This is a genomic window from Deinococcus betulae, assembly GCF_020166395.1.
GTDB lineage: Bacteria > Deinococcota > Deinococci > Deinococcales > Deinococcaceae > Deinococcus > Deinococcus betulae.
The window spans coordinates 173,015-230,685 of the sequence record NZ_JAIQXU010000002.1 but is presented as its reverse complement, the minus strand read 5'-3'; the positions used below and the strand labels follow the sequence as shown (position 1 = coordinate 230,685).

Genomic DNA, 57,671 nt, shown 5'->3' with positions numbered 1-57,671 from the left:
GTAGAACTCGCCCCGGTCGCCGTCAATCACGATCTTGATGGCCGGAATGCGCGCCGCGAACTTTAGCTGATACTGCACGCCCGCCAGCACATTCCCTTTTTCCAGCGCCTGCCGGAACAATTCCGCGCCGTCCTGGTTCAGGTCGGCCGAGAAGCTGGCGAGGTTGCTGTCAATCAGCGACGGCTCTTTCGAGCCTGCCGTGTAAATGACCATGCTGGGCGTGACGGCCGTGAACTGCACGGTGCCGGACAGCCAGATCGGCGGGTAGCCCAGTTCTGGCTCAGTCTGCGCGAACGGCAGGTTCAGGAACCACCAGCCCCGGCGCTGCTCGTCGGCCAGTTTGTCTTTCAGGTGGGCGCGAATCTTGTCTTCCTGCTCCTTGCTAACCCCGGCGCGGGTGGTGACTTGCAGGTAACCGCGCTCCACCTCCAGATCGCCGGAGGCCAGCCGGTCCAGGTCGCGGGCGTACAGGATGAAGGTAAAAATGGGCCGGTTCTCGTCGTCGCGGGCAATCGAGGCGCGCTCGGACACCATGTAGAACTTATGGCGCTTCTCGTCGTCACGGTAAATCTGCACGTTGGGCACGTCGGGGACGGTGAAGGAGTTGAACAGGGTCAGCATGTGGGGCTCCTTGAATTGAAAGACGGTTAAAACGACGTGACCTGAAGGGCACCCTGAAGATCAGCCGGGGATACGCTCAGCGGCCCTTCCAGGCACAGGGAAGTGGAGAGCGTGCGGGTGGTCTGGGCGGTGAAGGAGGCAGAAAAGGTTCGGAGCGGCTCTGCGGACGTGCTGGCCCTGTGGCTCGCCTCGGTCTGGGCGGCGGGAGTGGTCACCTCGTAGCGCAGGCGGGCGTCCGGCAGGCCGCCCTCGCTCCAGGCGCGTTGCAAGTCGGTGGCCTGCTGCGGCGTCAGGGTGGCGCTCAGCACGCATTCGTTGGCGGCCATCAGTGAGGGGTGTCCAGTCAAAGTCAGGCCTGGCAGCAGATCGGCATGAACCTGCCCGGTCAGCCACTCAGGGCTGAGGAGGGTTACGCGCACCGGTGGAGCCTCTCTGGGCCGGTCGCGGTTGAGAGATTCTTCCAGCGCGGCGGTGAGGGTCTGGCGTTCGCTGTCCGTCAGGGCAAGCGTGAGGGTCAGCTGAACCTGGCCGCCCAGCAACTGGAGGTCCGGGCCGCTGCCCCGCCCGTAGGCCAGCAGGCTCAGGGCCGGGGTGCCGTTGTCATTCCGCGCCAAGCGTGGTGCGTCGGGCACGGCATAGAAGCGGGTCGGATCGGCGTGGTCGGCATAGACCTGCACACCGGGGACATCTGGCACGCGCGAAAGGTTGTTCTGATCCAACATGGCGGCCTCCCCTTAGGGCGCGAAGGAACCGGCCCCGGCCTGCTGCATAAACAGCCGCAGCAGCTGAGTGCCCCATTCCTGACGGGAATCGGCGTCCATGACCTCGTCGTAGATGATCTGTTCCTGCGCGCTGAGGGTCGTGGCGGGCAGCGGCAGGCGCAGGCGCACGATGCCCAGCGGCGGAGGCGGCCCCGGCGCCTGAAACGGCAGGCTGAACCAGGCGGTCAGCCCCGCCTGTACGTCGGGCGCGGACTGCTGGAGATGCACGCCCCACAGGGCCTCGCGGTAACGCGCGATGGCCCCGGCGCCGTCCATATACGCCACCGAATGTTCCAGATCGGTGTACAGGCTGCGGCGCATGGCGTTGGCCGACCCGATGATGGCCCAGGCGTCGTCCACGATGGTGGATTTGGTGTGGATGGTCTTGGTGAGGTGGCTGAATACCCCCACGCGGGCCGACTGCGCGGCACTGAGCCCTGCCAGAAGGTGGTTGTTCACCGCCACGCGAAAGAACTTGGCCGTGTCGTTGTTGGGGTCGTCGTTGGGGTCGAACAGCCCGGTCAGAATCACCACCCGCACGGTGTCGTTGGCCTTTACAGCGGCATTGACCCAGTCGAAGACCTCGCCGGAGGTAAAGCCCTGGTCCTCCATGTAGATATACGTCTGCGCGCCCTGAATGCCCTTTTCCCAGGCGCTGCGAATCTCGAAGAGGCCGCCAGGCGCGAAACTCAGCGGGTCATTGCTGGGAATGCTGGCCCCGCCCAGGCTGGCAATCCCGCTCACCGAGCCAAAGCGCATCTTGGGGAAGGTCCGCAGGCTCTGGGTGCGTGACTGGCCCCCCGCCGCCGTGGTCAGGGTGCGGGCCGGCAGGTCGGGCATCCCGCTCGGCGCGCCGCTCAGGCTGCCGCCGCCGGACGGCGCCGTATGGCTGGTGCAAGTCACGCCCCCAGCGGTCAGGGATACGGGTGAGCGGCCCCGGACTTCGTTCCACAATTGCCGGAAGGTGTCGTGGAGGCCCTGTACAGCGGGCCCGTCCACCTGCGCTTCCACATCGTGCCAGGATGGAAGAAGCCGGGAATTCAGCAGGTCAATGCCGCCCGTGAACGCTGTGGCGCTGGCGCTGCTGCCCACAACCGCCATCTTCATATGGACGGCGCCCGCCGGGTGCGCCAGGATGTTCAGCACGGCCTTGTCCGAGAGGCGCGGTTCGGCGCGCAGGGCATTGACGAAACTCATGGTGTTGCCGTTCAGCCCCAGAATGCTGCGCAGCTGCGGCGCGGCCTGCGCCCGGCTGTTTTGCAGGATGGACGGCGCCATGACCCAGCCCAGCACGCGGACGTCCACGCCAGCGCGGGCCTTGACCTTCAGCAGGTCGGCCAGTGGGGTGCTGCCCAGGTTGGTGCCCGCCTGAAGCCACCACCCGGCGATGTAAATAAAGTCCCCGGCGGCGCCCGTCAGCGCGTCGATTTTTGCTTTCAGGGCGGCGAAGTAGGGTGGCCCGCCGATGTGAGGCGTGATCGTACAGCCGGAGTGTGTGGTCAACGCGGAATCCAGAGAGGGCATGGCGCTCCTTTGGTGATTGGGGGAGGGGGCGGTTAGCGCGGCGGCGGGCGCAGGATCAGCTGGTCGCGGGTGTCGGTGCGGACCTCGGTGCTGGTTTCGGTGCCGTCCTGGGCCAGCAGCGTGAGCTTCCAGGTATAGGTGCGGGCCTGGCGGCTGGGCAGGCGCACCTTCCAGTCCTGCGTAAAGGTCTGCGGGTCATCGGTGACCAGCAGCGCGTCACTCTGGTCGAATCTGGGGTCACCAGCAGGGTCCCTGTAGGCCAGGTCCAGCAGGAGAGCGCTCAGGCCCAGCTGAGAGGGAGACGGGCCCAGGTAGCGCACCGCCACTGTCACCACGCCCTGAGCAGGAATGCCGACCACCAGATTGGGCGTGCCTGGTTCCTGCCAGTCGCCCGTATCCAGGCCGCCGTCTTTGAAGACGCGGCGCTCGCGGTAGCGCATCTGGGCGGGTTGGTCGTGCCTCGCCAGGCGCACGCTGAACAGTTCGCGCTTGCCGGGGGTACTCAGGTCCAGGCTGCGGCTGTCCAGCACGTGCCCGTCCTGGCTGACCTCGGTGTCCACGACCACGCTCTGGAGTTCGCCCAGAGGGTCGAGCATGATCACGTCGCCGTTCAGCTGTCCGCCGCGTGGGGCGTCCACGACCACCACATCGCCGGGCTCGCCTGCGCCGGGGTTGGGGAGGTGCAGGGTGGGCAGCGCCTCGCTGCTGCCACCGGTGTAAAAGACGGTCGGTGTGACCTGAAACTGCTCGTCAGCCCCCGCCAGGCGGAGATGCAGCAGTTCAGAGCGGTGCTGGGGACTGAGCGTGATCTGCGCGCTGTCGTCAATCTGCCGGTCCGCATTGGTGTAGCGCACCACGGCGTGAACCTCGGCCACATCGGCGGACAGGCTGGGGGCCAGTTGCAGGGTCACGGGCAGCACGCGCCCCAGCCAGCCCGGATGCACCGCCAGACTGCGGGCCTCTGTGCGAATCCAGCCGGATTCCACGCGGGCGTCTTTCAGGCCAATCCCAAAGCTGCTGCGGTAGTCCGCAATCAGCTTGTACTCGTACCACTGGGTCTGGGCGCTGTCGGCAAAGAACGTGAACTCCTTGCTGTCGGCGCTGCTGCGCAAGATCACCTCGGCGGTGTCTTTGGGGGCGCTGCCGTCTGGGCGCCTGCCGTAGCGCAGTTGAACGGTCAGCTGCACCACCCCCTCGGCGGCAAAATCCACGCCTTGCGCGTTCACATTCAGGTTGATGCGGGCAAAAAATGGGTGGTTCAGGTCCACGACATGCAGGTGGTCACGCAGATCGTGTTCTGAACTCAGAAATTGAATGAAGTTCTGAGGCGCGATGCTCTGGGCCTGTGCACTGACCTGCGAAAGGTTGTAGGTGACGGTGCGCTGCTCCTCCTGCCGAATGTTTTTCAGGACGTAAGCGGCTTGCGGACGGCCCAGGCGGTTCCACACGTCTCCGGCACTTTCGGGGGCGCTGCCGGTTGTTCCAGCTGGACCGGTGCCGCCAGTCGCTCCTGTTCCAGTGCTGGCCGTTCCGCCGGGCCCGGCGGGTCCGGTGGCCCCCACTTCAGGTTCGGTGTGTTCGCGCCCCGCCAGCATGGCCCCGGTGCCCGCCGCCACCGCTGCGCTGGGGCCATGTTGCAGGGCGGCGCCCACCGTTCCTGGCACAGTGCCCGTGGTGGCGGGCACGGCCACCGTGGGGTCCGCCGCCGTGATGGTCTCGCCCCGCACCTTGGGTTCGCCGGGGGTCAGGGACGGCTGAAACAGGGCGCCGGTGGCGAGGTCCTTGACCAGCGTGTCTATGCGGTTCTGGCGCTCGCGGATGGCGGCGGGGTCCGACAGTGCCAGCGTGCGCGCCGTCTCGCGGATGCGGATGTGCTGCTCCTGCTTCAGGTGTTCTACGATGTTGTCGATATCCGCGCGGAACAGCAGCGTGCCCAGCGTGAAGCGGCTGCGCGCATACTCATACGAGGACTTGAAATCAATGCTGATTTCCAGGTCGTAGGCGGGCAAGAGCCCCACATAGTCCAGGGTGTAGATCACCCCCACCGGGCGGGCATTCACGGCGCCGCTCAGCACGCCCATCATGAAGGCTGCGCCGTCCTCGGAGAGCGAGAACGAGAAAATGGCGCGGTTGTCGCCGTCCAGCGAGGGCTGCCCGGCGCCCAGAATATGTTCGACAAAACGTGGGCCCTGCGGCGCGGCGGGGGCGCTGGGCGCCGTTCCTCCATCCGTGGCTCCGGCGCCGCTGTCCTCGCCCAGCCCAATCACGCGCGCCGTACCCCGCGTATAGGGCACTGGGGCCAGGGTCACGTCGTCGCCGTACTGTTCTTTCAGGCGGCCTTCCAGGCGGGGTTTCAGGCCCCCCAGCCCTACGTCCACCACCATGTTCAGAAAGCCGCCCGCCACGTCGTGGCCCGCCTCGCCGCCCTTGCGGTAGCTGAACAGGTCGAACAGCGGCTGGCCGCGCTCCAGGGTGATGTGCGGGGGAAGAGGTAGGTGGTAAAAGCGGCTGGGCTGGTTGGCGTCCTGAAACACCGTGACACCCAGCACCTCCATTCTTGTTTCCAGGTTCAGCATGGGGTCGCGCCTCCGGGCACGGGCCAGAGCAAGAGGACAAAGCGGGCGAACGGAAGCGGGGGCGGTTACAGCGTGCGGGTGGACAGAATCAGCGGCGAGGCCGTCATGTCTTTCCAGGCCGCTTCCCTGGTGCTGCCGTCGCTTTTAAAGGCTGTGGTCTGGAAGCGGTAGTGCAGAGGTTGGCCGGGGGCCAGATTGAGGCTCACGGTGGCCTGTGTGTCCGCGCCTTGCAGCAGCACGCTCTGGGGATCGTCGGTGGGTGGCCCGGCGGCGGGCAGCAGCTGCACCTTGATTTGCAGGGCGTCCAGGCCCACATCGGCCAAGGCCGGGCCGATCAGGCGAATGTCCACGCGCCCCACCCGGTGCGCGGCGGACCCCACGATCAGGGACGGCTCGTCTGTCGCTTCCCAGTCCCCCTCGGTCAGCAGGCCGCTTTCATGCACGGTGACGCGGGTTCGCACGGTCTGGCGGTCCGGGTTCAGCACCGGCCAACTCTGGGTCACGCTGGCAAAGGGGGGATGCAGTTCCACCAGGCGCGTGCGGCGGTAGTTCCCGGCTTCATCGTGGTAATCCAGTTCCACGGTGATCTGCGTGATCTGGTCGGACGCCAGCACAGGTTTAATCAGCAGTTGCCGCTGCGCTGTAAAAGGCGAATCAAGCCGCAGGAGCGGGTCCTGCCGGGCCTGGAGGGGCGTGGTGTAGGTGCCGCCGTCCGTGAAGGCAAAGGTGGCCTGCACGCCGTAGGGCTGAAGCTCGGTGTCCTGGGTCCGCACCTGCCAGCGGCGTGGCGCCGCGTCGGGGCCAGGGGTCAGGCGCACATGCTGGTCCGCCTGGAAGGCACTGGCGAGGTCGGCGCTGGCGGGATAGGTCAGGTGAACGTCCACCTCCTGTGTGTCGGGCGGCAGTCGCCCGGCTTCGACCTCCACGTTCAGCACGCCAAAATCTGCGTAGGGATTGATGAGCAGCGAGCGGCCTGTACCCACGCGTTCGGGCAGGTCGTAGCGCAGGGCGTCGCCGTCCGTCCCGCGCTGCGGCATGAACTCGTAGGTCAGGGTGGCGTGGTAGGTCAGGCTGCGGCGGCCCCGGCGCTTGACGGCGAAAGTTTTGTCCCCGGTGGAATCGGGCCGGAAGATCAGTTCGGCGGTGTCGGGTGGGGGCTGGGCACCGGGCTCCCCATAGCGCAGCTGCACCGCAATCTGTCGCAGGCCCAGCGCCTGCATCTCCTCCCTTGTGGGGCCCGTCACCAGCACGTCCAGCAGCTCGAAAAACGGGTCGTCCAGACTGATCTGGTGGATGTGCTGCGCCAGTTCGGCGGGGTTCAGCAGGACCTTCAGGAAACTCTGCGGAGCGTGGGTGCGTTCTTCCGGGGCGCGCTCGCGGAAGCTGTAGGTCACCTGCTTGTCCTCGTAACTCCGTTTGAGGTCCAGGGTCAGGTTGATGCCGGTCGTCGTGCCCGCACTGCCCAGCCCACCCGGCAGCCCGCCCGGCAGCGGCGGCGTGGTCTGGGGAACCGGCCGGAACATCTCCTGCACAATCCGGTCGCGGAACAGAGACAGCGCCAGTTCCTTACTTCTCTGTGCCTCGTCGCCCACGGCCTGACTGGTCAGCTCAATCTGGATGTCGCCTGTTTCGACGAGGTGGTCTATGCCGGCCTTCACCTCGGCTTTCGCCCAGGCGTAGCCCACGCCCAGCGAGCCGCCAAAATGCTCGAAGACCCGCGAGAGGTTGGCGTGCACTACTGCCTCCACCGCCGGGCGCAGGCCGTAAAACTTCAGGTCGTACACCACGCCCACCGGCGCGGCGCGGTCTTCGTAGAGCCCCTTCAGGAACGCCACGCCTTCCTGCGACAGGCTCAGGGAAAAGATGCTCCGCAGGTCGCCCAGCAGCGCAGGCTGACCGCTCCCCAGAAGGCGTTCTACAAAGCTCACGCGGCCCTTGGTGGGATTGGCTGACGCCGGGTCGGTGGTGCTGTCGGCCGGCGTGGTCATCTGGTCCAGGGCGATGACGCGCACGCTGCCCTTGTGGTACGGAATCCCCGCCAGGCTCACCTGCTCCTGTGGCAGGCCGGCCAGGCCCGCCAGTTCGCCGCGCAGGGCCGAGAGCTGCGCGGCGCTCAGCAAGCACTCGCTGCCCATCGTCAGGAAGCCTGCGCCCAGTTCGTCGGGAATGGTGGTGCCCGCCAGCACCGAATGCTTGAGGTCCACGCTGTACGCCATCAGGTCGAACATGGCCCGCCCGCCAGACCGGGCCAGTGCCGGGTGCGGCGCGGCGTAGTAAAACTGCGAGGCCACCGCGTGATCGCGGAAGACGGTGACACCGGCAATTTCGAAGGCGGGGAGTTCAAAACTCAGCACGGCGGACCTCCAAAAAAGAACGTGTCATACCGATTCAATCCGAGCGGACTCGCAGAGCTGCGCCGCAGAGCGAGTAGGAAAAAACGGGTTCCGGACGTGGAGTTGGTGAAGCAGTGGGGTGCTGCTTGGAGGGCGGAAAAAACGGCAGTCCGTGTCAGGGCTCATCCGCTCACGCTCCGGGTCTTCAGCTGCACCACCAGCAGGTCGGCGTCGCTGGCGGTCCAGGGAGTGCGGGTCACGAAACCGGACTCCTCCACGAAGACGGCGCTGAAAAAGATGGTCTTGACGGGTGGGTCGCCCAGTAACACCTCCCAGGCAGCCGGGGTCAGGGGCTGCCCGCGCGTGAAGGTCAGTTCGGTTTCCTCTCTGACCTGTCCCTGCGGGTCACGGCGCTGAAGCTGCACCCGCACCTCGCGCAAACGGGCGGTGTCCAGTGGGCCGCCCACGCACTGCACCCGCACGGCGCGGCGCTCCACCAGCCGGCGATCAATGACGAGGCGGTCGTCCAGCGTCTCTCGCCACGAGCCTTCCAGCAGCGAACCGGAAGTCGTCAGCAGGGTCAGGCGGTAGCCCAGCGTTTGCGGGCCGCCCTCGGCAATCGGGTAGTCGCGGCGCAGATAGGGTGTGGCGGCGCTGAGTGGGATCTGCTCGTCAAACTGAATGCCGCCAGGCTTATCACGGTAGCGCAGCTGCACAAAGGCGGTGAACACGTCGGCCCAGGGCAGACTGACAAACAGGTTCAGTGGCCGCTTGAACGGCAACGGGTCGGGAACGCTCACGTCGTCGTCCGTCCAGAGCTGCGGCGCAGAGGTGATCGGGCCCCCGGCGGCGTCGGCGCGGTGGTAGGTCAGGGTCACTTGATAGGGCGGCGGGACAAGAGGGCGCCCCTCTGCCGCGAAATACCGGAAACGCCAGCTTCCACTCGGCTGCGCGGCGGACAGCTCGACCCGGCCAAGCTGTGGCGCTGTTCCTGGTTCCCCGTCGAAGCGGAGTTCAGTGGTCACGGTTGGAAACTGCGCAAAGGGAAAACTGGGGGCGGCGCTCACCTGCACCTCCTGCACGCCGTATACCGTGCGCGGTTCCACCACCAGTTCTGCGGCGCGGCCCGGCTGCCAGTCCCCCTGCACGGGCGGGTGCGGCCCGAAGGGGCCGGTGGGGTCAAACTGCACCTCCAGACGGGTCTGGTACAGGCGCGAGAATTGCCCAGCGTCCTGGCCCAGCAGGTTCACGAGGTAGGTTTCTTTTTCTGCGGCGCTGCGCAGGGCGAAGATCTTGCGCGGTTCAGTCGGGGTGCCGCCCCCGTCCATGCGGGCCAGTTCGGCGCGCACCTCGGCCAGTCCGTCGCGGGCAAAGCGGTCTTCGCTGCTCACCTGCACTTCCAGCCGGGGAAAGCCGTCGAGATTCACCTGGGTGACCAGCTGACGGCGCAGAACAGGCCAGTCCGGACGTACCTTGCCCTGCTCGTCCAGACGCAGGCCTCGCAGCAGGCCGCCCAGCGTGCCCTGCGGCAGCACTTCGCGGCGCTCGGCCACCGCTTCGTTCATGCGCGCGGACAGCGTACGGAGTTGCTGGTCGTCCATCACCTTCAGGCTGTAACTGACTCCGGGAATGACCGTGCGGACCAACCCCGAGACCAGCCCACTCACGGCGTCGCCTACAGCATTCGCGGTGGCTGCCGCCGGATTCGCCACCGGGGTAAACAGCCGTTCCAGCACCCAGTCGGTCAGCTGCTGGCGGGCACGTTCAGCAGCGGCCGCCTCGCCCTCGCCGGTTCCGAGCACGGTCACGTCAATCTGCACGCCGCTGTCTTCCAGGGCCCGGCTGATCTGCGTCTGCACGTCAGCGGTCACGTAATACAGGTTGGCCTTCAGCTTCTGCTCCAGGTGGCGGTAGACCCGCGTCCAGTCGGCCTGCACCTTGACCGAGAAACTGGGCCGCAGCCCCGCGAAGGTCAGGCGGTAGGTGGCGATGACTGGCAGGTCGGGGGCGTCCAGCGCCTTTTCCACCAGTTCGGCGGCCAGTTCGTCCAGCACCAGTTGAAAGGTGGCCGTATTGCGGCCTCCCAGCGAGGCCCGCCCGCTGCCCAGAATCTGGATGTTAAAGGGAGCAGGGACGGCAGGTTCTCCAGAGGCGGAGGCGGTGCCCAACGCCACCAGTTCCACCGTGCCAGAGTCGAAGAACACCGTGGAGAGGTGCAGTTCGGTGGGTGGGCGGTTCAGGGTTTTGCCCAGTCCGGCGCGCAGCAGGGCCAGGGCCTCGTCGGGCACCGTCAGTTCGGTGGTCAGGGTGAGCAGGCCGCCCGCGACCTTGGCCCCTCCTGCGCCGCCGCCAAGGTACTGCACGAGCGAGAAGGCCGGGGCGCCGTCCGGCGTGCGGGCCAGACTGGGCGCGGTGGGCAGCACATACCACTGCCTGGGGTCGGCGTGGTCAGGCAGCAGGCTGTACCCGCCGATCAGGTGGTAAGGAGGGGCCAGGGACAGCATCCAGGCCTCACGCGCTGGGCGGCTCAGGCAGGATCAGAAATTCCTGCGTGGCGCCGAGGGGGGCGTGCTGTCCGGTCAGGGGCCGCTGTGTGCCGTCTTTCAGAAAGTACGTCACGTCGTAGCTGTACTCGCGCACAGCGGGACCCAGTGTGACCGTCCAGGTCTGCGGCGCGGCGTCCCGGAACATCAGGGCGGCCTCATCGGCGGCGGGCAGAGCCGGGTCGTGATAACTCAGGCGCACCAGGGCGCGCTTGACGCTGCTCCCCCAGTCCAGGTCGCCGGGGTCCACCTCGACCCGGCACAGGCCGTGCGGGGCGTTGCCCACTTTTAGGGACCCGTCCGACTCCTGGGTCACCCAGCCGCTGTCTTCAGAGGCGCCGTTTTGCAGCAGGGTGGTCTGGCGGAAGCGGTAGCTGCGCCGGGTCTTGTCGCGCAGCATGAAGCGCCACGGCAGCATGCCCGCCTGATCCCTGGAAAAACTCAGCGTGGTCTGCATCCGGTAGCCGTTGGCGGGGTCTTCGTAGTCCAGGTCCACGAGGAGCTGACGCACTTCTTCCCAGTCCGCCAGCGGAAGCACATTCAGGTTGAAGCTGTCTGCAAAAGGCGTGTGAATCGCCAGATTCTGGGCGCCGGGTGCGCCTTCCAGCCAGTCTCCGGTGGTCCGCTGCACGTTCCCGGCGTCATCTTTGAGCACATACGTCACGCGGGAGCGGTAGGCCTGGGTCCAGGGGGCGTAAATCACACGTTTGTAGGTTGCAGCGGGCGTTTTGCCGTCCAGTAGGACGGTTTCCACGGCGTGCGGCACGTTCTGATGCGAGTCGGCATATTCGATCTCGACCTCAATCCCAGTCAGCCTGTCGTCGAACGCGCCCGGCGCCGTGGACAGGTTGATCTCGATAATGCCGGGGTTAGGCACGTTCAGCGTGCAGTGGCGCAGGGTGCTGTCGCGCCCCTCCAGCGTGCTTTTCAGGACGGGGCCAGACTTGTAATTGACCTCGACCTCAACGTGATAGGTGTCTTTGCCCACCGCCGCAATTCGGGACTCGAATTTTTTCGGTTTATTGTCGGTTGCCGTGAACGCCAGGCTGTCGCGCTTGGTGATCCTGGTGCCGTCCGGCCTGACCTGGTCGTAGCTGAAGTGCCCCACCACGCTGTGCACGAAGTCGCCGTACTTGGCGAAGTCGAAATTGGTGTCCACGTCCACCGTCAGGGTGTTGAAGAACCACGGCGCGTTGCCCAAGTCAATCTCGATCAGCACGTCGTCCACCGGCACGCCCAGGAAACTGGGGTTGATCTGTGCGGACGGGTTGTATTGCCGCTTGATCACGTCGCGGTATGACACATTCAGGTCGAAGCGGGCCTGAATGTCCTGTTGCAAGTAGGACATCCACTCACTTTCGCGGTCCTTGTCGGTTTCGATGGTGCCGCCTTTTAGAAAATGCTCCTTGATAAAGGCGTCCATCGCCTGAAAAGCGAAGGCCCGCAGCGATTCCATGTCGTCCTGGCCCAACTCGGCGGTGCCTTTCAGGATTTCTAACTGAATGAGGCCCTGCGACTCCATCGTTTCGGCAATCGAGGTCCGGTGGGCCACCTCGTGCGACTCATCGTTGCCCCAGGTGTCGCTGGAACTCACCTGCTCTTTGGTGTAGCCGATCACCGCTTCCTTGACCTCTTTGGAATCCACATGGCCGCGAATGGTGATGGCCGGGAGGCGCACCGGAAAGGTCAGGTTGTACTCGATGGCCGCGACACTGCCCTGCTTGCGGAGCGCCTCGTAAAACAGGGTGGCGCCGTCGGCGGTCAGTTCCACCGCCAGCGAAGCGGTGTTGTCCCCAAACAGGGACGGCTTGCCCAGGTTCACGGCCTTGATGAATTTGTCGTTTTGCATGATGATCAGCCGGACCTCGCCCTCGGTAAAGTCCACGGGGGCCAGCGTGACTTCGGGCAGGACGGTGGTCGTGGGCATCTCCGAGCGCAGCCGCGATTGCAGCGCCTGCCGGATTTTTACCAGTGTCTGCGGACTCTCCCGCATGACGGTGGTAAAGACCAGATAGCCGCCGCCCGGTTCGGCCCCAGGCCGCTCGATAGCGAACTGGTAGCGCATGAACGTGAACTGTGGTTTGCCGTTCGCGCCGGGCGCGATCACCGGCTTGCTGGGCAGGTAGTAGAAATTGGCAGGATTCTCGTCGTCACGGAAGATCGTGACCCCCTCAATCTCGGCCAGCACAGGAATACTCAGCACAAGTTCGCCTCCTGAACGGAATCAAGGCGCTGGACCGGCGCCCAGCTGCGCCCGGAGACTCAGGCTGATGCGGCGGACCTGGTCCCTGTGACCCTGCCTGGCCGGCTCTGGTTCATCCGAATGCGCCGCGCTCAGTGCATCACGGCACCCGTGATCAGCCCGTGATCTGTGCCGGGCGACTTGGTCAACCGGCCCCAGATGGCGCCGGATTCACGCAGAGGCGTTTGGACCAGAGGGTGCACCCTGCCCTATCTGCCGCAGGTCTGCGCAGCTTTGCTGGCCGTGTCATCGGCCCATCATCCTGGGGCCTCTACCTTGCTGAAACAAGGAGCCGCCATGTCCAAGGATTTGCCCACACTGCCTTCCACCACTGACCCAGCACCCCAGGGCCGGGTGTACGTTCTGCGCATCTGGCACGAGTCTGGGGACCAACCGACAGGCTCCACATGGCGCGCCTCCTGCAGAGAAGGCGCCCTGGGCGAGCGGCGCTACTTCGCCAGCATTGACGAATGTATTGACCACCTGTACGGCGAACTGGTCCGGCGCTGAGCGGCACGCCTGGCAGATTTTTCCTGTCTTGACATGACGCAGGCGACGCCGCTGGTCGCTGTAGCTGACGCGGAGATCTTGCGTTGCGCTTACTCATAGGAAAGGCGCGGTGTTTTTCTGTAAACGGCCTGATCTTGAGTCCTGAACCCTGCCGCTGTTGCGGGCCGTTGGGCAGTCTGGGAACGGATGTCCGAACCGGCACTCTGCTCTGTCGGGCGGTGTTACCGATTGGTTGGGTTGGCCCACGGGCTCTGGTGGCTGTGGGAGAGGTCGGGGCGACTAACGCCATACAGTCTCAGGGCCAACCCACCACCCAGCCTGCCTGGACCTGTAAGCCCTCGTTGGCGTGGCAGATCCAGCAGAGCGTCGTTTCTAACTTTCCTGGTTCAGGGAGCGGAAGTAGCACAGCCACCAGAAGTCAACATTGAACGCTTGCCAGCCACGGACGCTGCCTGTTCCGCCTTTCAACGGACAGCGGTGGATGTACCTCACGCCTGGGCGCCGCTGGGCAACTTTCTAGAGCTAGACGAAGTGAGCCGTTTGTCAGCGGCTCACCCCTGAGAATTGGTCTGGTTAGGCAACGGTCTGAAGAGCTTTAGCGGGCGCTGCTGATGTCGAAGAGCAGGGGCCGACCAGCGCCGTCCGTCAAGCTCAGGCTCTGCGCGTTCACGTTCGCTGGCAGAGCAAAGTAAAAACGCACCCGGACCTCTTCCCCGGCTTCCAGCGTGCCGACGGCCTTTTCGTCACGGCTGGCCTTGAGCAGCATCTGGTTGTATTCGACCCGCTCGCCATCGGCGTCTTTCAGGACTGGCTTAAAGTCTGACCAGGCGTACCGGCTGCCGCGCGGCTCCATGCTCCGCAGGGTAAACGTCGCACTCAGATAGCGCTGCCCGGCTGGCGGGGCTTTGCCGCCCAGCATGTCATTCGTAAACTTCACTTCGTCCAGCCGCACGTCAAAGCGCTCCAGTGAGCGGAAGGCGTTCATGGTGGCTGGTAACTGCGCCAGCGGGGTCGCGCCACTGGCGTCGGCCGGGTCGGCCAGGCCAGCGGCGAGTTTGCGCACCTGGCCGCGCAGGTCGTAGCGCAGCAGGGCGGCCTCCCGCGCCACCATCAGCTTGGGGACCACGCCAGCGGCTGGCACGCGGATGACGGTCATGACCTGCACCTTCTGGGCCGGCTTGAGGTTCAGTTCCAGCCGCTCGCTGGTGCCCTCGCGGGCGACGGCCTGGGCGAAGGGGTAGTTGCGGTCCTGGGCGTCCACGGCTGTAAAAGTCAGGTCGGGCCAGTAGTAACGCACGTCGCGCGACTGCGGGTTGTGAACGGTGTAGTGGAGGACCAGCAGTTTCTCGCCCACTTTGGGAAAGTACACGGTGTTGCCGATAACCACGCGCCCCACGCTGTAGTCGGCGCTCAGGAGCGTGAAATTCAGGGGGCTGGCCTTACCGAGGGTGAAGGTTTCGCCCAGCTTTGCCACCACACCGTCCTGCTGCGTGGTGCCCAGGACAACCCGGGGCGGGGCGGTGGTGGTCTGTGCCTGTCCGGCTCCGCCCAGCGTCAGGGCGGCGAGGAAGGGAAGAAGGCAAAGGGCAGTTGTCTTGGTCATAAGGGTCTCCTGGGTGGCCACGTCGGTCTTGAACTGCCCCCACGGTAGAAAAGAGAGGATGATAGGCGAATGATCGGTCTGGGGAAAGACTGAAGAGGATGTGCTGGCGAGGGAAAGACGTGGGCAGATCAGGTCTGGCGGTTTGCGAAAGCTCTACACGGGTGCTAGGGCAGGCGTCGGCGCCAGGTGTTTAGCCTCCGCACAGGCAATGGCATATCCGTCTGAAGTGCCGTTTGTGCAGTCCACCAACCAGCAGGGGCACACGCCCCGCCCCCGTTCTGTCAATTCGTTCAACGCAGGTCAGAGCTGCCTGTCCAGGACGGCATTGGAGAGCTTGGGACACCTCCGCGTGGGGGTCTGATACGGCTTCCGCTCATTCCCGGAAACCCGTGCTTTTTCCTTCTCTTTACCGTCGGGTCAAACCTATAACTCGGTACAGGGCGAACCAGACTCCATATGCCCAACAGGTGCCAAAAGGCCAGAGCAACACAAAAGCCGCCCAACTCGGGCGGCCTGAAAGGGAAAGATCGTTTACTCCGGGTTCTTGAGGCTCAGTTCCATCGTGATGCCGTAGCGGTCATGGTTGTCGTGGAACAGGGCCAGCACACTGGTCGCAAATTCTTCCTGGTCGTCAGAACTCAGAAGGAGCTGCTGCCGGGTTCCATTCAGGACGTGTACCGCACTGACCCGGTAGCGGCCCAGTGGCACATTCTGCACCCCGTAGCCATCTACGAAAGGGCGCGTAAACGGTGCCGTGCTGCCCATGACATTCGGCCCATCAGGTGTGAAGGTGAAGACCAGGGTGTCGTAATCCAGTTCAACGTTGGAATGCGCGATATACGTGTTGACTTTGCCCGCTGGGGCGTCGCTGGCCTTAAAGGTGAAATCCCGGACGGCGCCCTTCGAGCCGTCAAAGGACGTGTCGTCGTTGGGCTTCAGGCGTGCCTCGAAAGTCTGCTCGCCTACTTTGAGGTTCATGTAGGCGCCGGCGGCCCAGCTGCCGGGCTGGTGGGCCAGGGCCACGGTGTAGCGGCCCTGCGCGTCGGTAACGCCCTCTGCATTCATGTTGTAAAACGCGGTGTGGTCAGCAAAGACCCGCACGCCTGCCAGCGGCTCGCCGGCTTCTGTTTTCACGGTGCCGGTCATGGTCCAGGCGGACACGGCGCCGGGTGCCGTGGGTGCGGGTTGCTGAGGACCGGGCGACGCGGGTGCAGGCTGACTGGTGGCGCTGCCGCCACAGGCCGAGAGGGTGAGCAGGGCAAAGGCGGTCAAAATCAGTTGGGTGCTGCGCATGGGGTTCCTCCTGTGGGCGTCTGGAGCGCCGTTGGTGATGCCTGGACTGTAGGCAGGGATGGATGATGGCCCGATGGTGCGAGAGCGTGGGGCTTCACTGGACCCCGTGCTGCTGGTCAGCACGCGGCTGGAAGTTCTGGGTCACTGGCGGCGGACGGACAGGTCCATCCGGACGCCATAATGGGTTTTCGCGGAACGTGACTGTTGAGGCGGCGGTGGATTCAAACTGTCCCTCAGCCCGCACGTCAACGGGTGCCCGCGTTCCTTCAGGCGCATGTGTGGCCGAGACGCAGTACGTGTCCACTGGCACGTCGGTAACCTTTCCGCCCCTCAGCGTCCGCTTCAAGGAGGCCGCCGATCGGGAGTCCCTGAGGCGTGAAGGTCAGTTTCAGGCTGTCCCAGTCCACCTCGCCGTCACCGGAGCACACGTTGACCAGGTGGCCCAGCACGCTGCCGCAATATTCCCCCCGAATACGCCACACGAAGTCACGCGTGGCGCCCGTTCTCGCCTGAAACGCCGAGCGGTCGTCGGATACACCGTGAAAGTGGAAGTCTGCCCATGCTCGGGCCGGCTGATCTTTGCGCTGGGTCGCCAGGTGCCCACGTTGTGCGGCAGGTCCAGGGCGTAGCGGCCACCCGCGTCGGTCGTGCCCAACACGCTCATGTCGGAGGAGACGGTGTTGTCGGCCCAGCCTTCGGTCCCGGCCAGAGGCTGCCCGGCTGCGTCGCGCACCACATCGCTTATGACGTCGGGCCGCTGCACCTGGGGCGCGAACTGGATGGGGCCAGGTTCAGCTGGTCCTGGCGTGACGGTGCCTGGCCTGCCACAGCCTGGAAGGGTGATTTTGGCCAGCGCTAGCAAAAGCAGTCGGGTGGTGTGCATGAGGTTCCTGTTGAGGTGGCCTGAGTGGGCCGCTGGTGATGGCCTAACGTGGCAGCAAATAATGGTGGCGTGCAGCGGCGGGCCGACCTGTCTCTTCCCTGGCCGGCCCGCTGGCGTGGGACAGCAGCTTTCCTGCCACAGCTGCTGTAGACGGTTCTGTCTGGTTCCGGTGTGCTCAGGCAGACCCACCCTCTTACTCCTGTGGATAAACGCCTGGCGACGGCGGGGCCTCATATGCGCCCACTCACTTTCACTTGCGCGATCTTGAGAGCAGGCCACAGCCGATGCAGACCTGCAACTAAGGTTTCGCCCCTTTTGCTACGACCAGCTTGTTATCATCAGAAATCATGAACAGCGCGCCCTGGCAGCTTCTGGCCTTCGGCAAACCGCGCCTTCTAGACCCGACCGGGCAGGCGGTCCGCTGCGAGGCGCGCACCCTGGCGTTGCTGGTTTACCTGACGCTGGAAGGTCCGACCTCGCGCTCACGGCTGGCTGGGCTCCTGTGGCCTGACACGCCCGAGGCAGCCGCCCGGAACAATCTGGTTCATCTGCTGCGCCGCATAGGCAAAAGTCATGACCCAGGGCTGGTGCAGGCGGGTGAAGCGGTGGCGCTGGGACCGGCCCTCTCTTCTGACCTTCAAGGCTGGGAGGAGGGCGGCGCCGACGTTCCCAGCGGGCCGCTACTGGACGGTCTGGGCTTTGACGAGCAGCCTGACCTGGCCGAGTGGCTGCTGGCCTGGCGTGAGCGCCTGGACCTGGCCCGCGCCGGACACCTGGCCCGGCGCGCCACCGAGGCTGAGGAAGCCGGCGCCCTGGACAGTGCACTGGACCTGACCCGGCGTCTGCTGGACCTTGACCCGCTGTCCGAAGACGCCTGGCGCCGACTGATGCGCCTGCATTACCTGGCCGGGGACCGCCCAGCGGCCCTGAAGGCCTACCACCGCTGCCAGGAGGTCCTGTCGCGCGAACTGGGGGTCAGCCCTCTGCCCGAGACGCGCGAGCTGGCCAGCTTGATTGACCGAGGCTCGGTGGCGCCCTCTGCGGCACCGGCCGCCGCCCGCATTCCGCTGGCGGTGCGCCGCCCACCCGTGCTGGTGGGCCGCGCCGATGTCTGGGCGCGTATGGCCGCCGCGTGGGAACGTGGACAGGGCATCATCCTGACTGGCGATCCGGGTGCCGGGAAAACGCGCCTGGCACTTGATTTTCTGGCGGCCCACGGCGGCGGCATGCGCTTTGAGGGCCGGCCAGGCGACGCGGGGCTGCTGTATGCCACCCACGCCCGGACTTACGGGCAGGTACTCGCTGCCTATCCAGACCTGCCCCTGGCCCCCTGGATACGCGAGGAACTCTCACGTCTGCTGCCGGGCCTGGGCGGCACCCCCGCACCTATCGTCTCTGAGGAGCAGAAACTGCGGTTCTGGCGTGCCAAGGTCGAGGTGCTGGGTGCGGCGGTGCAGCGGGGCCTGCGCCACATGGTATTTGACGACGTGCAGTTTATGGACGAGGCCAGTGTGGAGGCGGGCGGATTTGTGTTCGCCCAGCTGGGGTGGGGGCAGCCCGACGCCCCGTACCGGACCATCCACATCTTCCGCAAAGGTGAACTCTCGCCCCTGCTGACCGGCATGCTTCAGGCGCTGGTGAGTGGAGGCCTGGTCGAACTCATTGAGGTGGGGCCACTGGGCGAAGAGGATGTTCAGGGCCTGCTGGAACAGCTGGAGTTGCCCCTGGACGCGCAACTGCCCGAGCGGCTGAGGCGCTTCACCGGGGGCAACCCTCTGCTGCTGCTGGAAACGGTGCGCAGCCTCCATGAAGCGCAGGCCCAGACAGGCACGTTGCCCGAGGCGCTGCCCCTGCCTGAAAAAGCAGGCGCGGTGATCTCTGGGCGGCTGGGTCGGCTCTCCGCGCCGGCTCTTCAGGCGGCCCGCGCCGCCGCCGTCCTGGGCAGCGACTTTGACCTGGAACTGGTGGCCGAGACCCTGCGCGCGCCGCTGCTGGATGTGGCCGCCGCCTGGGAAGAACTGGAAACGGCGCAGATTGTGGTGGGCGAGCGGTTTGAACACGACCTCGTGGCCGAGGCTCTGCGGCAGGAAATCCCCGAGGGTGTGCGCCGGCTGCTGCACCGCGCGGCGGCGCGGGTGATGGGCGGGGGCGAACGCGCCGCGCCGGCCCGCGTGGCGGGACACTGGCTGGCTGGGGGCGACGCGGCGCAGGCGGCGCCGTGGCTGCTGCGGGCCGGTCAGTCTGCTTGGCACGCCGCGCGTCAGGTCGAGGCCGCGCAGTATTTTGCCCAGGCCGCCGAACATTTTGGGCCGGTGGACGAGCGGGCGGCCTTTGGGGCGCTGGCGCTGCGGGCAGAGGTGCTGGCCAACATGGATGACCCTGGCCATGCAGACGCAGTGCGCGCTCTGCACGACCGGGCCGTGACGCCACTGGAACGGGCGACTGCCTTTATGCAGACCTACCGGGCAGTCGAGTCCACGATTGACGTGGAGCAGATAGAGCCGGCGGTGCAGGCCGGCCTATCGGCCCTGCGCGCCGCCGAGCCTGGGCGTGAGACGTGGCTGGTCGAGGCCCAGCTGACCGAGGGTCTGGCGCTGGTGGCCTACATCCGTGGCCACCACGCGGAGGTGCGTGACCATCTGCGCCGCCTCGCTGACCTGGGCGAGCGCGCCGCGTCTCTGGAGTGGCAGGCCAAGGCCCAGGAAGGGCTGGGGCTGGCCCTCAGTGCCGCCTCCCCCCGTGAGGCCACGGCGCATCTGGAACGGGCCGAGGCCCTGCACCTGCGCCGGGGCGACCTACTGCGCGCCGGCTCCAGCCTGGCGAAACTGGCGCGGGTGCAATGCGAACTGGGTGAGGTGGAGGCGGCCCAGGCGAGTGTTGCGCGCGGCGAGCAGCACCTGAGCCGCCTGGACGCCAACCACGGCGAGCGGGTGGCCCTGCTGTTCAGTCAGATCATGGTGGCGCATCTTTCGGGTGACCTGGACCTGGCCGCGCGGCTCCATGCCCATGCCCACCGTACCCATAGCCCCGACCACAGCGCGCTTCTGGGATTCTTCCCGGTCTTGCAGGCCCGGACCCTGCGTCTGGGCGGCCAGTTGGAAGGCGCTCTGGCCGAGCTGGCGCTGACCAGGGACGGGCGGGCCTTTCCCGCGCATCTGCTCGCCCTGCGCGCCCTGGAAGAAGCGGCCATCCTGATGGCGCTGAAGCGGAGGGAAGACGCGCAGGCGCCACTAGACGAGGCCGAGGCGTTGCTTCAGGCCGCCCCCAATGTGGCGTGGCAGGCGCGGCTGCACGACCTGCGGGCCAAGCAAGAGGCGGGTGACGACCTGGCTCACCAGCTGGCCGCCCAGCAAGTGCGGGAGCAACACGGTTTGCCCCCAGGCCACTGGAGCGCGCTCTGACAGAGGAACTCAGCGTGGTTGAGGGTGATGATCCTCAATCACGGTAAGGCGAACATAGTGAGTGTCCATAAGAGACAGCGGCGAAACTGGAGTTGAGGGGCGTTATTGGCCCCTCAATGGAACTGGCAGCCGCTGTGAGACAGATGCCGACCAACCTCAGGCAGGATATTGGATGAAATCTGAGCGTATTTAGCAAGCGGCGCGGCAGACTCGAAAATTGAGAATAGACGGATACTGCGTTATGGAGGCGCAGCCAGTGGCCTTCTCGCTGTGCCATCATCGAGCGGAAGCTGTTTGATCTGGCCTTCGTCCCGGATGCCGTTGCCCGCCTCTTCAGATGGGGTAATTCACGAGGTCATTGCCGACGGAGGACGCCTCAGTGAACGCCAGGATATTCACGCTTTCCAGAATCTGCAGAAAGAACGCCGGGTCGCCCTGCCATTCCCGCGTGTACCCGAGGTCACGTGAGATCCGCTGCGCCGCCTGATTCAAGAGGCCCAGTTCCTGTTCCAGGACCGCTCGGGACGGAGGCATGCTGCGCGAGCGCTCCAGGCCGACGGACGCCACCAGACGGCCGTCCCCCTGAAAGACCGGGGCCGCGACGTCACAGCGGTCGGCGGGCTGCCGGCTGACCTCCAGCGCCAGCCAGGCTTTGCGGGTCAGGCCATCGAGCAGCTCCTGGTGTGGGCGGGTGTGTGGGTGCTCGGCCCAGAGGCTCGCCAGGACGCTGCGCCGCACCTCCTGCGGGGCGAAGGCCAGCAGCACCCGTGAGACGGCCCCCGCCGACAGGTCCAGCGCGGCGCCCACCTGCACCCGTTCGGCGGGGTGTTCTGGAGACGCCACCACCTCCAGGGTGAGGGCTTCCTGGCTTTCCAGCACAGACCAGCTGACCGCCAACCCCGTCAGGCGGTGCAGGTGCTCCAGATGGGGCAGCGCGAGGCGGCGCGAGGGCGAGGACGCCATGGCGTTGGCACTGAGCCGGACCAATTGACTGCCCAACCGGTACTGCATGTGGTCACGGCGCAGGAACTGATATTTCTCTAACACCCGGATGGCGCGCAGACAACTCGCGGAGGGCAGGCCACTGGCCCTCGACAGCCCTGAGAGGGTCCAGACCGGTTCCTTGGCCGTAAAAAACGTCAGCAGATAGAGGGGCCGCTCCAGTGTGGGCACGGCCGGATCGTCGGAGGGGTCGGTGGACTGGGCAGGGGGCATGGGAAGGCCTGTGTTCAGAGCAGAAGGGGGTAGGCCCTCTTCAGACGCCAAGTCTACCTGTTCACGACCTTCTGGCCTGCTCATCCCTGACCGGTGGCCATGACCCGGTTGCCCCCCAGGCCCTGCGCCTGACTGAGCAGGCGTTCTGCGGAGCGCATCATATCTTCGGCCTGAGACCAGGCGGTGGTGGTGCAGCAGCCCACACTGACCCTGGCCGACGAGGAATTGGCGCGGAGGTGCCGGATCAGTGTCTTGGCAAACGCCACCGCCGAGGTGTGCCCAGTGCCTGGCAAGAGAAGGATCACTGCACCGTCATCCCGCGACCCCAGATTGACCGCGCTGGGTGCCTCCCTCTGCAGGAACTGCGCCAAGTCTTCGCGTTGCGGGTCCACAAACTGCACGCTTTTCCCGCGCACCTCCGTCAGCACAACCAGGACGGCCAGATCTTCTAATTTGTGCTGGGCAGCCTCGAAATGCTGGTTCAGCTCATCAAAGTCCACTGCTGCTGACTGGGGCGTCAGCTGACCTGGCACCGAGTCCTGTAGCCGCTGGCCTGTTCGGGCGGCTTCCTGCTTCCACTGGGCCACCTGGCGCTCGACTTCTGGAATGCGGGCGGCCCACTGCTCGGTTTGCGCCTGGAGAACCTGCTCAACGTCCTGCCGCTTCTGCTGGTAGTGCTGAACCAAGTCTGCGCGGCCCTGTTCCCCGTATAACTGGATCAGGAGGCTGTACAGGCGCCGGCGCGGTTCAAGGGTGCCGGCATGGTCTGCGGGTGGGGGCGCGGCTTCCAGGTCGGCCAGCGCTTCTTGAGCTCGTCCAACCTGCACCAGCGTATCGGCCAGCTGAACCCGGTAGGTTAGTTCCCGGTGAAAGCCGCCCATCTGCCTCACCAGTTCAAGAGTTTCCTGAAGAAGCGCGAGAGCGGGCCTCCATTCATCCGACTTCAGATACAACTTCGCTTGTTCATAGAGGAGATCCACGAGGTGTTCGAGATCACCGAGGGCTCGGGCCCGTCCGATGGCGTCGGCAAAGAGCGTGTGGGCGTGCTCAATCTCCCCCAGGGCGCCATAGGACTCGGCTATGTTGGCTGTGCAGATAATGATTCCATATTCATTTTCTTGCTTCTGCGCGTAACTGAGTGCTTCTTTATGATATTTTAGGGCGTCATCCCACAGTTGGAGAAACATTCTGTTAAACCCGAGATTGGAGACGGCGTGTAATTCTATATCTTCTCGTCCAATAGAATGAGCCAGCTTTAAAGCCCGTCCATAGGAGGCAAAAGCCTCGTCATGTCGGCCAAGCCGGTCGTAGACGATACCTATATTGTTGAGGACGGCGGAGAGCATCCAGTAGTTCCTCGATTCCTCGCAAATTCCTTCGCTTAAGAGATAATGGTGCAGAGCCTCTGGCAATTGACCCTGATTTGAAAATATGACGCCTCTGGCATTCCAGATTCTCGACAGGATGCCAATGTCGCCCAGCTTCTGATTAATTTTTTGTGCCTTGTCAAGCTGAACAAGTGCTGAATGGTAGTCGCCCAGACGGTCCAGATTCAGAGCTTCAGCGATCAGGAGTGATGTCAGCGCTGTCCAATCTTTGTCGGCCTGCGCCAGGTCAATCGCCGTACGGGCAACGTTGAGCCCTTCGCGCGCGTCTACTTCCCGCAGAGCGAATGCCATATCAACGAGCAACCGTAGGTGCTCTCGCCCAGAAGCAAGCGCAACTTGCGATCTCAGACGATTCACAGCCTCTGACATGACCTCATTTTAGAGGCACTCGCCCAGCACGATGGGCCAGCTCATGCACTTGGTCATCCCGGACCTTGTGGCTCTTGGTCCTCTAAGAATGGCTGCTCCATTTGACAGGCTCCAGTCCGCCTGCCAGCTTCGTGGTGCCTGGCGCCCAAGATTCTTGCGGCCGAGCAAAGAGGTAGCCCTGGAGCAGGGGCACATCCATCGCCTGGAGAGTGCGCAGCTGCACAGGGGTTTCGACCCCCTCCGCCGTGATCTCCAACTGGAGCCGCTGACAAAGTTCGACCAGGCCTCGCACAATGGTGAGGCTGCGCGCGTCTCGCCGCTGAAGGGGCTGAACGAGACTGCGGTCAAGTTTGAGCCCGTCAAACGGAAAGAACTGCAGGCAGGACAGATTCGAGAATCCCGTGCCAAAGTCATCAAGCACCACGCGAACGCCGAACGCCCTGAGCCGCCGCAAGGCCCTGGCCGCGTAACAGGACCCCGTCATCAGCATGGTTTCTGTCAATTCTAGTTCCAGACAGTTTGGTTGAAGGCCAGTGTCCCTAAGCACCTGCTTGACAGTGGTGACAAAGTTGCGCCTGCTGAATTGAGCTTCAGACAGGTTCACCGCTATGCGTGTCCCCGGCCACCGGGCCGCCGCGTGGCAGGCTTGCCACAACACCCAGGTCCCCACGTCGGCCATCTCGTCTGAGGCTTCCAGCTGTGCCAGAAAGTCACTGGGCGAGACCAGAGGCTGTCCCGCAGGCTGCCATCGCAGCAACGCCTCAGCTTTGATGGGTTGCCCTGAGACGGCCGACACGATCGGCTGGTAATGCACCCTGAATTCGCCCCGGCGCAGGGCGCCCGACAAAAGGTCAGAAGAACAGGTGGGTGGTGGGCGAGTCGGCAGGAGAGAGGCCTCAGGAAGAATCTGGTCGGGCGAGGAGCATGACTGAGCCGTCGGTTGTTGCTCCACGGGGTCGCGGCAGGATGAGGGGAGATCCCGCTGGACCTGGAACGAGGGCGCTGAGTGTGGCGGTAAGACAGACCTCATGACTCGTTGCATGGGAGCCCCCAAGCTGCTGGTGAGATGAGTAGATAGTAGCTTGGCCTATTCGTTAGGTGGAATTATCTGGCGCAATAACAGCGCATTTTGGATAAGTTGTCTAGACCCATTGTCTCATTTACATTAGCCTGACACCTACACTCATGTCGTCACCACAACGTCATCTCTGCACTGCACCCGCGGTGGCCCTTTTGTTCACTGAGTGAATAATTGTCTGGAGGCTCACATGAATGCACGGCTCACTGCTGGAACCCTCGGTTTGACCCTCCTCCTCGCTGCCTGTGGGCAGCAGGCCACTGCTCCGACTGCCGCTCAGCCCGATGCTCAGTCGTCGCTGCCGACAACCCTGACCCGCACAGCCGCGCCGCTGCTAGGCACGAGCAACCCAGAAGCCATTCCTGGCCAGTACATCGTGGTGCTGAGCGAAGGGGCTGTGAACAACCTGTCCACCCAGAGCGCCAGTGGGCTCATCAGCAGCCTGTCGCTTGACCCCCAGGGCGTGACCATCCAGCACATCTACGGCGCGGCCCTCAACGGCTTTGCCGCCAAACTGAGCGCGCAGAACCTCAGCACCCTGCGCAGTGATCCCCGCGTGAAATACGTCCAGCAGGACAGCTACTCCAAGGCCACAGCCACCCAGTCGAACGCCGTCTGGGGTCTGGACCGCATCGATCAGCGCAGCCTGCCCCTGAACAGCTCGTACACCTACGACTCGACGGCCAGCGCGGTCAAGGTCTACATCATTGACACCGGCATCCGGACGAGCCATCAGCAGTTTGGCGGCCGGGCCACCTGGGGCACCAACACGACCGGCGACGGCAACAACTCGGACTGCGGTGGACACGGCACGCACGTGGCCGGCACGGTGGGCAGCGCCACGTACGGCGTGGCCAAGGGCGTCAAACTGATCGCCGTGAAGGTGCTGGACTGCCAGGGCCGTGGCCAGAACAGCGGTGTGATTGCAGGGATCAACTGGGCGCTGAACAACAAGGGCAGCGGCACGGCCATTGCCAACATGAGTCTGGGCGGCGGGGTTGACCAAGCCGAAAACGACGCCGTGACCAACGCCAGCAGCAAAGGGCTCTTCATGGCTGTTGCTGCAGGGAACGAAAACCAGAACGCCTGTAACGTCTCGCCGGCCAGCTCTGCGGGTGCTTTCACCGTCGGTGCCACCACCAAGACGGACCGCCGCGCCGATCCCAACGACTGGGGCACTGGCCTGGGCAGCAACTACGGCAACTGCGTTGACATCCTGGCCCCTGGAACGGGCATCACGAGCACCGTGAACACGAGCGACACCGCCATCAGCAGCGCGACCTGGAACGGCACCTCTATGGCCACGCCCCACGTCGCAGGTGCAGCGGCGCTGATCCTGGCGGCCAACCCCAGCTACACCTCAGCCCAGATTGCCACGGCCCTGACCAACAGCGCGTCCACGGGCAAGCTGTCGAACCTGAACGGCAGCCCTGACCGCCTGCTGTTCACCAACCCCGGAGGCACCACGCCGACGCCAAACCCCGACCCCACGCCCACCCCCGGCAACAAGACCTACACCGGTACTGTCAGCGCTGGACAGTTCAGCTACCAGCCCGGCTCGGCAGGCTTTACCTATGCGGGCGGCACCCTGAAAGCCACGTTGAGTGGGCCTTCCGGCACCGACTTTGACCTCTACCTGCTCAAGAAGGGTGCCAACGGCACCTGGAGCTACGTGGCCGAGAGCGAAACGCCCTCCAGCAGTGAGACCATCACCTACAACGCGACCAGCGGCACGTATGTCTGGGGCGTGTACGGGTACGCCGGCAGCGGTCAGTACACCCTCGTCGAAACCAAGTAACCCGTTTAGGTGGGACCCTCGTGGGCACGCCTGAGCGTGCCCACACCTGATTGCTGGCTGTTTAAAGGTTTCTGTTTCCCACACACACCCTTTTCCTGTACCCATGCAGAGGTTTTATGAAGCGAACTCTGGCTGTCTCTCTTATCAGTGCCTCTTTGCTGCTGGCTTCCTGCTCGCAGACGCCTCAGCCGCAGGCCGCCCCGCCGGTCACGACAGGCGCCTCTTTGGTCGCCACGGCCGATGAATGCAGTGTGTTTCAGCAAAAGCCCATCGTGGTCTCGCGCATTGACTTCAAAACGGATCGTGACTGGACAGATATCATCACGACCTTTGAGCCTGTGGGCGGCAGTCTGGAAGAACGCTTCGTCCTGTTGGACGTGGGCCAGGCGGATTTTGAGCGCCTGCGGGTGACCGGTCTGACACGCGGCTGGACCATCCGCATTGACAAAGCCGAAACGGAGAAGCACAGCGGCTCGCTGAAAGAAAATCTGGGCAGCCTCGCCATCAGCGGCTACTCCTGCTACCGCACCGTCGAAGAAACCTACAGCAGTGCGCAGGCCATTGTGTCGCAGTACCCGAATCTGGCCAGCTGGAGCAGCATCGGCTCGACCTGGCTCAAGACGCAAGGGCGCGGCGGCTACGACATGAATGTCCTCAAGCTGACCAACAAGAGTGTCACGGGCACCAAGCCTCGCCTGGTCATCACGGCCTCTATCCACGCGCGGGAATACACGCCGGCCGAGCTGACCACCCGCTTCGCCGAATATCTGGTGTCCAATTACGGCAAGGACGCGGACGTGACCTGGATGCTGGACAGCCAGGAGGTCTGGTTGGTGCTGCAGAGCAATCCCGATGGCCGCAAGAAGGCGGAAGCCGGCGCGTCATGGCGCAAAAACGCCAATGATACCCAGCGGTGCAGCAACGGGCTATACGGGGTGGACCTGAACCGCAACTTTAACTATGCCTGGGCGAATGGCGGTTCCAGCACTGATCCTTGCAACGAAACGTACATGGGTTCGGCTGCGGCCTCCGAGCCAGAAACCAAGAACCTGCAGACCTTTATCAAGTCGGCCTTCGCGGACAACCGTGGGCCCAACCGCACCGACGCGGCCCCCGCGGCGACCCCTGGCGTGTACATTGACGTGCACAGCTACGGCAAGTTGGTCCTCTGGCCCTGGGGAGACACCAACACCGCCGCGCCGAACGGCACCGCGCTGCAGTCGCTGGGCCGCAAGCTGGCGTACTTCAATGGTCATACTCCGCAGCAGTCCATCGGTCTGTATCCCACCAGCGGCACCACGATTGACTTCACTTACGGGGAATTGGGGGTGGCCGCCTACACCTTCGAGCTGGGCGGCGCGTTCTTCGAGAGCTGCTCCACCTTCACAGGCACTGTGCTGCCCCAGAACCAGGCGGCGCTGCTGTACGCCCTGCGCGTGGCGCGTGCCCCCTACCAGTTGGGCAGCGGTCCAGACAGCGTCAGCCTGACCGCCCCAGCCAACGTGGCGGCGGGCGCCAGCTTCACCCTGAGTGCCAGCGCCGACAACACCCGCTTTAACACCAGCAATGGGTCGGAGCCCAGCCGCACGGTGGCCGGCGCTGAATACTTCATTGATACGCCGCCCTGGGCCGGTGGGACCGGCACGGCCCTGACCGCCACTGATGGCAGCTTTAATGCCAGCCGTGAGAATGTTCAGGCAACGGTGTCCACCACTGGCCTCAGCGCTGGCAAGCACACCATCTACGTCCGCTCTAGAAATGGCAACGGCACGTATGGCCCGGTTTCTGCTCTGTTCGTGACTGTGGGCGGCAGCACCACCCCGACGCCTACGCCCACCACCTACAACGGCAGCGTGAATGCTGGCGGCAGTTCTTACCAGCCAGGCACAGCCGGCTTTAACTACGCCGGTGGAACTCTGAAAGGTGTGCTGAGTGGGGCCAGTGGCACCGACTTTGACCTGTACCTGCAAAAACTCAGTGGCAGCAGCTGGGTGGATGTCGCCGCTGCTGAAACGCCTTCCAGCAGCGAGACCATCACCTACAACGCGGCCAGTGGCACGTACCGTTGGCAGACCTATGCCTACAGCGGCTCGGGCAATTACACCCTGACAGAAACGCGCTAAAGGTATGGCTGAGGCGGCTCTGAAAGTTACTTTCCTCTTTGCCCTGTTCACCGCTGCATAGGGGAGAGGTGGGTGGAACAGCGTCGCCTCTGCCAGCAGTAGCCCAGCCCTGAAGGCCAGCGTGTTCAGGTGATTGAGTGGTCAGGAGGAACCGTAAGAAGGTGCGCGGCTCCTCCTGATTGCTGCTCTCGGTTCAGCTCGGCATCTACCATCATCGGCCCATCATTGCCCGTTGCATACGCTTCCCCAACAAGGACAGCCTCTTGGCCAGTCCGGGGAGAGAAGAATGCAAAACGTGACATCGCTGGCGCTGTTGACCGCTGCTGGACTTGGCAGCCTGGCCCTGGGGGCCGCGAGTAGGCCTGTTCCCTACGTGATGACGGGTGTGGTCAAGACCGCTGGAGGGCAGCCCGTGCCTGGCGTGGAAGTCTACGCCGACAACACGGTGTACTACGACATGAACGTGGTGGCAAAGACGGATGCCAAGGGGCGTTACCGCATTGAATTGCCCCACAACGTGGGCAAGTGGCGCCCCGGCGCAACCCTGGAGCGTAATTATCAGGGCGACCGCTTCCGCATGACGATCTACCCGAATGACCGGGCGGCTTTTCAGAGCACCACAGGCGCCGTGCGGGACTTTGTCTGGAAACTCAATGGTCCTTACGAAGGCGGGGTGCTGGGCGAGCAGGTCAACGTCTATCACGGCGACGGTATTGCGTACGGCGACCTGATCGTGACCCTGACCCCCGAGGGGCCGCTGATTGATGGCAGCCAGGGCAAGGCGCTAGTCATTCGCCCCACCACGTCGGTGGTGAAAGACGTGCCGCTGGGCCGCTACCGCATGACGGCAAAACTCAGTACCGGTCAGCCGGTGCTCGTGCAGGCGGAGGGCAGCGACACCTGGGCTGCCTCAGCGGTGAACACCTTCAAGAACAATATGTACGGGATTCGCATGTCATTCAGCACTCGGTTGCCCTGAGAGCTCTGGCCACAGCAAGCGTCAAGGACACGAGGTTCACACCACGAGCAGAAGCCCCAATCGCCTCCTCTGTCCAGCCCAGGTCCCGAAGCCTGGGCTTTTTGCGGCCAGCCGATGCTTGCGCTTCTCGCTTGGGTATGTGTTTGCGGGCCTCCTTTGCCCAGAAGGGTCAGGCTTTTCTAGCTGTGAGGAGTTGCTGGCCCTGAGACGTTCCCCAGGGGGCCCTACAGAAGGCAGCCACCACCCTGGGTGTCTGAGGTAGGCGGATTTAGAGGGCTGCGTGGGGAGAGACTGAGCAGTAAGACGACGGCCTTCGTGAAGTGGACGGTATCTCTCCAGCCAAAGCTGTCAGAAGTGCAACGGGAGAGTCGTCTTCGTACCTGCCCTGAAGTTCAGTGTTCAGCTGAGCCATCATCCTGACGAGAACGTGCCATCAGCCTCAAGTTCTACTCCCGGCTTACTGACAAGAACAGAAAAGGGGAGGCCGCCTCTCTTCAGCGACCTCCCTGCCCGGCCCTTCCTGCTCAGCGTTCGCGCCAGTAGGCCACCGCCGCTGCTATGCCAAACTCCTGCTCTATCTTGCCCTCCCACAGGCCGGTCGAAGCGTCTGGGCCTGCGCCCAGCGACCCCTTGAGTTCCACGCGCATGCCAGCGTCCTGAACCCCGTCACGGCTGAACTTGATGTACAGGCCTTCCTTAGCCCCCAGCCCGCCGGTGGCTGGCACCCCTTTGGGCAGCTTGAATTCAGCCTTGACCCCCGTAAAGATGGTGGCGTTGCCGTTCCAGTCGAGGCTCGCCTGGGCAAAGCCCCCCAGCCAGTCCGTACCCAGCAGCGAGGACGTCGAGAGTTCGATGTCAATCTTCTTGCAGCTCAGGGACCAGCTCAGGCCCAGTCCCGACGCCTTGAGGGCGGCCGACGGCACTTTGGACTTCATTTTCATGGTCGAGAGCAGCCCGCCGCAGGGGTCAGCGTCCAGCGTGGGCAACTCGGCCAGCTCAAGGGGCACCTCCTGCACCTTTTGCCCGCTACAGAACAGCCCAGGCACGTCACTGAGCAGGACGGCAGCGTAGACCACTGGGCCGTAAAAAGACGATTTGGCAGAGGCCTCGATGGCGGCGCGTTTGGCGGCCCGCACCTTGGGGTCGGGCAGGTTGGCGGCCAGCGCCGTCTCGAACTTGACGCGCGCCGAGACAAAGCGGGCCATCGCCTGTTCCTGCGCCTTCACGTAAGGCCGCAGGGCGTCCATGTATGTCTGGTAGGCGTCGTCATAGACCCGGTCCACGTCGGCGCAGGTGTGAGGCGAGGGCAGCGCTTTCATACCAGCTTCAATCGTCTTGTTGCGTTCATCGGACAGCGGGCGAAAGGCCTTGTGCAGCGCGTAGTGCGCCGCATACGCCGACTGGTACGACGGCCAGACCTCCGGCTCAAAGACCGAGGTGGTAATGACCCCATTGACCAGCTCGAACCAGCGCCGCTCCCCTGGGTCCAGCACCTGAGAGAGATTGACGGCCGTGGCGCGGGCGTGCAGGCCGTTCAGAATGCCCTCGCCTTTGCGCTCAAGGGCCTCGTATTGCCCATGCATCGAGATGGCCTCGCGGCGGTCGCGCGGCAACTTGAGCTGCGGCAGGTCAAAGGTTGCCCCGCGCGAGAGGTCAAACAGGGTGCGTGCGGCGCGGCGGGTGGAGGCCTGCTCGCGCGGCTTCAGGTCGTCGCCGTGCGTGTTGGGCGTGTCTTCAGTCACGATGAGGTCGCTGTTTTCGGGGGCGACGGTGCGCCGCAGGGCCACCCGCAGCTCGCGCGTGGCGCCCGCCACATCGCCGCTGCACAGCAGGGCCTTGGAGAGATTCATGCGCGCCTCGGCCAGGTCGGGGGCCAGCGCCAGGGCCTGTTTCAGGGGCGCCTGCGCTTCACTCCAGCGCCCCAGGCCCAGGAAGGCGTGTCCCCGGTTGGTCAGAGCGACCGCCTGTCCCGGTACGCCACCTGGCGCAGGCAGGGTGCCGCCCAGCTCGGCGGCGCGGTCCAGCACGGCGATGGCCTCGCGCGGTAACCCCGACAGGGTCAGGACGCCCGCAAGGTTCACCAGGGTCATCGGGTCTTTGGGCTTTGCGCGGTGCCCGGCCAGCAGCAGGGCCAGGGCGGCTTTGGGACTCTTGGCGGCCAGCGCCGCTGCCACGTCCGACGAGGTGCTACCCGTCGCCTGGCGGCCTGGCGTCCCCACGAGCGCCTCGGCTGTCTTCAGCGCCGTCTCGAAGGTCATCGCCCCCTTCTCGCGTCGCACCGGCAGGGGCAGCACCTTGGTGCCTTTTTCTTTCTGTTCACGTGCCATTTTCAGCGAATGTTCCAGGCCTGCGCGGGCCGGGTCGCCGGGCGCCAGGGTGGCCAGCATTTTTTCCAGTGACCGGATGACCTCGTCAATGTTCAGGCCGCTGGTGGGGGCGAGGCCGGGCGTCTTGAAATCACGCACGGCCGGCTTGCAGGCCTCGCCGCTCAGTTTCGCCACCTGGGCGCGCATTGCTGCTTCGGGGCCCAGGATGGTCTGGTCACTCAGTGATACCCAGGACCCGGCGGCCAGGGCAGAAGAGGCGAAGAAGGTGGCGGTAAGCGCCAGGGGCCGGGTGAGGCGACGTGTCATGGCGTTAGGGTGACGCGCGGGGCATGATGGGCGGATGGTCAGCGGTAAGCGGGGTCGCCACTGAGTCGTCAGCAGCATTAGGCGGCCCCAGCGAGAGACTGACACGCCTGACCGAAGAGAGAGTCTGCGAGATGACTGCTGTGCAGTATGGCCTGGCCGGCGTCAGGCAGGACTTCCCCACGACGCTGCGCGGAAGGCAAGTTGAGAGTCGCGCGTTCCTCTCCAGGTTTGCCGCATGGCTGAATCAGGCCCTCGACTGCTGACTTCATTCGGTCAGGAACAGTCAGCCTGACGCCTTGTTCCGGGCAGCCATCAGCCGGGCTTTCCAAACAAAAATGGCATGAGGCTGGGGCACCATCGGTCCATCATCCTGGCCCGTGCATCCTCTGGGTGTTGAGAGCGCACTTTCCTGCTCAGGAGGACACCACCATGACCTATGCACGCCTGCTCGCCGTCGCCTTTTTCGCCCTGCCCGCCGCCCTTCCCGCCCTGTCCACTGGGACTGGCGTGGCCTTCGCGGCGACCACCCCGGCCAGTCCCCTGAGCGGCGCCTGGAAGGGCAAAATTGACGGCCTCTACGATGTGGAGGTCAGCCTGACTTTGCAGGGCACCCGCGTGACTGGCCTGACGCGCTTTGCCCAGAAAGACTTTCCAGTCTCCGGCACCTGGGACGCAGCCCGGAACCTCGTGACCTACAGCTTCAAGTATTTCGATGGCCGCACGAACACCGTCAAGGCGACCTTGAAAGGCAATACCCTGAATGGCGCCTACACCTGGTCCAAGGGCAAGCCGGGCACCATGACGTTGACGCGCGTGGCCTCAGGCACAGCAGCAGGCAGTGACAAGGCGGCCGCCTATGTCATGACGGGGACGGTGCGCAATGACAAGGGCAACCCTATCGCTGGCGTTGAGGTGTTTGCCGACCATACCGCCTTTTACAACATGAATGCGGTGGGCAAAACGGACGCTCAGGGCCGCTACCGCATTCCCCTGGCGCAGCAGCCTGGCACCTGGAACGCGGGCGCCTACCTGCGCGGCGAGGTGGGCGGCCAGCCCTTTGAGGTGCGCCTCTCGCCCGACAACGACACGCCCTTTGACGGCTCCAAGGGGGCTGTGCGGGACTTTACCTACAAGGCCAGCAACGCTCCCAGCGGCAAGGTCTACACCTACCTCAGCCATTCGAATGTCGAGGTGGATTACGACCAGCTTGAGTTCACCTTCACCCCGGACGGCCCGAACGCGGCGGGCAGCACCGCGCCCTTTAGCGTCAAAAACAAGCCTGGCTATGGCATGCCGGACGTTCCACTTGGCCGCTACAAGGTCAGTGCGACTCAGGTGCTGAACGGAGTCAAGCAGCCGCTCCTCCTGAGTTCGCGCGGTCAACAGAAGGCTTCCCTAATTGTTCTGGCCGCTTTCACCTATGACAGCCACTACGGGCAAACGCTGGAACTCTTTCTTGAAAATCCCTGAGGGAGTGCCAGGCTGAGAATAGCCACCCAGAAGCCACCGGAGACCGCAAACTGGTTTCCGGTGGCGCGGTTTTGAAGCGGTGGGCTTGGGAATTTGGCGGCCAGACCGCTTGAGAACCTGTGCCCAGCTTTCCTGGTTGGTGCCCTCACCTCGTTGGTCAAAGAAATCAGGTGGTTGGCATGTCGCAACTGGGCTTGCGGTGGGCGGCCAACTTGCCGGCCACCTTGACCTGCCGTTCTCCTGCGGTGGCCCCCGCCTGAACCGTGAGGGACCAGCCGCCGGGCCACTGCCGGGACCAGCCGACAGGCAAAGTGGGCGCCTGTTTGAGGGCCGTCAGCAACGGGGCGGGCGGGAGATGACCAAGGCACCCAGCCCCAAGTGCCGTGGCTGCCTGGGTTAGTGCCGTCAGCACGGACGAAGTGCTCTCCTGTGGTCGGAGGTTGCCCCAAACTTCAAAGGCGCGGAGTTGCCCGGCGCTGCTGGGCTGCGTCGCCTCTGAAGATGCGAGAAGAAACAGTGGTGGCTGACTGCTCCAGCGCCACACGGTAAACGAGGCGCGGGCCTGTTCAAATCTCGGCGTTTCAGAGAGGCCCGCCCGCCGCAGAACGGCAAAGGGAGTGCGCGGCTCAGCGCCGCCGGCCTGGGCCGTGCAGGCACTCAGCAAAACGGCAAGGGTCAGAAAAGAACGTTGTGGGCAGGTCATATCACTCCGGGGATGGTTTGGGACAGGTGGCGTGTGCAGAAGCGGTCAGGCAGTCCCCGCAGGTCAGGGCCGGCGCCAGGTCAGGCGCTGGTTGGCGACACTGCCGAGGGTGAGATGATTCCCTGTCAGGGTCCACTCCACCAGATTCCAGCCTTGCTGGTAATCAAGGGCAAACGTTTTGGTTATGTTGCCGCACAGTTGCTCTCCCCGGACGATGGTCGGCAGGGTGGCATACACGTATTCATAGGTCTGGACGTTGTCACCCTGAAGCCAGCGCGTGGTCACGAAGCCCTGAAGCGTGCCGTGATGCCACAGCCGCAGCCGGTCGGTGGACAGGGTCATAAACTGCGCCTGCGTATTGCTCTGGATGACCGTGCCGCTGCACAGGGGTGAACCGTAGAACGTGCCGTCAGGGCTGGGGTTGGCCGGCAGAGGCAGCTGAAACTGACCATTGAGAGCGACCGGCACAGGAATGTGCGGCACCCCCTCTACAGCGGTGTGGCTGATGGCGTCCGGCTGTAGGCCAGTGACATCCACCTGGCCGACGATAAAGGGTGCGGAAGGCAGCGGCGCTGTGCCCCCGCAACTGGCCAGGGCGAGTGTGAGAACAGTCAGTGACAGGATTCGGTTCATGCTGCGAGCATGCGCGGCGCGGGATGACATCAGCGTGACGCTCTGTTGTCCATCTGACTGGAGCACGCACAATGGGGCCACAGAGGAACACCAGTTCCAGGTGTCACCCCTGTGTCACTGCCCTGGCTCTAAGGTCACGCCATGCCTTCGCTGACCCGTATCGCTGCCCTCATCGCCTTCTCTGCGTTAGCCCTGAGCCTGAATGGCCAGGCCGCTCCATCGTCGCCGCTGTCCACCTGCTCTGGTCCCATTTCCGAACTGCTGAGCTGCAAATACCCGCTGAAAGCGTTTGGCGGCCGTGTGCTGCCCCGGATTCTGCCCAATACCGTGCCCTATGAAAAGCGGGTGATGCGCCTCACGGGAGGCCTCCTGCGCCTGAACACCACGGCCCGCGAGCCCAACACGGGCACCTATTCTCTGGAATGGAACTGGATGGACAACGAGAAGAACCTGAAAAAGACGGCCAATGATGTGGGCAACTTCGTGATCACAGCTGCCGGTCAGCTCACCTTCACGTCTATGGGCGGCACAGTGTACAAAGGCACGCTGAAGGGTGGTCAGGTGGCGGTAACAGGTGTGCCCCTTGTGACGGACAACTTCAGCGGCCGGGCAGCACTCACCTTCTCAGGGAAGTGAGGGGCGCTGTTTCAACAGTCAGGCGAGGTCGCTGGAAATGGGCGTCTATGACTGAATCACCCTCTCCGACACCTCGCCACAACCCCAGCAGACAGCCAGCTGTTCAAAGCATCTAACGGTCTTGATATGCCAGTGCCGCGCCATTCAAGGGCGCCGCGATACGATTCGGCCATGAGCCCTGCGTCGCGCCCAGCGCCTTCGGACTACTCGCCGTTCTACGAAACGTATGTGGCGCTGGTTGACACCGCCCCCATTCTGGAAACGCTGGAAAAGAACATAGGAGAGACCCGCGCGCTGCTGAGCACCCTGACAGACGCGCAAGCGGCGTTCGCCTACGCACCTGGCAAATGGACACTCAAGCAGGTGCTCGGCCACATGGTGGATACAGAGCGGGTCTTTGCTTACCGGGCGCTGCGGGCTGCCCGTGGAGACCATCAGACCGCGCTTGCAGGCTATGACGATGAGGCCTGGGCGGCGACCTGGAACGTGGCGCACCTGTCTATAGACGCGCTGTCTGATGGGTTGCAGGTGGTGCGGAACAACACCCTGCATCTGTTGCGTCACCTTGAGCCCGGAGACTGGCAGCGCCGCGTGACCGCCAACGGAACTGAGTTCACGGTGCAGGCGTTAGGCTTCATTATTGCCGGGCATGAGCTGCATCACCGGCAGATTGTGCGGGAGCGGTATTTAAGTGGGCACGCAGGTATTTTCTGAAGTGCTGTGAGGCCGGCCACGTGGATGACCAATCACGGCCAGGGCAGCTTAAGCTGGACGCTTTCTTAGAAAAGATTTGCCGGACGGAAGAAGGTCGCTAAGCCTGCTTGTCCTACAGGCGCCCGCACGAACATCTCAAAAGAAGAAGCCGGAAGTCAGCACTCTTCCGGCTCCTTCTCTTTCACCGCCTTACAACCGTGTCCGAATCTCCCACAGTTCTGGGAACAGCACCGTTTCTAGGGCGCGGCGCAGGTACGCGGCGCCGCTGGTTCCGCCTGACCCACGCTTAAAGCCAATCGTGCGCTCCACCGTCGTCATGTGGTTAAAGCGCCAGCGGCGAAAGTTGTCTTCTACGTCCAGCAGTTTTTCGGCCAGTTCGTACAGGTCCCAGTAGTGTTCCGGGTCGCGGTACACCTGAAGCCAGGCGGCCAGCACGTCCTCATTCAGAACGGGGGGCAAGGTGAGGTCGCGGGCCAGCACCTCGGACGGAATGGCCAGGCCGCGTGCCGAGAGCAGGCGCAGAGTCAGGTCATAGACGCTGGGAGCCAGCAGGTCAGCTTGCAGGGGGCCGTACACCTCGGGGCGGTGTTCGTGCGGCTTGAGCAAGACCGCGTGCCGGTTGCCCAGCAGAAATTCCACATGGCGGTAGGCGGCACTTTGAAAGCCGGACGCTTGCCCGAAAGCGTGGCGAAACTGCAGGTAGTCAGCCGGCGTCATGGTTTTCAGGACTTCCCAGGCGTTCGTCAGCTGCTCCTGGGCGCGCACTACGCGGGTCAGGCCCTTGAGCGGCGCGTCGGTGATGCCGCCTTCCAGCTGGGCCATGGCGGCACGCAGTTCGCGGATAATTAGTTCCAGCCAGACTTCAGAGACGTGGTGAACGGCAATAAAGAGGTGCTCGTCGTGGGCCGCCGTCACCGGCTGGTGGGCACTCTTGAGGATGTCCAGTTGCAGGTAGTCGCCGTAGCTGAGGCTGCGGGTAAAGTCGGTATGCGCCTGTTCAGGGGCGTCGGGGTGGGGGGCGCCCTGCCGGGTCATGCACGGGCCTCCAGAACCGCCTGCACGCCCTGCGCGGCGCGGGAGACATCGGCAAACGAGTGGTACAGCGGCGTGAAGCCAAAGCGCAGAATGTCTGGCGTGCGGAAGTCGCCCACGATGCCCGCTGCAATCAGCTCAGCCATCACGGCTCGGGCGTCCGGGTGACGGTAACTGACCTGGGACCCGCGCTGGGCGTGGTCACGCGGGGTCACCAGGGTCAGACCCAGGCGCTCGCTGACCGGGTCCAGCAGTGCGATAAACGTATCGGTCAGGGCCAGCGATTTGGTCCGTAGGGCCTGCAGATCCACGTCTTCAAAAACGTCCAGGGCGGCGTCTAGCGCGCTCAGGCTCAGGACCATTGGCGTGCCGGTCACGAAGCGGCGGGCGCCAGGAGCCGGCTGAAAGTCGCGGGCCATCTCAAAGGGGTCGGCGTGTCCCATCCAACCGCTCAGGGCCACTGGGGCCGCGTGGTGACGGCGGGCGGCAAACAGAAAGGCCGGGGCGCCGGGGCCGCCATTCAGGTACTTGTAACCGCAGCCCACCGCAAAGTCGGCGCCCGCCGCGTTCAGCTCGACTGGAAAGGCGCCCGCCGAATGCGCCAGGTCCCAGACCGTCAGGGCGCCCGCCGCGCGCGCCGCTGCACTGACCGCCGCCAGCTCCAGGCAGCGGCCGGTGCGGTAGTCCACCTGGGTGAGCAGGACAGCTGCCACCTCGCTGTTCAGGTGCGTGGCGAGGTCGTCGGCGGGTACGCGGCGCAGCTCGTACCGCTCGCCGAGCAAACCAATCAGGCCCTGCGCCACATAGAGGTCGGTGGGAAAGTTGTCTTGATCGGTCAGAATCACGCGGCGGCCAGGGTGCGCTGTGGCCAGGGCGGCGGCCAGCGCCTTGAAGGTATTGACGCTGGTGCTGTCGCCCACCGCCACCTCATCGGGGTGCGCGCCAATCAGGCGGGCCAGCTTGGCGGCCACGCGGTCAGGCAGGCCCATCCAGTCTTGTCCCTGGGCGGCGCCTGCTGTCCAGGAGCCGATCAATGCCTGTCCCCATTCCTGGGTCGTCACGCGGGTCAGGCGCTCGGTTACGCGGCGGCTCAGGGCACCCAGGCTGTTGCCGTCGAGGTAAATCACACCGCCGGGCAGCACAAATTCCTGACGCTTGTGGGCCAGTGGGTCGCGGGCATCCTGGTCGAGTAGGTGGGCGGGAACGGGCAGTCGGTCCAGAGCAAACTGGACAGTAGGGGTGGTCATGGGTAGCTCCTTGGTGAGGGCGGGTGGCGGCAGCGGGCGAAAGAGGCTCAACCGTGCTGCGCGCTCATCGGCCGGCCCAGCTGGGCGCACCACCAGGCATGCAGGGCACACGCGATGTCGTTGGCAGCGGCGCGTGGGCGCAGCGCTCCAGACAGCGGGCAGGCGTTCATAGGGTCAGGGTAGCGCGCGAGGGGCACACCGCAAAAGCCCTGGGCCTCCAAGCTTCTGGAGGACAGCGAAAAGCTGAAGTTATACGGCACTCAGGTCAATCGAAGACGAGCTCAGGCGCACCGAGATGGTGAAAAAACATCACCAGAGACCCTATTTGACTACGGCGCAGCCAGCGTTTTTCAGAAGCCTATTCTGTCTGGCGCGACAGTGTTCTGAGCTGAGCAGCCAGCAAACGGACTGCCTGACCTGTGAGGCGTCTCCCTGCTTCTGGTTATCTTGCGGCGTCATAGCCCAGCGCTCGCTCTCGTCTGCACCGGTTGGTGTTATGGGCTCAGCCCATGCGGCTCGCGCACTGTAAAGGTAGAGACACGGGATTCCAGCTGCGACCATCAACGGCCTGAAAGGCGGAGTGGAAATAATTTTCCAACTTGCCTCCGGCGAAGAAAAATGTTACCGTAACGGCCTCAAATCAGTCCGTTTTCGGCCGCTGCTTCATCTGAGCGCCGCGTTCATCGGCTTCAGCCGAGCCTTAGCCGTTTTTCTGGAGGAATGTCCTATGCTAAGTCGTTCATTTGCCCACCACTGGTCTACACGAGTCCTCTTCGCTACGGCGTTAGGGGCAGCCCTTATGGCCTGCGGCGCTGCACCATCCGCCCCGACGAACCTCACTGCCCAGGCCGTTACCTGCGCCGTCTGGTCGTCCAGCGCCACCTACGTTCAGGGTGACACCGTCACTGCCAGTGGGAAGGCCTACCGGGCCAACTTTTGGACGCAGGGTGACTCGCCCGCTTCCCGGAACGGCCCCGCCGGCAGCGGCCAGCCCTGGACGGTCATCAGCAGCTGTGGCAGCACCACGCCGCCTCCGACCACGACTCCCCCGCCCACCACGACACCGCCTCCCTCTAGCACTTGCAACGCAGCCACCTGGACTCGGGGCGTGAACTACACGTTGGGTACGGTCGTGCGTTATCCTGGCAACGGCCAGTACTACAAACTGGTCAACGTCGGCAGTAACGGCAGTGACGGCACCGACCCCACCATCAGCACCTGGTACTGGCAGCCCACCACCTGCAGCACCACGCCCCCCCCCTCGTCTGGCGGCTTTGTGGTGTCTGAAGCCCTGTTCAATCAGATGTTCCCTAATCGCAATTCGTTCTATAGCTACGCTGGCCTGACCACGGCCATGCGGGCTTACCCTGCCTTTGCGAATACCGGTAGCGACACGGTCCGGAAGCAGGAAGCCGCCGCGTTCCTGGCCAACGTCAACCAGGAAACCGGCGCCCTGGTCTATATCCGGGAAATTAACCAGGCCAACTGGAACAGCTACTGCTCGTCGGGCAACTGCGGCGGCAAGCAGTATTACGGGCGCGGGCCGATGCAGCTGTCCTGGGACTACAACTACCGCACAGCCGGCGCGGCCCTGGGCATTGACCTGCTGAACAATCCGGACCTCGTGGCCACGGACTCGGCTGTGGCCTGGAAAACGGCGCTGTGGTACTGGATGACTCAGCGGGCGCAGGCCGCCCGCACGCCCCACGACGCCATGGTGAGCGGGGCGGGCTTCGGGGAAACGATCCGCGCGATCAACGGGGGCATTGAATGTAACGGCGGGCCCGGACGCGAAGGCATGCTGAACCGAGGCCGCTACTACACGGATTTTGCCGGGCGCCTGGGTGTTCCTACGGGCAATAATCTGACCTGCTGATACGGATTCCGTCTGCTTCGCGGACACATCGGTCCTTTCCCGATGTGTCCGCTCCACGCCCGGAACCCGTTGTTCTCCTTCTCGCTGTGCTCGGGTTAAATCGTTTCTGTGAACAATTGAACCAGAGTCTGTATGAGTCGCCAGGACTGGGGGAGTCACTTGACCTGACCAGCAGCTGGCCCATGCTGGAGGTAGAAATGCGTTCGCTCCCCCACCTTGTTTCTGCCCTTCTCCTGAGCGCTGGTGTCGTGGCGTGCAGCAGCCAACCACCCCTAGCCAGCGGCGTGGCGGTGGCGCTGCAGCGCGCGGCTTTCTCAGCGCAGGCCGCTGCCTGCACCTTTCAAACCTGGCAGGCCAACACGACCTACACCCTGGGCACCACCGTCCTGTACCCCGCCAATGGCCGGTACTACAAGCTCGTCAACGCGACGGCGGGGGGCAGCGACAAGACCGATCCCACCATCAGCACCTGGTACTGGCAGCCCACCACCTGCAGCGGGCCGTCTTCTGGGAATAAGGTGCTGGGCACGTATTACGCCACCTTTGCGCCGAATGCCCCGAGGCTTCGGGAGATTCACCCTAACTACACTCTGATTTACCTTTTTGCAGCGACGAACGCGCCAGGGCAGCCGGCCGGCACCCTCAAGTTTGATCCACCGCCTAATGGCAGCGGTGCCTGGACGAACTGGACGGCAGATCTCCAGTACGTCCGCTCCACTCAGAAGCGCAAGGTGCTGCTTTCGGTGGGCGGCGCCGGAAACGCCATCCGGTTTACCACCCGCGCCGTCTCGACCACTTTTGTCAACAGCGTGGACAAGCTCTATCAGGCCTGGGGCGGCTTTGATGGCCTAGACTTCAACACATTTGAGGGCGACGCAGCACCGAACACCAGTGAAATGATCTGGATTGGTCAGGAGTTGAAACGCCGGCATCCCGGCTTCCTCATCACCGCGCCGCCTGCGCCGTGGAATACCGCCGATCAGCAGTTTTGCAAAGCCATGCTGACGGCTGGCGCACTCGACTACTGCGCGCCGCAGTACTACGACGGACCACAGCTGAACGACCCAACTTACCTGCAGAACAACCTGCAAATGTGGGTCAATCTCCTGGGGGCAGACCATGTGGTGGTGGGCTTTGGCGTGAATCCGGGGCTGGCCAACTACTGGACCATCGGTTCGGCGGTCAATACGTTTTCTCAGGTAAAAAGTCGCTTCCTCGGTCTCCGTGGAGCGTTCGACTGGCGCCTCGACTGGGACGTGCAGCAGGGCTCGCCTTTCGCCCAGCAGTTTGGCCCGCTGACCCGGTAAAGCCGACAGCACAGCGCCAGCGGCGGCCATACTGTGGCCGCCGCTGTCTGCTGTACTTCATCTCTTCGTCTCAAAGTGGCCGAAGACTGCTGGATTCAACCGCTCTGGGTCTCGTCGCACCGTTCATCTGAACGTGACAGAGCCTCAGCGGAACCCTGTCATTTCCAGACGAGGGCGTTGAGGATGTTGCGCGCATTGCCAAAAGCGTAGTAGTCCGACCCCGTCAAAGGGTTGATGTGCTGGCCCAGCCAGGCCATAGCCGCCGACGGGCCCCCGTCCAGGCGAATGGCGCCGTTCAAGTAGCCCAGGCCTTCAAACACACTGCACAGGTCTCTTGGCGACGAAGTCCCGCTGCTTGTGGACGACACCAACGCCATGCGGTTGAGGCCGATGCCTACGGCGCTCCAGCGGTTGACGCTCGTGGTGTCAAGGTTAGGGTTGCAGGCGCCGTTGCGAATGACCGACGTGGTTGAGCCGATGACGTTGTAGTTGTGTGTGCCGAAATTCAGCGATGTGCTCGCGCCGACGAAAAACTCAGCGGACGTACCCTTTGAGCGGTCGGCTGGCTGCATCTGGAAGCCCAAGATGGCTTCGGTCGTCGAGGTTTTCTTGCGCACTGTGCCCGCTGTAATCAGCGTGCCCAGCGGCGTACCGTACCCCGTGCCCATGTAAGTCCCTTTGTCGCCGTCCCAGGTGAAGCCGTTGATGGCCACCACGGCGCCTGTGCCGTGAGACGTGATTGGGCGCAGCACATACTTGCCGGGGTAATCCACGCTGGGCGTCACCGGAAGGTCCACGGTGCGGCCACGGTTGGAGCGGTCAATCAGCACGATATGAACGTAGGGCGCCACGTTCTCGCAGTCAAAAATGCGGATAGCATCCGTACCGTCCGCAAAATACTGCTCGTACTCTGCCCGGCGGGCCGTCAGGCTGTTTTTACAGGCCGACGTGTCCTGTGCCGAGATGGACGCAGTATTCAGGGTCTTGCCCGGCAGAGCGATCCGCTCCCCGCTGCTGGTTTCGATGACACTCCGGTCGGTATACACCTGAGCGCCGCTGAGATCCTTGGCCTGAAAAGTCAGCGTGTCCCCGTTCATGGTCACTGCGGGCGTCGTTTTATCGGCCAGTTGCACCTTGTAGTCCGCTGCTGTCAGGCCCTTAGCAATGCGGTCCCGGTTGACCTTGAGGGTGACTGTCATGGGGTCCTGAGTTTTCAGGGCAGGCCACACCGCCACGCGCGGCGCAATCCCGCCTGTGTCAATGAGCTCCATACCGAACAGCTGCGCCTCTTTCAGGCTACCCGCTGCCATCGCCAGGCCCATCGGGCTGCCGGCGGGCCAGGCCATCGCCCGGTCAGGCCGGTAGGCGACCACCGAGCCGGCCGTTGGAGGCAGCGGCGCCGTCCCCAGGTAGGTCACTTCCAAGCCGCTGGCGTCGCCAGGCCGGACGGTGCTAAGGCTCAGGAAGATTTCCTGACGCTCGCCCGCTTGCAGGGTAATAGGCTGGGCCAACTGCAGGGTGCGGAACGCCACGGGCTGACCAGCGGCCGGGTCAGGCTGCACGATGATCCGGTCAATGCGGCTGGGAGGCAACGTAACGTCACTGAAGAGCTTGCCCCGGCCAGTGCCGTCATCGCCGGCCAGGACGCCACCACTGACTCCGGTGGCTGTACATGTCGTGCCGCACAGGAAGACACTCCTCACCCCAATAGACGGCAGGTTAGGGACGTCCCCAATGAATGACACCCGAACGCGGGTCTGGTCTGCAGGAATTGGTCCCGGTTCAAATGGTGTGGCCGGGGCGCCCGCCGTTTCATTGAGTACAGACAGGGCGTAAGGGTCGGTGCTCTCAGGCGTACGGCCGCAGGCGAGAAGCGTGGTGAGACACAGCAGGGGCAGGGTGACGCGGGACGCATAGGACATTGATGAACCTCCGGGGTAGGAAATGACCTGCGCATCATCTCGGCCCCGACACACCTCATGGTCTGGTTTATCCCAAGGCGCCATGAATGATGCCGCAAGGGCTGCCCACGCAGGAGAAGGCTTTAAAAGGCTCTGGTATCGCATGAGCCACCCACGACAACCTCCGGCTCAGGTTCTGACCATCCGCCAGATAACGCAGGGGAGGCGGCGCGAAGACCAAGCCCGAGCTTCAGAGCCCTCACCTAAACCGAAAGCCAGATTTTCCCCACTAGTACGCCGTCCCTCGCCTGTCTACAGCACGCTTGAACCTATCTGCTCGCTTCTGGAGCGGTCAACCGCAGGTCCGGTTTGAGGGATCGGAGAGGCCGGCTCACGTCTGGACGCTACGTGTGCGCAGTTACGTCGTGGCCTGCTCCGTCTCTGGCAGCGTGAACTGGGCGGCGCCCGCGACCAGGGGGGACGGATCAGCCCGGTAGGCCTGGAGCTGACGCAACCGCTCGGCCGTCCAGCCGCCCAGAGCAGTAGCCTCCAGAATCAGCACCTCCAGCGCCAGACGCCGGGCAAACTCGTTGCCGGTGCGGAGGACAGTTTGAAGGGCTGGCACGGCGCCAACGTCCGGCCGCTGGTGGACCTGCTTGAGAGCAGTCACGCCCGCCATCAGCGCTTCGGCGTGAAGTTGTCCCTGCTCGGTCCAATGCTGGAGCCGCGCCCCCAGAGCGGGCCAGGGTTCGGCCGCCACCGCCAACTGAACCTGAAGGCTCAGGGTTAGCGGGTCAGAGGCAAGTGCTGCTAGCACCGCTTGAATCAAGGGGGCATTTCGGTGCGGGCTGCTCGCCGCCATCGCCTGAAGGGCCTGGGTAGCAGCCCGCAGAGCACGGCGATCTGATAGGAGCTGCCGGAAGGCCTCGCCGATGGCCTGGGCATCCGGGGTCCCGTAGGAGGCGAAAATCACCCCCGCAGACGCGGTCGTTTCTTCTGGGTAGGGGGAGGTCAGGCGCCACAACAGAGTAGGCAAGAGGATTCGCTCAGGGTCTGTCAGAGGCTGGTGAAAGTGCAGGGTGGCCAGGCGGACCGTCGCGTCTGGGTGACCCAGCAGAGCCTGCACGAGGGCCAGGTACTCGCGGCCACTGTGACCCGTCAGCGCCTGACCCGGCAGCCGCACGAGGCCGCTGCTCAGGGCCGCATCTCCCGACTGCGCGGCGGCCAGCAGCACGGGCCACGTCTCAGCCTGGCCCAGATGGCTCCACAGGCCCCGCAGCAACGCCACCCGCACGTCACGGTGCAGGTCTTCGGTGCTGAAGTCCAGCAGGGCGCGGTAGGCACGGTCGCCACGCAGCTCGCCGATCAACCGCACCACCTCTTTGAAGACCGTCACCCGTTCGCGCGGGACGCTCAGCAGCAGATCCAGTGCGTGGGCTGGCGCCATCGCCAGCAGCGGGCGCCGCAAGGCATACAGAGCAATGCGGGCGCGGTCATCGTCCAGGGCCGCCAGAAGCGCCGACGCCCCCCGCGCCTCGTCGAGTTGCCCCAGCGATCTCAGCGCCCGGTAGCGGAGCGCCGGGTTGGAAGCGTCCAACTGAGCCAGAGCCGTGAGCCGATCCAGTGGGGCGTCCCCTGGCACCCTGGATAGACGTGCCAGCAAGCCAGGGCGGCGGTCCAAGGGCACTGGAGACGGCAGAGCCGCCAGTTGACTCAGGGCCGTCCACACGCCCGGCAGATCACGCTGCGTGTCCTGAGTCACGTCTATAAGCGTGGCCGCAAATGTTTGCTGCTGCGTCCGCGTCCAGCGGGTGAAGCCGGTCATGAACGGCAGAACAATGCGGGTCTTGCCGGTGCTAAACCGGCCCGCAAACGCCCGGCGGCCCAGGAAAGGCGTCAGCAGATCCTGCCGCCGCCGGTGCAGATGGTCGTAGATCACCGCCTGGGTGGCCCAGCTGGCGTCCTTACGCAGGAGTTGGGGCACCAGGAGGACAAAGCGCTGCGGCTCGTGGGCCTGCAGGAGGCTGAGGGCCCGGAGGGGAATCCACCGCTCCTTCGACTGCCGGACCCGTTGCTCAAGCAGCACCAGCAAGTCAGCCTGACCCTCAACGTACCGGCCAAGGCTTTCGATCCCCTGCAGCAGCTGATCTTCCCGTTCCCGGGTGGCCCATGCCTGAAAAACAGGCAGCAGGGCGGCCATCACCCCCGGCGCGGTCGCTGCAGTCAGGTGCCGCTCCAGCCGGCCAAACTGAACTTGGCCTCTGGCCTGAACAAAACGGGCCAGCCAGGACGCGCTCCACTCGGGATGAAAGGGCAGGAGGCGCAGGATCAGGCGTTGCGCCTGCCGCGCCGTCTGGTGGGACAGATCTGCGGCGTCCAGGGCGGCTTGCAGCACATGTCCCAGCGCGTCCAGGCTGTTCAACTCCCAGAGGCTGGGAGGCAGGTCCGCCAAACCGCTGAGCATGGCGAGGCGCACCGGGTCCTGTTCATGGCGCCTCGCGGTCAGCAGGGTGAGCAGCTCAGTCTGCCGGGAACGGTCGTAACGCACGGCGAACGCGAGGCTGGTCAGCGCCTGGGCACGCAGATCCGGGTCCGGAGACCGCAGCGGCGCCTCCAGCAGGGCGCGGGCGTCGCCCCAGGGCAGCAGGGCGGCATAGGTCAAACGCTGCGTCGGCCGAGTCTGCAAGGTAGGCAGGTCAACGTGTCGCCGAGCCTCCTGAATCCGCAGGTCGGCGGGGAGGTGCTGGGCGACCGGTAGGGGCAGCACACCAGCTGAGGTCGTCAACCATTCCAAAAAAACTGGGGCCAAGATCTGGCGGGCAGCGGGCAGCAAGGTGCCATAAGCCTGCTCAACGCAGGGCAGGACGCCAGAGCGGCGGCGCAGCAAGGAGGCCACGACATCGTGAGGAAGGTGGCGCAGCCTGGGCGTGAGCGTCAGGGGGCCCGGGCTGTCCTCTGAGCCGAGGATAAGCCCAGCCACCGCCTCCGAGCGAACCAGGGCGAGGTGCTGCAGGCGAAGGTGGCCCAGCGACGTGGTGCGCCCCATGGCCTGCACTAAGCTCAGCCCGAGGTCCGGGTCGCGTTTTGCCAAGATCGGCAGCAGCAGGTTCACCTGGGCTGTGACCTGAGGCGCGGGCTCAGACAGCTTCTGTGCGCGCCGCAAAAGCTCCTGGCCGGCCACAGCCGGGTGCCAGCGGGCGACGCGCAGCCACATGGGTTGCAGGCCGGGGTCATCCAGCAGGGCGGGGAAGAACTGCTGCACTAAGGCGGAAGACGCGTAAGGCAGAGCCAATTGAGCTGCGGCCAGGTCCTCCTCTCGTCTGCTCCGCACCCACTCGTCAACGGGCCCCGCAGATCGGCCCGCTTTGCGCCAGGCTGCGAGCAGTGGCCGCTGCCCTGCAGGCGACAGCTGAGGCAGAAGGGTCGGCACCTGCTCGTCGGTGCCTAGCAGGGCCACAAGTCGGCGGGCAGGACCGGCAACGTGCTCGGACGGGTCCAGAACGGCCTGAGCCGCACGGCCCCCGTCCCGACTGCCAAAGCAGGAAAAGAGGGCGAGGAGTCGCTCATAGACCGCGCCCCGGGACAAGTCATTCAGCAGCACCTCCCGGTCGGCAAGAGGTTGGCGGCCGATGGCCACCATGCGCTGAATGCGGTCATGGTGGGTCAACGCCTCAAATTCAGTCAGCAGCTGGGCAGTCTTCATCGCACGCCTCCTTCCCCGGTCAGGGCTGGCCTGCACCCTACGACAGATCAAGCGCCTGCATGGACTTGGTTGATCACTGTGGGGGCATATAACCAAGAACACGAAAGAGACGTTATGAAATATGGCGCACAGCCGTTTTTGAGCGCACGTTCAAGGGTCAGGCTCTTATTCTGAACAGATGGGTGTACTGCGCATTCAACAGAAAGAGCAGCAGGACGTAACGGCGGTCAGCGCGAAACTGTATTTGGAGGTGGCTGGAGAAACCCTCGTGATGGGCACTGCCGCCACCGAACGGGTCAAAGAGGTGCGGGAGGTGACCCAGCAACTCCAGGCGGTGGGAATCCCGCCGACGCAGATTCAGGTGCGCGGTGTGGAGATCAGTAACCGGACGGGACTACTGGCCAAGCAACAAAGGGCTCGGTTCCTCTTGGTGGTTGAAGCACAACCAGAACTTCTTTCACAGGTTCTTGGCGTCCTGGCCGATCAGAAGCACGTGGACCTTCAGCGGTTGGAATGGATCTTCGACGACTTTGAGGTCAGTTTGCGCTTGGGGCCGAGAGCCATGCAAAGAGCCCGGCAACGGGCAGAAGCGATTGCTCAGGCTGCAGGCCACCGGGTCGTGGGTGTCCTGAACGCTTCAGATACCTGGGACATGCCCGTGAGTACGGTCAACCTCCAGCCAGAGTGGTTGGGGCAGGACACCCAGCGGGCCAGCCGCGCCCGCTCAGGGCCGCTGGAAGCTGGTGTGCCTTACACCTCAACGCACGTCTTTACCGTCCAGCTCACGGTGGATTTTCAACTGGAGTAAAGGACAGCGGACCACCTGACGCGCGGCCCTCTCTAGAAGCAAGAAGGCCACCTGCAATTCAGGTGGCCTCGGTCAAGTGGGGTGTGGTCTCGCTCAGCGGGTGTAGAGGAGGCGGTTGGGGCTGCCGGCCCCCGCGTTCGTGACCTTGTTGGGGGTCGAGCTGCTGATGATCGCGTTGGTGATGCTGCCCGTGCTGTTGGCCCCCAGCGCCAGTTCCAGCACCGCCGCCCCCGCCACATGGGGGCTGGCCATACTGGTCCCGCTGATCGTGTTCGTCGCCGTGTTGCTCGTGTTCCAGGTGCTCGTGATGTCGCTGCCGGGGGCAAAGATGTCCACGCAAGAGCCGTAGTTAGAAAAGCTGCTGCGGGCGTCCGTGCGGGTCGTGCTGCCCACGGTAATGGCGTTGGCGGCGCTGGCGGGGGAGACGTTACAGGCGTTCTGGTTCTCGTTGCCGGCGGCCACCACCATCACCAGGTTGCGGCTGGCAGCGCTGTTTACGGCGTCATTCACCGCCTGGCTAAAGCCGCCCCCCAGGCTCATGTTCGCCACGGCCGTCGCGCTTCCCTTGTTGCCCACAGCCCAGTTCACGCCCGCAATTACGCCCGAGTTGCTGCCCGACCCCTGGCAGTTGAGCACCTTTACGGCCACCAGCGTCACACCTTTGGCCACGCCGTAGGTGCTGCTGCCCACCGTGCCGGCCACGTGCGTGCCGTGTCCCTGGCAGTCGCTGTTGTTGCCGTCGCCCGTGGTATTCGTGCCCCAGATCGCGCGCCCCCCAAAGTTGGTGTGGGTGGTCCGAATTCCGGTGTCGATGATGTATGCCCTGAGGCCGCTGCCGGTGGCGTCGTAGACGTAGCTGCCATTCAGGGGCAGGTTGCGCTGGTCAATGCGGTCCAGGCCCCAGGTGGCGCCGGTCTGGGTGGCGGTCATGTGCATCAGGCCGTCCTGCTCGATGTACTTGACGCGGGGGTCACTGCGCAGGGTGGCCAGGTTCTGGGCGCTGAGCTTGGCGGCAAAGCCCTGAATGGTCTGGGTGTAGAGGTGCTGGACGGTGACACCCTGAGGATCGAGGTTCAGGCTGCTAATCAAGCTGCCGGCATCTTGAACGGTGAGGTTGGCGGCGTCGTCCTGAAGGACCACGATGTACTGGCCAGGAATGGCCTCGGGGTTGCTGGTGCCCAGGAGGGGGGCGCCGGCCGAGGGGGCGGCCGCCGTGTCCGGGGTGTGGGGGACGGTGCTGGTACCGCAGGCCGCGAGCAGCAACGAAAGCGCAAGAGCAGAAGTCAGGGTACGTCCGTTCATGGTGATCCTCCTGGGGTAGGACCGCAACACCCACGCGCCGGCGCTAGACTCGACAAAAAGGGTCGGCCAGCGCGGCAAAAGTAATCTGTTGTCGGAACTGGACCGATCATAGGCATCTGGCCGTCAAGTCAACATGAGAACGGAATCTTAAAGGTTCTTGAATGTTACCTATAGGCTTGGGAACATAAGCTTCCACAGCGTCAAGGTGGTGAAAAACAGGTGTCCCTATATACGGGACACCTGAGGAAATGAGTCTTTAAGTCAATGGAAAGCTCATGATTCTAAGTTTTATTGGTTCGTGCCTCTATGCATGGCCGGAGTGGTGAGACAAAATGACACGAAGACGTCGTCAACTGGATGAGACAGCTGACTCGCTGCGTGACTGGCTACCAACAGCTCTATGTCCCGCCCTCAGTACTCGTACACGCTGAACGCCGCGTTCAGCCGCTCGGCGGTCTCCAGATGGCCGCCGCCCAGTTCACGCGCCACCAGAGAGGCGATGAGTCCGGTCAGGCTCACGAAGGGCGCCACCGAGGCGACCACTTCTGACCCTTGCGTGGGTAGACGCAGGCAGTGGTCAGCGGTCTTGGCCAGCGGCGAGGCGCCCTGGTCGGTCAGGAGCAGAATGCGGACCCCCTGTGCCTGGAGGGCGCGGGTCACGCGCGTGGTGGCGCGGCTGTAGCGCCGGATGGTGTACACCAGCGCGGCGTCCTGCGCGCCCATCTCCAGCAGGTGCTCGGGCCGGCTCGCCAGTAGATCGGCGGCGTGGGCGTGGACATGCGGCCGGAACGAGGCCAGCAGCGACTCGGCAATCAGGGCCATGCCGTGAGAGGCGCGCGCCCCGATAATCCACAGGTGCCGCGCCCCCACCAGCGCCCGCACGAGGCCCAGCACCTGCTCCTCGGAAAGCGCGGCCAGGCCGTCAAGGTTGCTGCGCTCTCCCCGCCAGAAATCAGCGACCACCGCGTCCTGCCGGCCCGGCTGCTGAATCCCTAGCGTGGCGCGCAACTCCTGGCGAATAACGCGCTGCAGGTGGGGGTAGCCTTCGAAGCCGACGCGCTGACTGAACCGGGTGATGGCCGCGCCGCTGACCGACAGCGACTCGGCGATTTCTCCGGCGCTCAGAAAGGGGACCTCCTCGGCGTGGTCAATAAAAAAGCGCGCGATGGTCTGGTCCCGCGCCCCAAAGGTGTCCAGCCCGGCGCGCAGGCGCTCGACGGCGGTCAGGCCCGGCACGGTGGTCACGGCGCGGCCACATCCCCCAGCGCCACAGCCTCCGGCGTCCGGGCGCCGGGCGCGTACAGCCGGCGACCTGGCCGCGCCCGCGTGTGCTGCCCCTCTCGCAGCACCCGCACGCCATTGACCCACACGTCGCGCACGCCTTCCGAAAGCTGCTCGGGCTGCGCGTAGGTGGCGCGGTCGCGCACCGTGTGCGGGTCAAAGGTCACCACGTCGGCAAAGTGGCCCTCCCGCAGTTCTCCCCGGCCCGTCAGGCGCAGATGCTCGGCGGGCAGGCCGGTCATGCGGTGAACGGCTTCTTCCAGGCTCAGGAGGCCGCGCTCACGCACATACACGGCCAGCAGGCGCGCGAAGTTGCCAAAGGCGCGCGGATGCCCGCCCACGCCGCCGTCCCAGCGGTCTTCGGGGTCGTAGCCCGCCGCGTCGGAGCCCAGCATCACCCACGGCTCACGCAGTTGGCGCTCAATATTTGCCTCGCTCATCAGGTGATACAGACTACCAACCCGGTCTTCCTCGGCGTCCAGCAGGTCCAGGGCCGTGTCAATCCAGTCCTGCCCGCGCGCGGCGGCCACCTCTGCCAGCGAGCGCCCGATATAAGCCTGATGGTCAGGGTGTCTCAGGCCCACAGGAAAGACGCCCGCTGGCCCGGTCAGGTGGCCCAGGGCTTCCCAGCTGCCGTCCGGCGTCAGCATGGCCTGCCGAATCCGGGCCCGCTCTGCCGGGTTACGCAGGCGGGCGACCAGGCCGCGCCCCTCACTGGCCCACGGCGGGGTGACCGAGGACAGGCCTGTGCCCCCAGCGGTGTACAGGTACAGGTCCGCGTGGATGTCGCGCCCCGCCGCGCGCTCAGCGTTTACCCGCGCAATCACCTGGGCCATCTTCGGCCAGGCGGGTTGCCCGGCGGCCTTGAGGTGATAGAGGTGAAGCCGCGCCCCACTGCGCCCGCTGATGGCCAGGGCTTCTTCCAGGCCGTCCAGAATGGCCTCGCCCTCAGAGCGCATGTGGGTCACGTAGATGCTCTGGGCGGCGGCCACCTCCGCGCACAGGGCCACGAGTTCGTCAGTGTCTGCAAAGGAACCGGGCGGATAGATCAGCGCGGTGGCGAGGCCGTAGGCGCCGTCTTCCATCGCCTCACGGACCACGCGGCGCATCTTGGCCAATTCGGCGGGGCTGCTGAGGCCCTCGGCGTGCCCACGGGCATACTGGCGCACCGTCGCGCCGCCCACAAAGGACCCGAAGTTCACGGACGCGCCGACCTCTTCCTGGGCACGCAGCCAGTCGCCAAAGCGCGCCCAGCCCCGTGAGCGCTCAGCCCAGCTCTCATCGCCGCCCGGCAGCCCGTGGACCGGAAACCCGTGCGCCTCGCCAGGAATCGCGGGTGCCGGCGTCCAGCCCTCCCCCATGATCTCGGTGGTCACGCCCTGCATCACCTTGCCCACGCTCAGGCCGTCGCGCAGCAGGGTAGAGATCGAGTGGCTCATCACGTCAATGAATCCGGGCGTCACGACCAGGCCAGAGGCGTCCACCGTCTGTGCGTCTTCGGGCACCGGGCCGCCCGGCTCGGCCACACGCACAATGCGGTCCCCCTCGATCAGCAGGTCGGCCCGGCGGCCCGGTGCCCCGGTGCCGTCCACCACCGTTCCCCCGGCCACCCAGACCCGGTTCACGGCTGAGAGGCCAACTCGGGTGTGGCCGCGCTGGTGGTCCCCTCCACCTCAGTGTCCTGCGGGGCGTCCGTCACCTGGTCGCGCGGATACAGCCGCCCCCCAAAGCGCATGAAGTCAACCACACCGTCCCCGTTGCGCAAAAACTCTATCCCGAGGCCGTCCGCGTCGCCGCCCGCAACCAGGGCGCGGTCGGGCCCGATAAAGCGCACATTCAGGTCCTGTATGCCCCCGGCCGCGGTGTCGGGAATGGTGAGGAGCAGCGCCCCGCTCCGCGACTCGGCGCTGAGCTTGTACGGTTGCCCAACGGCGGTGTAGGCGCCTGCAAAGTCGGCCAGGCCACCCTCATCGTGTTCATAAGTGTCCAGTTCGGGGGCCGTAAGGCCCAACACCTCGCGCTTGACCCACTCGCTGAGCTTGCGGTTCAGGGCGTGCCCGTTGCTGGCGTTGGTCATGCTGATAAACGCGACCCTGCGGTCTGGCGAGACCCAGAAATCCGAGGTCTGACCCAGCGTGGTGCCGCCGTGGCTGAGGATGGTCGTTCCCTCGTACTCGTCCACAAACCAGCTCTGGCCAATGAATCCGCGTTCGCCGGGGAAGCCGTTAAACGCAGCGCCGATGGGCAGGCGCTCGGCCCACAGGCTCTGGCGGTTCACGGCGGCCAGGGGCGGCTCGGCGGGGGCTGACTCCTTTTCCGGCGCCTCTTCGTCCACGGGGGTTGGCGCCGGCGGCACCGTGCCGTCCATGAGGTAATGGGCGTACTTCGCCATGTCCACGGCGGTTGACGAGCAGCTGCTGCCAGCCGGGGCGGCCGAGCGCATCATCATCCAGGGCCGCTGCGCCCTGAATTCCTCGCCCACCTTGTTGTGGCCGGTGGCAAAGCGGTGGGTCATGATCTGGTTCGTGAAAAAGAAGCTGTGGTCCATGCCCAGGGGCACAAAGACCCGCTCGGTCACGGCCTGCTCGAAGGTTTGCCCGGTCACGACCTCAATGACGCGCCCGGCCACAAAAAACCCCGCATTGTTGTAACTCCAGTGGCCACGCAGGGGCACGACCTGGGGCGACTCGGCCAGCTTGTCCAGCCCCCGCGCCACGGCGTCGTCGCCTTCTCCAGTGTCCTCGAACAGGTCGCCCAGCCAGCCGCCCTGGTGGGTCAGCAGGTCGCGCACTGTGGCGTGTTCGGCGGCGTGCTCGTCTTGCAGCCTGAACTCTGGCAGGTACGTCCGCACCGGTTGGTCGAGGTCCAGCCGGCCCTCGGCCACCAGCGTCGAACAGACGAGCGAGGTCAGGGTTTTGGTGGTGCTGCCGATCTGAAAAATGGTCTCTTCGGTCACCGGCAGGGGGTGCTCCAGGCTGGTCACGCCCAGGTTCACGTAGTAGTCACCGCCCGGCAGCAGCAGGGCGAGGCTGACGCCGGGGGTCCTGAACTCGCGGTGCAGGCGCCTCGCCTCGGTCTCGAAGGCGGCGGCCAGCAGGGCGTCTGAACGGGGAGATGCAGTCATAAGAACTCCTTGTGGGGCCTGGGTGGCGGGCGTAGGGTCAGCTGGCGGTCTTTGCCTGACGCCGCCTCTACTTCGACAGCGTGCGGAACAGGTTGGTGCGGTTAAAGGTGGCGTAGCCCTTGAGGGCTGACGACGTGGCCGCAAAAGCCAGCGGCTGCGGCAGCGGGAAGGCGTAGGCCTGGGTGTTCAGGGAGCGCAGCAGCGCCGTGTAAAGCGGCTTGCGGGCGCTCTGGCCCACCGCGTCACGCGCCTGATTCAGCTGCGTTTCTAGCCGGGGGTCACGGAAATTGGTGGCGACGCCCAGGATGCCTTCTGCGCTGTACAGGCCGCGCAGCACGGTGTCGGGGTCGGCCCCGCCCCAGGTCAGGGCACTCAGGGGCAGCTTGCCGCCCAGCAGGGCCGCGTTGCCGGCACTCAGCTCCTGCGAGCTGATGGTGACGTGAAACTTGGGATTCAGGCGCTCGATGTTCTGCTTGAAGATCTCGGCCACCACCTGAGACAGGCCGCTGCCCACCACGTAGTCCAGCGGGATGGTAAAGCCCGCCGTCCACAGCCGGCCTCCAAACGCCTGCCGGAATTCGGCCTCGGCGGTTTTCAGGTTGTAGGCGGGGGCTCTGAGCGTCTTGTCGTCGGCCCAGCTGTTGGGCGGCAGGGTGGTGGTGCGGGCGAGCCCCTTGCCCTGCAGGGCGTCGCGGGTAAACGCCTGGGTGTCAAAGGCCGCCGCAAAGGCTCGCCGCACATGAATGTCGGAAAAGAGGTTGGCCGGCATGTTGGTCTCGGCCAGTTGCCCCGCCGGAAGAAGCTGGCTGTCTTTGACATTCTGGTTAAACAGCACCACGCTGGTGAGGTCGCGGGTGGGCAACTCCTCGTACACGGTGACGCCACTTACGCCCTTCAGCCGCGTCAAGGTATCGCGGTCCGGCACAGCGGCAATGTCAGCGTCGCCCTTTTGCAGCGCCAGCACGCGGGCGGTGTCACTGTCCACCTTTTGCAGGATCACGTTTTTCAGGGGCGCTGCGCCGCCCCAGTACCCGGCAAAGACCCGCATCACGAAGCGGCTGGGGTCGCGCGCCACGAAGCTGTAAGCCCCGGTGCCGATGGGCTTTTGCGCCAGCACCGAACTGGACACGTCTTTGCCGGTCCAGGCGGCAAAGTCCCGCGCGGTGCCGCTCCAGTCGCCGCCGGCCACAAGGACCTTTTGCGGCACGATGTACATCTGCGTGATGGAGTTCAGCAGGCTGGGCACGTTGCGTTCCAGGCTCAGGACCAGCTGGCCCGCCGCGTTGCAGCGCACGGTCTGGGCCAACCGCGCGAAGGTAAAGGTCCGCCGGACCTCGGGACTGAAGGCCGTGATGCCCAGCACGTTGCGGCGCAGCTGCGCCGCCAGCGAGGTCTCGTTGCCCACCAGCAGGGCGCGGCGCAGCGAGTATTCGGCGTCGGCGCAGGTCATGGCCGAGCCGTCGTGAAAGCGCACGTTCTTTCTGAGGGTAAAGGTCGTGACCCGGCCGTCCTTGCTCTGGGTGAGGCCCGTGGCCAGGAGGGGCTGGTAGGTGCCGAACTCATTGAGGTACAGCCCCTCGTACATCTGCTGAACCGGCAGCACGTCGTAGGTCACGACCGCCTGGGCCGGCTCAACGCTGGCGGTGGCCGAATTGGTCTGAAAGACCAGCGTGTCCTGCGGCGTGGCGAGCACCTGCGAGCAGGTCAGGGCGAGGGTCAGGGCGGCGAGGGGCGCGGCACTTCGTGTCATGGGCAGACCTCCGGGAGAGTGGCGGCTAAGCGTGGCGCGGGTCAAGGTCTTCTCCCAGGGCGTCGCCCAGGAGGTTCCAGCCGATGCTGTACAGCACGGTGCACAGCCCAGGAAAAAGGGTCACGTACCAGTAGGCGAGGGGCTGGCCCGGCGGCCCCTGAATCCACTTCTGCGCCAGGGCGATCAGCTGGCCCCAGTCGGCGTAGCCCAGCGGCGTGCCCAGGCCCAGAAACGAGAGGGCCCCCGCCACGATGGGCAGGCTGCCCATTTCCAGCACAGCGATGCCCAGCAGCGGGCCGGCGGCGCCGGGCAGGACGTGGCGCAGCGCGAGCCGCGCCGGGCTGGCCCCCAGGCTGTGCGCGGCTGCCACGTACTCCAGTTCACGCAGCCGCAGCACCTCTGCCCGGACCACGCGGGCCAGTCCGGCCCATGACACCAGGCTCAGCGCCAGCACGATGTTCCCCAGCCCCGGCCCCAGCGCCGCCACCAGCACCAGCATCAGCACCAGTGCGGGAAAGGCGAAGAGAATATCGGTCAGGCGCATCAGCAGGTTGTCGGTCACGCCCCCGAAAAACCCGGCGGCGACGCCCACCAGACTGCCGATGGTCACCGTGATGGTCAGCACGGTCAGCCCCAGAAAAAAGGCGGTGCGCGTGCCCCACACCAGGCCGTAGCGGATGTCGTAGCCGCTCACCCGGCCCAGCGGCGCGTCCCCGGCAGGCGGCGTGGGCTGGGCGGCAAAGCCCTGGCGCGGCATCTGAAGGCACGCGGCGGGCGTCGCCACGACCTCGCGCACGTAGGCGGCGGGGCCGGGGTAGGTCTGCCCCTCCGTCATGCCCAGGGCCCGGCGGCAGTTGACTTGCGGCGGGGCCAGCAGCGCCACCAGCACAAACAGGGCCACCAGGACCGCCCCAACCTGCGCGGGCACGCGGCGGCTCAGAAAGTGCCGCCGGCGGGTGCGCGCCGTCCGGTCCGTGCCCATCACTGGGCGGCGCACGGTCAGCCGGGCCACGTCCGGTCCAGTGCCGCTCATGTGTACCTTACGCGCGGGTCAATCAGCGCGTAGGCGAGGTCGGCCAGCAGGTTGGCGACCACCACGATGGTCGCGGTGAGCAGCGCGAACCCCAGCATGCCCGGCAGGTCGCCCTGCGCCGCGGCCTGCGCCGCCCAGCCGCCCACGCCGGGGTAGCCGTAGAGCGTTTCGGCCAGCACCGCGCCTTGCAGCAGCCCCGAAATACTCAGGGCCATCAGCGTCACCACGGTCAGCAGGGCGTTGCGCCGCGCGTGCCGGCCGACCACCACGCCCTCGGCAACCCCTTTGGCCCGCGCGGTGCGGATGTAATCGCTGCCCAGCGCCTCGATCATGCTGGCGCGGGTGCCCTTGACCAGCGCGGCGCTGCTGACCACCAGCAGCGTCAAGACCGGCAGCACGAGATGCTGAATGGCGTCCCAGAACACGTCGGGCCGCCCGCTAAGCAGCGCGTCCACGGTAACCAGTCCGGTCACGCGGCGCACCTCGCCGGTCAGCAGGCCCAGTGCGCCGTAAAACAGCACCAGCAGCCATACGCCCAGCACGAAACTGGGGACACTGTGACCCAGCACGGCAAACACGCGGATGGCGGTGTCGGCCGCCCGGCCCCGCTGCACCGCCGCCCCGCTGCCCAGCCAGACGCCCAGCGCGACCAGCGGGAAAAAGGTGTACAGGGCCAGTTCCACGGTGGCGGGAAAGCGGGCCAGCAGCGTCTCAAGAACCGGCTGACCGCTGGTGCGCGAAAGGCCCAGGTTGCCCGCCAGCACCTGCTGGAGCCACATCCCGTACTGCTCGAACACGTTGCCGTCCAGGTGGTTGACCCGGATGATGTCCTGCACGCGCGCCAGCTGTTCAAGGTTGCGGATGTAAGAGGCGGCGCGCTGCTCGGGCGGGATAAGCTGCGTTACCAGCACAATCAGGAACGTCACCGCCAGCAAAATGAGTGGCAGTGCCAGCAGGCGGCGCAGCACATAGGTCAGCATGGCCCCTCGCGCCCTGGCCTCATCCCGCCCCCCAGGCCGTGACCTGCGGACTGGCCGGGGTAACGGTCTCCCGCATCCGGGTCACGCTGTCCAGAAATGGCAGGTCAAGCGTGACCCCGGTGCCGGGTCCCGGCGGCACGGGCATCAGGCCACTCTCGGTTTCCAGCGCCTCGCAGATGATGTCGCGCGCCCAGTAGCGTGAGGAGGAACTGGTGTCGCCCGGCTTGGTGAAGTTCTCCAGGGTCGCCAGGTGGATGTTGTGGGCGCGCCCGACCCCGCTTTCGAGCATGCCGCCACA

The 57,671-nt window shown here is 65.0% G+C and carries 40 protein-coding genes (2 of these 40 running past the window's edge); 11 read left to right on the top strand and 29 right to left on the bottom strand.

All coding sequences use genetic code 11. The features are described 5' to 3' along the window. From K7W42_RS03400 to K7W42_RS03370, 7 genes are all read right to left on the bottom strand, one after another. On the bottom strand, positions 1-621 hold the start of the coding sequence (locus K7W42_RS03400) for a hypothetical protein (RefSeq protein ID WP_224572280.1). It extends 1,662 nt beyond the left edge of the window; only the first 621 of its 2,283 coding nucleotides appear in the window; the start codon lies at positions 619-621; the stop codon falls past the left edge of the window. Positions 622-647: 26 nt separating this feature from the next. Continuing rightward, complete coding sequence (locus K7W42_RS03395; protein WP_224572279.1) at positions 648-1,343, bottom strand: hypothetical protein; 696 nt, start codon at positions 1,341-1,343, stop codon at positions 648-650. 12 nt (positions 1,344-1,355) lie between these two features. Further along, a complete protein-coding gene (locus tag K7W42_RS03390) occupies positions 1,356-2,906 on the bottom strand; it encodes a phospholipase D-like domain-containing protein (RefSeq protein ID WP_224572278.1) in 1,551 nt (516 codons plus the stop codon). A 32-nt stretch (positions 2,907-2,938) separates the two neighbouring features. Further along, positions 2,939-5,482 (bottom strand): hypothetical protein, encoded by a 2,544-nt coding sequence (locus tag K7W42_RS03385; protein WP_224572277.1) that lies wholly within the window; start codon positions 5,480-5,482, stop codon positions 2,939-2,941. Between the two features lie 65 nt (positions 5,483-5,547). Next, positions 5,548-7,836, bottom strand: coding sequence for a hypothetical protein (locus tag K7W42_RS03380; RefSeq protein ID WP_224572275.1), 2,289 nt, complete (start codon positions 7,834-7,836; stop codon positions 5,548-5,550). A 161-nt stretch (positions 7,837-7,997) separates the two neighbouring features. Continuing rightward, positions 7,998-10,319 (bottom strand): hypothetical protein, encoded by a 2,322-nt coding sequence (locus tag K7W42_RS03375; RefSeq protein ID WP_224572273.1) that lies wholly within the window; start codon positions 10,317-10,319, stop codon positions 7,998-8,000. 7 nt (positions 10,320-10,326) lie between these two features. Beyond that, positions 10,327-12,561: a hypothetical protein gene (locus tag K7W42_RS03370; protein WP_224572271.1), complete on the bottom strand. Its 2,235-nt coding sequence runs from the start codon at positions 12,559-12,561 to the stop codon at positions 10,327-10,329. Positions 12,562-12,897: 336 nt separating this feature from the next. Between K7W42_RS03370 and K7W42_RS03365 the strand changes: the two genes are divergently transcribed. Next, entirely contained in the window at positions 12,898-13,110 is a 213-nt protein-coding gene (locus tag K7W42_RS03365) for a hypothetical protein (RefSeq protein WP_224572269.1), read from the top strand. Positions 13,111-13,705: 595 nt separating this feature from the next. Here the strand turns inward: K7W42_RS03365 and K7W42_RS03360 are convergent. The 3 genes from K7W42_RS03360 to K7W42_RS03350 all read right to left on the bottom strand — a co-directional run bounded on the left by K7W42_RS03360 (position 13,706) and on the right by K7W42_RS03350 (position 16,889). Then, positions 13,706-14,713 (bottom strand): hypothetical protein, encoded by a 1,008-nt coding sequence (locus K7W42_RS03360; RefSeq protein WP_224572267.1) that lies wholly within the window; start codon positions 14,711-14,713, stop codon positions 13,706-13,708. Between the two features lie 531 nt (positions 14,714-15,244). Continuing rightward, complete coding sequence (locus tag K7W42_RS03355; RefSeq protein WP_224572265.1) at positions 15,245-16,006, bottom strand: peptidase associated/transthyretin-like domain-containing protein; 762 nt, start codon at positions 16,004-16,006, stop codon at positions 15,245-15,247. Positions 16,007-16,394: 388 nt separating this feature from the next. Further along, positions 16,395-16,889 (bottom strand): hypothetical protein, encoded by a 495-nt coding sequence (locus K7W42_RS03350; protein WP_224572262.1) that lies wholly within the window; start codon positions 16,887-16,889, stop codon positions 16,395-16,397. Positions 16,890-17,236: 347 nt separating this feature from the next. Between K7W42_RS03350 and K7W42_RS03345 the strand changes: the two genes are divergently transcribed. After that, the gene (locus K7W42_RS03345) at positions 17,237-20,290 is read left to right on the top strand and encodes an ATP-binding protein (protein ID WP_224572260.1); all 3,054 of its coding nucleotides are present in this window, start codon (positions 17,237-17,239) and stop codon (positions 20,288-20,290) included. A 333-nt stretch (positions 20,291-20,623) separates the two neighbouring features. Here the strand turns inward: K7W42_RS03345 and K7W42_RS03340 are convergent, their stop codons facing one another. The 3 genes from K7W42_RS03340 to K7W42_RS03330 all read right to left on the bottom strand — a co-directional run bounded on the left by K7W42_RS03340 (position 20,624) and on the right by K7W42_RS03330 (position 24,292). Continuing rightward, on the bottom strand, positions 20,624-21,505 hold the full coding sequence (locus K7W42_RS03340; RefSeq protein ID WP_224572258.1) for an IclR family transcriptional regulator: 882 nt from the start codon (positions 21,503-21,505) through the stop codon (positions 20,624-20,626). A gap of 80 nt (positions 21,506-21,585) precedes the next feature. Beyond that, positions 21,586-23,184 (bottom strand): tetratricopeptide repeat protein, encoded by a 1,599-nt coding sequence (locus K7W42_RS03335; protein ID WP_224572255.1) that lies wholly within the window; start codon positions 23,182-23,184, stop codon positions 21,586-21,588. 160 nt (positions 23,185-23,344) lie between these two features. Next, on the bottom strand, positions 23,345-24,292 hold the full coding sequence (locus K7W42_RS03330) for an EAL domain-containing protein (protein WP_224572253.1): 948 nt from the start codon (positions 24,290-24,292) through the stop codon (positions 23,345-23,347). A gap of 238 nt (positions 24,293-24,530) precedes the next feature. Between K7W42_RS03330 and K7W42_RS03325 the strand changes: the two genes are divergently transcribed. From K7W42_RS03325 to K7W42_RS03315, 3 genes are all read left to right on the top strand, one after another. Further along, positions 24,531-26,138, top strand: coding sequence for a S8 family peptidase (locus tag K7W42_RS03325; protein WP_224572251.1), 1,608 nt, complete (start codon positions 24,531-24,533; stop codon positions 26,136-26,138). 116 nt (positions 26,139-26,254) lie between these two features. Further along, positions 26,255-28,261: a M14 family zinc carboxypeptidase gene (locus tag K7W42_RS03320; RefSeq protein ID WP_224572249.1), complete on the top strand. Its 2,007-nt coding sequence runs from the start codon at positions 26,255-26,257 to the stop codon at positions 28,259-28,261. A 286-nt stretch (positions 28,262-28,547) separates the two neighbouring features. Next, positions 28,548-29,240 (top strand): peptidase associated/transthyretin-like domain-containing protein, encoded by a 693-nt coding sequence (locus K7W42_RS03315; RefSeq protein WP_224572247.1) that lies wholly within the window; start codon positions 28,548-28,550, stop codon positions 29,238-29,240. A 524-nt stretch (positions 29,241-29,764) separates the two neighbouring features. Here K7W42_RS03315 and K7W42_RS03310 read toward each other — a convergent pair. Further along, positions 29,765-31,873, bottom strand: a complete 2,109-nt coding sequence (locus K7W42_RS03310) for a tetratricopeptide repeat protein (protein WP_224572246.1) — start codon at positions 31,871-31,873, stop codon at positions 29,765-29,767. Positions 31,874-32,302: 429 nt separating this feature from the next. Here K7W42_RS03310 and K7W42_RS03305 point away from each other — a divergent pair, with 429 nt between their 5' ends. Continuing rightward, positions 32,303-33,343 carry a hypothetical protein gene (locus tag K7W42_RS03305; protein ID WP_224572245.1) on the top strand — a complete coding sequence of 347 codons (1,041 nt, stop codon included), beginning with the start codon at positions 32,303-32,305 and terminating at the stop codon, positions 33,341-33,343. Positions 33,344-33,509: 166 nt separating this feature from the next. Here the strand turns inward: K7W42_RS03305 and K7W42_RS03300 are convergent, their stop codons facing one another. Continuing rightward, a complete protein-coding gene (locus K7W42_RS03300; RefSeq protein WP_224572244.1) occupies positions 33,510-34,046 on the bottom strand; it encodes a hypothetical protein in 537 nt (178 codons plus the stop codon). A 63-nt stretch (positions 34,047-34,109) separates the two neighbouring features. Next, complete coding sequence (locus K7W42_RS03295) at positions 34,110-34,679, bottom strand: hypothetical protein (protein ID WP_224572243.1); 570 nt, start codon at positions 34,677-34,679, stop codon at positions 34,110-34,112. A 141-nt stretch (positions 34,680-34,820) separates the two neighbouring features. Here K7W42_RS03295 and K7W42_RS03290 point away from each other — a divergent pair, with 141 nt between their 5' ends. Together K7W42_RS03290 and K7W42_RS03285 are read left to right on the top strand one after the other, a co-directional pair. Then, on the top strand, positions 34,821-35,315 hold the full coding sequence (locus K7W42_RS03290) for a hypothetical protein (RefSeq protein ID WP_224572242.1): 495 nt from the start codon (positions 34,821-34,823) through the stop codon (positions 35,313-35,315). A gap of 171 nt (positions 35,316-35,486) precedes the next feature. Beyond that, complete coding sequence (locus K7W42_RS03285) at positions 35,487-36,029, top strand: DinB family protein (protein ID WP_224572241.1); 543 nt, start codon at positions 35,487-35,489, stop codon at positions 36,027-36,029. 189 nt (positions 36,030-36,218) lie between these two features. Here K7W42_RS03285 and K7W42_RS03280 read toward each other — a convergent pair whose 3' ends face one another. From K7W42_RS03280 to K7W42_RS22870, 3 genes are read right to left on the bottom strand one after another with little or no spacing between them, the layout of a single operon-like run. Then, positions 36,219-37,064, bottom strand: coding sequence for a tryptophan 2,3-dioxygenase (locus K7W42_RS03280; RefSeq protein WP_224572240.1), 846 nt, complete (start codon positions 37,062-37,064; stop codon positions 36,219-36,221). Beyond that, positions 37,061-38,308: a kynureninase gene (kynU, locus tag K7W42_RS03275; protein WP_224572238.1), complete on the bottom strand. Its 1,248-nt coding sequence runs from the start codon at positions 38,306-38,308 to the stop codon at positions 37,061-37,063. The genes K7W42_RS03280 and kynU overlap by 4 nt, the downstream gene beginning before the upstream one ends. Before the next feature lie 47 nt (positions 38,309-38,355). Next, positions 38,356-38,478 carry a hypothetical protein gene (locus tag K7W42_RS22870; protein ID WP_255638987.1) on the bottom strand — a complete coding sequence of 41 codons (123 nt, stop codon included), beginning with the start codon at positions 38,476-38,478 and terminating at the stop codon, positions 38,356-38,358. 629 nt (positions 38,479-39,107) lie between these two features. Here K7W42_RS22870 and K7W42_RS03270 point away from each other — a divergent pair. Both K7W42_RS03270 and K7W42_RS03265 read left to right on the top strand, forming a co-directional pair. Further along, on the top strand, positions 39,108-40,184 hold the full coding sequence (locus K7W42_RS03270; RefSeq protein WP_224572236.1) for a glycoside hydrolase family 19 protein: 1,077 nt from the start codon (positions 39,108-39,110) through the stop codon (positions 40,182-40,184). 197 nt (positions 40,185-40,381) lie between these two features. After that, entirely contained in the window at positions 40,382-41,491 is a 1,110-nt protein-coding gene (locus K7W42_RS03265; RefSeq protein ID WP_224572235.1) for a glycosyl hydrolase family 18 protein, read from the top strand. 158 nt (positions 41,492-41,649) lie between these two features. On the opposite strand, the gene K7W42_RS03260 is transcribed toward K7W42_RS03265, so the two are convergent. Together K7W42_RS03260 and K7W42_RS03255 are read right to left on the bottom strand one after the other, a co-directional pair. After that, on the bottom strand, positions 41,650-43,413 hold the full coding sequence (locus tag K7W42_RS03260; RefSeq protein ID WP_224572234.1) for a phosphodiester glycosidase family protein: 1,764 nt from the start codon (positions 43,411-43,413) through the stop codon (positions 41,650-41,652). A gap of 397 nt (positions 43,414-43,810) precedes the next feature. Beyond that, positions 43,811-47,095 (bottom strand): hypothetical protein, encoded by a 3,285-nt coding sequence (locus K7W42_RS03255; protein ID WP_224572233.1) that lies wholly within the window; start codon positions 47,093-47,095, stop codon positions 43,811-43,813. A gap of 178 nt (positions 47,096-47,273) precedes the next feature. Between K7W42_RS03255 and K7W42_RS03250 the strand changes: the two genes are divergently transcribed. Further along, positions 47,274-47,903 (top strand): SIMPL domain-containing protein, encoded by a 630-nt coding sequence (locus tag K7W42_RS03250; RefSeq protein WP_224572232.1) that lies wholly within the window; start codon positions 47,274-47,276, stop codon positions 47,901-47,903. A 93-nt stretch (positions 47,904-47,996) separates the two neighbouring features. On the opposite strand, the gene K7W42_RS03245 is transcribed toward K7W42_RS03250, so the two are convergent. The 8 genes from K7W42_RS03245 to menC all read right to left on the bottom strand — a co-directional run. Next, positions 47,997-49,205, bottom strand: coding sequence for a S8 family peptidase (locus tag K7W42_RS03245; protein ID WP_224572231.1), 1,209 nt, complete (start codon positions 49,203-49,205; stop codon positions 47,997-47,999). Between the two features lie 411 nt (positions 49,206-49,616). Beyond that, the gene (locus K7W42_RS03240; protein WP_224572230.1) at positions 49,617-50,450 is read right to left on the bottom strand and encodes a MurR/RpiR family transcriptional regulator; all 834 of its coding nucleotides are present in this window, start codon (positions 50,448-50,450) and stop codon (positions 49,617-49,619) included. Beyond that, on the bottom strand, positions 50,447-52,111 hold the full coding sequence (locus K7W42_RS03235; protein ID WP_224572229.1) for an N-acyl-D-amino-acid deacylase family protein: 1,665 nt from the start codon (positions 52,109-52,111) through the stop codon (positions 50,447-50,449). Before K7W42_RS03235 ends, K7W42_RS03240 begins: the two co-directional genes overlap by 4 nt. Continuing rightward, entirely contained in the window at positions 52,108-53,610 is a 1,503-nt protein-coding gene (locus tag K7W42_RS03230) for a serine hydrolase domain-containing protein (RefSeq protein WP_224572228.1), read from the bottom strand. The genes K7W42_RS03235 and K7W42_RS03230 overlap by 4 nt, the downstream gene beginning before the upstream one ends. A gap of 67 nt (positions 53,611-53,677) precedes the next feature. Beyond that, entirely contained in the window at positions 53,678-55,360 is a 1,683-nt protein-coding gene (locus K7W42_RS03225) for an ABC transporter substrate-binding protein (RefSeq protein WP_224572226.1), read from the bottom strand. Between the two features lie 25 nt (positions 55,361-55,385). Then, positions 55,386-56,393, bottom strand: a complete 1,008-nt coding sequence (locus K7W42_RS03220) for an ABC transporter permease (protein WP_224572224.1) — start codon at positions 56,391-56,393, stop codon at positions 55,386-55,388. After that, the gene (locus K7W42_RS03215) at positions 56,390-57,373 is read right to left on the bottom strand and encodes an ABC transporter permease (protein WP_224572222.1); all 984 of its coding nucleotides are present in this window, start codon (positions 57,371-57,373) and stop codon (positions 56,390-56,392) included. Before K7W42_RS03215 ends, K7W42_RS03220 begins: the two co-directional genes overlap by 4 nt. A 19-nt stretch (positions 57,374-57,392) precedes the next feature. Further along, positions 57,393-57,671, bottom strand: the 3' portion of a protein-coding gene (menC, locus tag K7W42_RS03210) for an o-succinylbenzoate synthase (RefSeq protein WP_224572220.1). The gene runs 861 nt beyond the window's last position; 279 of the gene's 1,140 nt are visible here — the last part of the coding sequence; its start codon lies off the right edge, out of view; it ends in the stop codon at positions 57,393-57,395.

Bases quoted from the DNA above. Each gene is read 5' to 3' on its own strand.
- K7W42_RS03230 (WP_224572228.1), bottom strand. From the start codon at position 53,610: ATGACTGCATCTCCCCGTTCAGACGCCCTGCTGGCCGCCGCCTTCGAG.
- K7W42_RS03345 (WP_224572260.1), top strand. From the start codon at position 17,237: ATGAACAGCGCGCCCTGGCAGCTTCTGGCCTTCGGCAAACCGCGCCTT.
- K7W42_RS03225 (WP_224572226.1), bottom strand. From the start codon at position 55,360: ATGACACGAAGTGCCGCGCCCCTCGCCGCCCTGACCCTCGCCCTGACC.
- K7W42_RS03350 (WP_224572262.1), bottom strand. From the start codon at position 16,889: ATGCACACCACCCGACTGCTTTTGCTAGCGCTGGCCAAAATCACCCTT.
- K7W42_RS03330 (WP_224572253.1), bottom strand. From the start codon at position 24,292: ATGAGGTCTGTCTTACCGCCACACTCAGCGCCCTCGTTCCAGGTCCAG.
- K7W42_RS03325 (WP_224572251.1), top strand. From the start codon at position 24,531: ATGAATGCACGGCTCACTGCTGGAACCCTCGGTTTGACCCTCCTCCTC.
- K7W42_RS03305 (WP_224572245.1), top strand. From the start codon at position 32,303: ATGACCTATGCACGCCTGCTCGCCGTCGCCTTTTTCGCCCTGCCCGCC.
- kynU (WP_224572238.1), bottom strand. From the start codon at position 38,308: ATGACCACCCCTACTGTCCAGTTTGCTCTGGACCGACTGCCCGTTCCC.
- K7W42_RS03390 (WP_224572278.1), bottom strand. From the start codon at position 2,906: ATGCCCTCTCTGGATTCCGCGTTGACCACACACTCCGGCTGTACGATC.
- K7W42_RS03250 (WP_224572232.1), top strand. From the start codon at position 47,274: ATGGGTGTACTGCGCATTCAACAGAAAGAGCAGCAGGACGTAACGGCG.
- K7W42_RS03255 (WP_224572233.1), bottom strand. From the start codon at position 47,095: ATGAAGACTGCCCAGCTGCTGACTGAATTTGAGGCGTTGACCCACCAT.
- K7W42_RS03395 (WP_224572279.1), bottom strand. From the start codon at position 1,343: ATGTTGGATCAGAACAACCTTTCGCGCGTGCCAGATGTCCCCGGTGTG.
- K7W42_RS03385 (WP_224572277.1), bottom strand. From the start codon at position 5,482: ATGCTGAACCTGGAAACAAGAATGGAGGTGCTGGGTGTCACGGTGTTT.
- K7W42_RS03260 (WP_224572234.1), bottom strand. From the start codon at position 43,413: ATGTCCTATGCGTCCCGCGTCACCCTGCCCCTGCTGTGTCTCACCACG.
- K7W42_RS03335 (WP_224572255.1), bottom strand. From the start codon at position 23,184: ATGGCATTCGCTCTGCGGGAAGTAGACGCGCGCGAAGGGCTCAACGTT.
- K7W42_RS03280 (WP_224572240.1), bottom strand. From the start codon at position 37,064: ATGACCCGGCAGGGCGCCCCCCACCCCGACGCCCCTGAACAGGCGCAT.
- K7W42_RS03295 (WP_224572243.1), bottom strand. From the start codon at position 34,679: ATGAACCGAATCCTGTCACTGACTGTTCTCACACTCGCCCTGGCCAGT.
- K7W42_RS03290 (WP_224572242.1), top strand. From the start codon at position 34,821: ATGCCTTCGCTGACCCGTATCGCTGCCCTCATCGCCTTCTCTGCGTTA.
- K7W42_RS03340 (WP_224572258.1), bottom strand. From the start codon at position 21,505: ATGCCCCCTGCCCAGTCCACCGACCCCTCCGACGATCCGGCCGTGCCC.
- K7W42_RS03265 (WP_224572235.1), top strand. From the start codon at position 40,382: ATGCGTTCGCTCCCCCACCTTGTTTCTGCCCTTCTCCTGAGCGCTGGT.
- K7W42_RS22870 (WP_255638987.1), bottom strand. From the start codon at position 38,478: ATGAACGCCTGCCCGCTGTCTGGAGCGCTGCGCCCACGCGCCGCTGCC.
- K7W42_RS03300 (WP_224572244.1), bottom strand. From the start codon at position 34,046: ATGACCTGCCCACAACGTTCTTTTCTGACCCTTGCCGTTTTGCTGAGT.
- K7W42_RS03220 (WP_224572224.1), bottom strand. From the start codon at position 56,393: ATGAGCGGCACTGGACCGGACGTGGCCCGGCTGACCGTGCGCCGCCCA.
- K7W42_RS03215 (WP_224572222.1), bottom strand. From the start codon at position 57,373: ATGCTGACCTATGTGCTGCGCCGCCTGCTGGCACTGCCACTCATTTTG.
- K7W42_RS03310 (WP_224572246.1), bottom strand. From the start codon at position 31,873: ATGACACGTCGCCTCACCCGGCCCCTGGCGCTTACCGCCACCTTCTTC.
- K7W42_RS03365 (WP_224572269.1), top strand. From the start codon at position 12,898: ATGTCCAAGGATTTGCCCACACTGCCTTCCACCACTGACCCAGCACCC.
- K7W42_RS03355 (WP_224572265.1), bottom strand. From the start codon at position 16,006: ATGCGCAGCACCCAACTGATTTTGACCGCCTTTGCCCTGCTCACCCTC.
- K7W42_RS03315 (WP_224572247.1), top strand. From the start codon at position 28,548: ATGCAAAACGTGACATCGCTGGCGCTGTTGACCGCTGCTGGACTTGGC.
- K7W42_RS03360 (WP_224572267.1), bottom strand. From the start codon at position 14,713: ATGACCAAGACAACTGCCCTTTGCCTTCTTCCCTTCCTCGCCGCCCTG.
- K7W42_RS03320 (WP_224572249.1), top strand. From the start codon at position 26,255: ATGAAGCGAACTCTGGCTGTCTCTCTTATCAGTGCCTCTTTGCTGCTG.
- K7W42_RS03375 (WP_224572273.1), bottom strand. From the start codon at position 10,319: ATGCTGTCCCTGGCCCCTCCTTACCACCTGATCGGCGGGTACAGCCTG.
- K7W42_RS03270 (WP_224572236.1), top strand. From the start codon at position 39,108: ATGGCCTGCGGCGCTGCACCATCCGCCCCGACGAACCTCACTGCCCAG.
- K7W42_RS03245 (WP_224572231.1), bottom strand. From the start codon at position 49,205: ATGAACGGACGTACCCTGACTTCTGCTCTTGCGCTTTCGTTGCTGCTC.
- K7W42_RS03285 (WP_224572241.1), top strand. From the start codon at position 35,487: ATGAGCCCTGCGTCGCGCCCAGCGCCTTCGGACTACTCGCCGTTCTAC.